This window comes from Zoogloea sp. GDB6 (assembly GCF_056724105.1).
In genome coordinates this window covers 2,630,378-2,685,131 of sequence record NZ_CM161497.1, presented here as the reverse complement: position 1 = coordinate 2,685,131, position 54,754 = coordinate 2,630,378, and the positions used below count along the sequence as shown (strand labels likewise).

At 61.0% G+C, this 54,754-nt stretch carries 54 protein-coding genes and 1 pseudogene (2 of these 55 cut by a window edge); 24 read left to right on the top strand and 31 right to left on the bottom strand.

The window, feature by feature from the left end; all coding sequences use genetic code 11:
- Both AC1PQG_RS12160 and AC1PQG_RS12155 read left to right on the top strand, forming a co-directional pair.
- Positions 1-54, top strand: the end of a protein-coding gene (locus AC1PQG_RS12160) for a helix-turn-helix domain-containing protein (RefSeq protein ID WP_481122799.1). Its footprint begins 369 nt before the window's first position; 54 of the gene's 423 nt are visible here — the last part of the coding sequence; its start codon lies beyond the left edge, outside the window; it ends in the stop codon at positions 52-54.
- Between the two features lie 272 nt (positions 55-326).
- Complete coding sequence (locus AC1PQG_RS12155) at positions 327-1,262, top strand: RtcB family protein (protein ID WP_481122798.1); 936 nt, start codon at positions 327-329, stop codon at positions 1,260-1,262.
- 221 nt (positions 1,263-1,483) lie between these two features.
- Here the strand turns inward: AC1PQG_RS12155 and AC1PQG_RS12150 are convergent, their stop codons facing one another.
- Positions 1,484-1,717 carry a helix-turn-helix domain-containing protein gene (locus tag AC1PQG_RS12150; RefSeq protein ID WP_079436153.1) on the bottom strand — a complete coding sequence of 78 codons (234 nt, stop codon included), beginning with the start codon at positions 1,715-1,717 and terminating at the stop codon, positions 1,484-1,486.
- Positions 1,718-1,869: 152 nt separating this feature from the next.
- On the opposite strand from AC1PQG_RS12150, the gene AC1PQG_RS12145 reads away from it, so the two are divergent.
- Positions 1,870-2,319: a hypothetical protein gene (locus AC1PQG_RS12145; RefSeq protein WP_481122797.1), complete on the top strand. Its 450-nt coding sequence runs from the start codon at positions 1,870-1,872 to the stop codon at positions 2,317-2,319.
- A gap of 85 nt (positions 2,320-2,404) precedes the next feature.
- Here the strand turns inward: AC1PQG_RS12145 and AC1PQG_RS12140 are convergent, their stop codons facing one another.
- Positions 2,405-3,463 (bottom strand): DNA-binding protein, encoded by a 1,059-nt coding sequence (locus tag AC1PQG_RS12140; RefSeq protein ID WP_481122796.1) that lies wholly within the window; start codon positions 3,461-3,463, stop codon positions 2,405-2,407.
- A 311-nt stretch (positions 3,464-3,774) separates the two neighbouring features.
- On the opposite strand from AC1PQG_RS12140, the gene AC1PQG_RS12135 reads away from it, so the two are divergent.
- The gene (locus AC1PQG_RS12135; RefSeq protein ID WP_481122795.1) at positions 3,775-4,362 is read left to right on the top strand and encodes an antitoxin Xre/MbcA/ParS toxin-binding domain-containing protein; all 588 of its coding nucleotides are present in this window, start codon (positions 3,775-3,777) and stop codon (positions 4,360-4,362) included.
- Positions 4,362-4,556 (top strand): RES family NAD+ phosphorylase, encoded by a 195-nt coding sequence (locus AC1PQG_RS12130; RefSeq protein ID WP_481122794.1) that lies wholly within the window; start codon positions 4,362-4,364, stop codon positions 4,554-4,556. The genes AC1PQG_RS12135 and AC1PQG_RS12130 overlap by 1 nt, the downstream gene beginning before the upstream one ends.
- 153 nt (positions 4,557-4,709) lie before the next feature.
- Here the strand turns inward: AC1PQG_RS12130 and AC1PQG_RS12125 are convergent, their stop codons facing one another.
- Both AC1PQG_RS12125 and AC1PQG_RS12120 read right to left on the bottom strand, forming a co-directional pair.
- Positions 4,710-5,801, bottom strand: a complete 1,092-nt coding sequence (locus AC1PQG_RS12125; RefSeq protein ID WP_481122793.1) for an IS5 family transposase — start codon at positions 5,799-5,801, stop codon at positions 4,710-4,712.
- A 399-nt stretch (positions 5,802-6,200) separates the two neighbouring features.
- Positions 6,201-6,950, bottom strand: coding sequence for a hypothetical protein (locus AC1PQG_RS12120; RefSeq protein ID WP_481122792.1), 750 nt, complete (start codon positions 6,948-6,950; stop codon positions 6,201-6,203).
- Positions 6,951-7,067: 117 nt separating this feature from the next.
- Here AC1PQG_RS12120 and AC1PQG_RS12115 point away from each other — a divergent pair, with 117 nt between their 5' ends.
- The 3 genes from AC1PQG_RS12115 (at position 7,068) to AC1PQG_RS12105 (ending at position 9,281) form a co-directional block, all read left to right on the top strand.
- Positions 7,068-8,348 (top strand): site-specific integrase, encoded by a 1,281-nt coding sequence (locus AC1PQG_RS12115; RefSeq protein ID WP_481122791.1) that lies wholly within the window; start codon positions 7,068-7,070, stop codon positions 8,346-8,348.
- Positions 8,349-8,781: 433 nt separating this feature from the next.
- The gene (locus AC1PQG_RS12110) at positions 8,782-9,018 is read left to right on the top strand and encodes a hypothetical protein (RefSeq protein ID WP_481122790.1); all 237 of its coding nucleotides are present in this window, start codon (positions 8,782-8,784) and stop codon (positions 9,016-9,018) included.
- Positions 9,015-9,281, top strand: a complete 267-nt coding sequence (locus AC1PQG_RS12105) for a hypothetical protein (RefSeq protein ID WP_481122789.1) — start codon at positions 9,015-9,017, stop codon at positions 9,279-9,281. The genes AC1PQG_RS12110 and AC1PQG_RS12105 overlap by 4 nt, the downstream gene beginning before the upstream one ends.
- 15 nt (positions 9,282-9,296) lie before the next feature.
- Here AC1PQG_RS12105 and AC1PQG_RS12100 read toward each other — a convergent pair.
- Positions 9,297-10,454, bottom strand: a pseudogene (locus tag AC1PQG_RS12100) (IS3 family transposase).
- A 171-nt stretch (positions 10,455-10,625) separates the two neighbouring features.
- Here AC1PQG_RS12100 and AC1PQG_RS12095 point away from each other — a divergent pair.
- From AC1PQG_RS12095 to AC1PQG_RS12070, 6 genes are all read left to right on the top strand, one after another.
- Positions 10,626-10,835, top strand: a complete 210-nt coding sequence (locus tag AC1PQG_RS12095; RefSeq protein WP_481122788.1) for a hypothetical protein — start codon at positions 10,626-10,628, stop codon at positions 10,833-10,835.
- A 232-nt stretch (positions 10,836-11,067) separates the two neighbouring features.
- Positions 11,068-12,459, top strand: coding sequence for an aromatic ring-hydroxylating dioxygenase subunit alpha (locus AC1PQG_RS12090; RefSeq protein WP_481122787.1), 1,392 nt, complete (start codon positions 11,068-11,070; stop codon positions 12,457-12,459).
- 41 nt (positions 12,460-12,500) lie between these two features.
- A complete protein-coding gene (locus tag AC1PQG_RS12085) occupies positions 12,501-13,070 on the top strand; it encodes an aromatic-ring-hydroxylating dioxygenase subunit beta (RefSeq protein WP_481122786.1) in 570 nt (189 codons plus the stop codon).
- Between the two features lie 72 nt (positions 13,071-13,142).
- Entirely contained in the window at positions 13,143-14,456 is a 1,314-nt protein-coding gene (locus AC1PQG_RS12080) for an amidohydrolase family protein (RefSeq protein WP_481122785.1), read from the top strand.
- 99 nt (positions 14,457-14,555) lie between these two features.
- Positions 14,556-16,139 (top strand): phytoene desaturase family protein, encoded by a 1,584-nt coding sequence (locus AC1PQG_RS12075; protein WP_481122784.1) that lies wholly within the window; start codon positions 14,556-14,558, stop codon positions 16,137-16,139.
- 21 nt (positions 16,140-16,160) lie between these two features.
- A complete protein-coding gene (locus AC1PQG_RS12070; RefSeq protein WP_481122783.1) occupies positions 16,161-16,409 on the top strand; it encodes a hypothetical protein in 249 nt (82 codons plus the stop codon).
- 34 nt (positions 16,410-16,443) lie between these two features.
- Here the strand turns inward: AC1PQG_RS12070 and AC1PQG_RS12065 are convergent, their stop codons facing one another.
- From AC1PQG_RS12065 to AC1PQG_RS11980, 18 genes are all read right to left on the bottom strand, one after another.
- A complete protein-coding gene (locus tag AC1PQG_RS12065; RefSeq protein WP_481122782.1) occupies positions 16,444-17,655 on the bottom strand; it encodes a multidrug effflux MFS transporter in 1,212 nt (403 codons plus the stop codon).
- Positions 17,648-18,694, bottom strand: coding sequence for an oxygenase (locus tag AC1PQG_RS12060; protein ID WP_481122781.1), 1,047 nt, complete (start codon positions 18,692-18,694; stop codon positions 17,648-17,650). The genes AC1PQG_RS12065 and AC1PQG_RS12060 overlap by 8 nt, the downstream gene beginning before the upstream one ends.
- On the bottom strand, positions 18,687-19,664 hold the full coding sequence (locus AC1PQG_RS12055; RefSeq protein ID WP_481122780.1) for a Rieske 2Fe-2S domain-containing protein: 978 nt from the start codon (positions 19,662-19,664) through the stop codon (positions 18,687-18,689). The genes AC1PQG_RS12060 and AC1PQG_RS12055 overlap by 8 nt, the downstream gene beginning before the upstream one ends.
- A complete protein-coding gene (locus AC1PQG_RS12050; RefSeq protein WP_481122779.1) occupies positions 19,661-20,494 on the bottom strand; it encodes a zinc-binding dehydrogenase in 834 nt (277 codons plus the stop codon). Before AC1PQG_RS12050 ends, AC1PQG_RS12055 begins: the two co-directional genes overlap by 4 nt.
- A 102-nt stretch (positions 20,495-20,596) precedes the next feature.
- Complete coding sequence (locus AC1PQG_RS12045; protein ID WP_481122778.1) at positions 20,597-21,424, bottom strand: SDR family NAD(P)-dependent oxidoreductase; 828 nt, start codon at positions 21,422-21,424, stop codon at positions 20,597-20,599.
- Positions 21,425-21,468: 44 nt separating this feature from the next.
- Entirely contained in the window at positions 21,469-22,293 is an 825-nt protein-coding gene (locus tag AC1PQG_RS12040) for an enoyl-CoA hydratase/isomerase family protein (protein ID WP_481122777.1), read from the bottom strand.
- 1 nt (position 22,294) lies between these two features.
- Positions 22,295-23,260, bottom strand: coding sequence for a VOC family protein (locus AC1PQG_RS12035; RefSeq protein ID WP_481122776.1), 966 nt, complete (start codon positions 23,258-23,260; stop codon positions 22,295-22,297).
- A 105-nt stretch (positions 23,261-23,365) separates the two neighbouring features.
- A complete protein-coding gene (locus AC1PQG_RS12030) occupies positions 23,366-25,798 on the bottom strand; it encodes an efflux RND transporter permease subunit (protein WP_481122775.1) in 2,433 nt (810 codons plus the stop codon).
- 33 nt (positions 25,799-25,831) lie between these two features.
- Positions 25,832-26,920, bottom strand: coding sequence for a WD40/YVTN/BNR-like repeat-containing protein (locus AC1PQG_RS12025; protein WP_481122774.1), 1,089 nt, complete (start codon positions 26,918-26,920; stop codon positions 25,832-25,834).
- A 136-nt stretch (positions 26,921-27,056) separates the two neighbouring features.
- A complete protein-coding gene (locus AC1PQG_RS12020) occupies positions 27,057-28,415 on the bottom strand; it encodes a DUF1329 domain-containing protein (protein WP_481122773.1) in 1,359 nt (452 codons plus the stop codon).
- 25 nt (positions 28,416-28,440) lie between these two features.
- Positions 28,441-30,102 carry a DUF1302 domain-containing protein gene (locus AC1PQG_RS12015; protein ID WP_481122772.1) on the bottom strand — a complete coding sequence of 554 codons (1,662 nt, stop codon included), beginning with the start codon at positions 30,100-30,102 and terminating at the stop codon, positions 28,441-28,443.
- A 242-nt stretch (positions 30,103-30,344) separates the two neighbouring features.
- Positions 30,345-31,784: a DHA2 family efflux MFS transporter permease subunit gene (locus AC1PQG_RS12010; RefSeq protein WP_481122771.1), complete on the bottom strand. Its 1,440-nt coding sequence runs from the start codon at positions 31,782-31,784 to the stop codon at positions 30,345-30,347.
- A 64-nt stretch (positions 31,785-31,848) separates the two neighbouring features.
- Entirely contained in the window at positions 31,849-32,712 is an 864-nt protein-coding gene (locus AC1PQG_RS12005; RefSeq protein ID WP_481122770.1) for an SDR family oxidoreductase, read from the bottom strand.
- 35 nt (positions 32,713-32,747) lie between these two features.
- On the bottom strand, positions 32,748-33,920 hold the full coding sequence (locus AC1PQG_RS12000) for a thiolase family protein (RefSeq protein WP_481122732.1): 1,173 nt from the start codon (positions 33,918-33,920) through the stop codon (positions 32,748-32,750).
- The gene (locus AC1PQG_RS11995; RefSeq protein WP_481122731.1) at positions 33,917-34,822 is read right to left on the bottom strand and encodes a 3-hydroxyacyl-CoA dehydrogenase; all 906 of its coding nucleotides are present in this window, start codon (positions 34,820-34,822) and stop codon (positions 33,917-33,919) included. The genes AC1PQG_RS12000 and AC1PQG_RS11995 overlap by 4 nt, the downstream gene beginning before the upstream one ends.
- Positions 34,823-34,836: 14 nt before the next feature.
- A complete protein-coding gene (locus tag AC1PQG_RS11990; RefSeq protein WP_481122729.1) occupies positions 34,837-35,931 on the bottom strand; it encodes an amidohydrolase family protein in 1,095 nt (364 codons plus the stop codon).
- Between the two features lie 361 nt (positions 35,932-36,292).
- The gene (locus AC1PQG_RS11985) at positions 36,293-36,889 is read right to left on the bottom strand and encodes a TetR/AcrR family transcriptional regulator (RefSeq protein ID WP_481122769.1); all 597 of its coding nucleotides are present in this window, start codon (positions 36,887-36,889) and stop codon (positions 36,293-36,295) included.
- Positions 36,890-36,936: 47 nt separating this feature from the next.
- Entirely contained in the window at positions 36,937-37,737 is an 801-nt protein-coding gene (locus tag AC1PQG_RS11980) for an SDR family NAD(P)-dependent oxidoreductase (protein ID WP_481122768.1), read from the bottom strand.
- Between the two features lie 122 nt (positions 37,738-37,859).
- Here AC1PQG_RS11980 and AC1PQG_RS11975 point away from each other — a divergent pair, with 122 nt between their 5' ends.
- A complete protein-coding gene (locus tag AC1PQG_RS11975; protein WP_481122767.1) occupies positions 37,860-38,606 on the top strand; it encodes a DUF2889 domain-containing protein in 747 nt (248 codons plus the stop codon).
- 103 nt (positions 38,607-38,709) lie between these two features.
- Here the strand turns inward: AC1PQG_RS11975 and AC1PQG_RS11970 are convergent, their stop codons facing one another.
- From AC1PQG_RS11970 to AC1PQG_RS11935, 8 genes are all read right to left on the bottom strand, one after another.
- Positions 38,710-39,042, bottom strand: coding sequence for a c-type cytochrome (locus AC1PQG_RS11970; protein ID WP_481122766.1), 333 nt, complete (start codon positions 39,040-39,042; stop codon positions 38,710-38,712).
- A gap of 130 nt (positions 39,043-39,172) precedes the next feature.
- Complete coding sequence (locus AC1PQG_RS11965) at positions 39,173-40,408, bottom strand: NAD(P)/FAD-dependent oxidoreductase (protein ID WP_481122765.1); 1,236 nt, start codon at positions 40,406-40,408, stop codon at positions 39,173-39,175.
- Positions 40,409-40,445: 37 nt separating this feature from the next.
- Positions 40,446-40,766, bottom strand: coding sequence for a 2Fe-2S iron-sulfur cluster-binding protein (locus AC1PQG_RS11960; protein WP_481122764.1), 321 nt, complete (start codon positions 40,764-40,766; stop codon positions 40,446-40,448).
- Positions 40,767-40,792: 26 nt separating this feature from the next.
- Complete coding sequence (locus AC1PQG_RS11955; RefSeq protein ID WP_481122763.1) at positions 40,793-42,073, bottom strand: MFS transporter; 1,281 nt, start codon at positions 42,071-42,073, stop codon at positions 40,793-40,795.
- A 102-nt stretch (positions 42,074-42,175) separates the two neighbouring features.
- Positions 42,176-42,739: an aromatic-ring-hydroxylating dioxygenase subunit beta gene (locus tag AC1PQG_RS11950; protein WP_481122762.1), complete on the bottom strand. Its 564-nt coding sequence runs from the start codon at positions 42,737-42,739 to the stop codon at positions 42,176-42,178.
- Between the two features lie 36 nt (positions 42,740-42,775).
- Positions 42,776-44,167: an aromatic ring-hydroxylating dioxygenase subunit alpha gene (locus tag AC1PQG_RS11945; protein WP_481122761.1), complete on the bottom strand. Its 1,392-nt coding sequence runs from the start codon at positions 44,165-44,167 to the stop codon at positions 42,776-42,778.
- A gap of 106 nt (positions 44,168-44,273) precedes the next feature.
- The gene (locus AC1PQG_RS11940) at positions 44,274-45,266 is read right to left on the bottom strand and encodes a fumarylacetoacetate hydrolase family protein (RefSeq protein WP_481122760.1); all 993 of its coding nucleotides are present in this window, start codon (positions 45,264-45,266) and stop codon (positions 44,274-44,276) included.
- Between the two features lie 51 nt (positions 45,267-45,317).
- On the bottom strand, positions 45,318-46,016 hold the full coding sequence (locus tag AC1PQG_RS11935) for an SDR family NAD(P)-dependent oxidoreductase (protein WP_481122759.1): 699 nt from the start codon (positions 46,014-46,016) through the stop codon (positions 45,318-45,320).
- A gap of 158 nt (positions 46,017-46,174) precedes the next feature.
- On the opposite strand from AC1PQG_RS11935, the gene AC1PQG_RS11930 reads away from it, so the two are divergent.
- The 9 genes from AC1PQG_RS11930 to AC1PQG_RS11890 form a co-directional block, all read left to right on the top strand.
- Positions 46,175-46,573: a Zn-ribbon domain-containing OB-fold protein gene (locus AC1PQG_RS11930; RefSeq protein WP_481122758.1), complete on the top strand. Its 399-nt coding sequence runs from the start codon at positions 46,175-46,177 to the stop codon at positions 46,571-46,573.
- Complete coding sequence (locus AC1PQG_RS11925) at positions 46,570-48,657, top strand: thiolase C-terminal domain-containing protein (protein ID WP_481122757.1); 2,088 nt, start codon at positions 46,570-46,572, stop codon at positions 48,655-48,657. Before AC1PQG_RS11930 ends, AC1PQG_RS11925 begins: the two co-directional genes overlap by 4 nt.
- A gap of 231 nt (positions 48,658-48,888) precedes the next feature.
- Entirely contained in the window at positions 48,889-49,722 is an 834-nt protein-coding gene (locus AC1PQG_RS11920) for an IclR family transcriptional regulator (RefSeq protein WP_481122756.1), read from the top strand.
- A gap of 110 nt (positions 49,723-49,832) precedes the next feature.
- Positions 49,833-50,069 carry a ferredoxin gene (locus AC1PQG_RS11915; protein WP_481122755.1) on the top strand — a complete coding sequence of 79 codons (237 nt, stop codon included), beginning with the start codon at positions 49,833-49,835 and terminating at the stop codon, positions 50,067-50,069.
- A 130-nt stretch (positions 50,070-50,199) separates the two neighbouring features.
- Positions 50,200-50,958 carry an SDR family NAD(P)-dependent oxidoreductase gene (locus AC1PQG_RS11910; protein WP_481122754.1) on the top strand — a complete coding sequence of 253 codons (759 nt, stop codon included), beginning with the start codon at positions 50,200-50,202 and terminating at the stop codon, positions 50,956-50,958.
- Between the two features lie 92 nt (positions 50,959-51,050).
- A complete protein-coding gene (locus tag AC1PQG_RS11905) occupies positions 51,051-52,001 on the top strand; it encodes a 2,3-dihydroxybiphenyl 1,2-dioxygenase (protein WP_481122753.1) in 951 nt (316 codons plus the stop codon).
- A complete protein-coding gene (locus tag AC1PQG_RS11900; protein ID WP_481122752.1) occupies positions 51,998-52,882 on the top strand; it encodes a fumarylacetoacetate hydrolase family protein in 885 nt (294 codons plus the stop codon). The genes AC1PQG_RS11905 and AC1PQG_RS11900 overlap by 4 nt, the downstream gene beginning before the upstream one ends.
- Positions 52,883-52,922: 40 nt before the next feature.
- Entirely contained in the window at positions 52,923-53,939 is a 1,017-nt protein-coding gene (locus tag AC1PQG_RS11895; RefSeq protein ID WP_481122751.1) for a universal stress protein, read from the top strand.
- A gap of 7 nt (positions 53,940-53,946) precedes the next feature.
- Positions 53,947-54,754: the 5' portion of an MFS transporter gene (locus AC1PQG_RS11890; protein WP_481122750.1), read on the top strand. The gene runs 764 nt beyond the window's last position; 808 of the gene's 1,572 nt are visible here — the first part of the coding sequence; its start codon is at positions 53,947-53,949; its stop codon lies off the right edge, out of view.

Here is a 54,754-nt window from a genome sequence, read left to right as displayed (position 1 = left end):
AAGCATGCCCTAGTTCCGAAAGCGGCATCTGCGCCCATGTGCCGACCCTGTTGACATCCGCATAGTCTTTGCTGAGAATCTCTCTTCACTTTCCCTGCCACCCCTTTCAAAGGAGACATCAATGCCTGCTGCAGCCAACTTGAAGGAAACAACGCGCTGAGAGCGTAGGCATTGTGCTGCCCGGAACTCGCGCAAGGCGAATCCGGGCTGGGAAAAAGCAAAACCCCTGGCCGTTGCCGGGGGTTTTTGTTTTGGGCTTCCCTTTCCGTCCCGGATTCCATGAAGAGCGGCAAAGCAAAGCCGCTGTAAGAAATTCAGGAATCACCATGGGCATACAAATTGAGTTGAACAAAGGTCGCGTGCCGGTCAAGGTCTGGACGCGCGACATCGAGCCGGAAGCAATCCAGCAACTGCTGAACGTCGCATCATTGCCGATCGTGCATGGCCATGTTGCCGCCATGCCGGACGTACATGCAGGCATCGGCGCCACCGTCGGTAGCGTCATTCCCACGCTGCGCGCCATCATCCCTGCCGCAGTCGGTGTCGATATCGGCTGTGGCATGAACGCCGTGCGTACCTCACTGATCGCCAGTGAGCTTCCGGACAACCTGCGCAGTCTGCGGATGGGTATCGAAAGCGCGGTACCGGTTGGTTTCAACCAGCACGCAGCCAGCCGCATGCGAGGCAGCGCCCTGCAGCGCGTCGGGCGGGTGCTGAACGACCGGCTGGACGTGGTCGTCGGCAAGCATCCGGGACTGATGAAGATGCAGCGTCGCTTCAACGAGACCTGGCTCTGCCAGATCGGTACGCTGGGTGGCGGCAATCACTTCATCGAGTTGTGCCTCGACGAGGCGGACCGGGTGTGGATCATGCTGCACTCGGGCTCGCGCGGCATTGGCAATGTGCTGGGGCGCTATTTCATCGCCGCGGCACAGAAGGACATGCGGCGGAATCAGATTCACCTGCCCGACCAGGACCTCGCCTATTTTTCGGAAGGCTCGGACCTGTTCGACGACTACGTCGAGGCGGTTGAATGGGCTCAGGACTATGCGTTCCTGAACCGCAGCCGGATGATGGCGGCGGTCATCGAGGCCGTGAAGCCGCTTCTGCCACCTTTCAGGCTCGAAGACGAAGCGATCAACTGCCACCACAATTACGTGGCGCGGGAGGAGCACCTCGGGGAGCGCCTGTTCATGGGGTATGACCGGGATGAAGGGAAAATCTGTACACATCCCCTAGAAGTCAATGTTTTAAAAGGATAAAAAATCAGCCGTTTTATATTCCAAAGGCATAAATTAAAACATCCAGAGTCCCCCACCCACCTCACAAGCCTCGCTTTAGCGGCGGCGCGCACAAATCCTGCCACGGCAGAATCACCGATCTCAGTAAGCTGATGGTCCGTCGCAACGGGCTTTGCGATGCCCGCAATGCCTAGCAGTCGATGAATACGGGAACGAGGGAATGTGGTGCAGTGGCGGAAGGGTTACGCATCACTTGTTCGGCTCAAACTGACCGACAAGTCCACGCCCAGCACGACAGAAATCCGATGAAGAATCAGCAGAGAGGGATTGGCGACCCCGCGCTCCAGTTGCGAGACGTAGGTCCGATCCACCTCGGCCTGCAAGGCCAGCGCCTCTTGAGACAGCCCAAGCCGCTTGCGAGATTGCTTGATCTCGGCGGCAAGGTCGGCACGAAGTTCGTCGAAAGATTTGACCACCGACGAACGATGCCGGTGGCGGGATTATCAATCCACGGAATATAATCTACATTCCATTCGATGGTTCCCCCTCGTTTGCTCCAATCCCCTCGCCCAGCCATTCGAGCCGTATAACCGGTTCGAATGGCTCTTCGCTGCCATGAGAGAGTCTGATGTTTCTTACCGATAACGCCGCCCGTCATCCATTTGCCTCCCAGTTTTATGGTGATGGAATGAATGTCTGGAGAGCGGCCACTTTGGTTACGCTGGATGAATGGTTCTACTTGAATTGCTTGGTCAAATCTCCGGAAGGCGAATTCCCGGAGATCATCCTGATCTCCCATCCCTCGCACGATCTGCTGTCGTTTCTCGATCAACGAAAAGATGACGTCACCGTTATCGACGTCCAACTCGTCAGCCCGCCGCACTTGAATGGCACACGGCGTTGGAAAATGGAACCACTGGTTCGGATTTGGAGAGATCCGTCGAACTCCTGGTCTCACCGATACGATGTCGCAAATGGAAACCGGTACTACTCCATCCAAAATGATCGGGACAACACCGAATTCGAGCTTTGTCGGGAATTCACTTTAAGTGACGCGGCCGAGTCTGCGGCTGCATAGATGACCCGATCGACTCGGACTCTGGAAGACGGCCAGTGAAATCTTCCAGGCCGGGTCGCATCTGCACTGGTCCATTCACTTTGCGTCACGAGCCGTGCGCTTGTGGCCCTTGCATTTTCTTGCGCCGCTCGGTGACCAGCTCGGCAACATCTCCCTGAATGCGCACAATGATCGCCTCCTGAGCCGCTGCGGTAGCCTTGGAGGTCGCCAGATCCAGACTCATTTGCTGCAGACGCTCTTCCAGTGCAGTGCGACTGGCTTCGAGGCCCTGATTTCGTTCGACGAGCTCGCCGATGCGCGCTTCGCGCTCAAGAGCCTGCTGCTCGACCTCATGCAGGCGTTGCTGGGCAAAGATGAGTTCATCCCGCTCCTTCTTGAGCGACTGATTCTCTGCCTTTGCCTGACGCAAGCTGGTGCTGGATCCCGCCAATTCGTTCGCCAAGCGCGAGCATTCCTGGTGAGCGTGAATGAGCTCATGCTGCTTTTTGTTGCCGGCCTCCTGCTGGACACGAAGCTCTCCCTGCAGGTAGGCCACCTGCTGTTCATGTTGGCGTAACTCCTGATCCCGCTGCTCTTTCACTGACTGCCTGAAATGCGCCAGGGCTTCACGGGAATTCTGGTGCTTCTCCTCCAGCGATTGCCGATGCTCTTCCTCGGCCGCCAGACGCTCTTGAAAATCCGCCACCTGTTGAACGAGCTGCGTGCGGATTAAGGTCTCATCGCGCAGCACCTTTTGCGTGTCTTTGTGTGCCTCCCGCTCACGCACAAGCGCGAGCTGACACTCCTCCAGTTGCTGGCGAAAGGACTCCGCTTCATCAGAGGCGGCCTTTGATTGCGCTTGGGCGTCTTGAAGGCGTTTGCTGTACTGTGTCTCGGTCTCGGACACTCTGGCATTTGCCTCTCCATGGAGGCGTTCAGCCAGTCGTCCCACCAGATCCAGCAAGGATTCGCTGACGGCCACCTTGCTGCCCGTGACCGGACCTTCCTCCTCCTCGATCTCCTTCAGGTGGCGACTGATGGTGGTCCGTGACCCCGTATTTCCCAGCTCTACCCGAATGGCATCAATCGACGGGTGCTTACCGAGGGCGATCAGCTTGTCCCGTGCTCGCACCACCTCGGATTTGTAGATGCCTGCCCTGGCCATGGTCTGCCTCTAATTTCGTACTGTATTACGTATCATGATAGTACATACTAAAAGTGGCGCCTGAATTTTCACTTTTACGTTAAATATAATATTCAATAATAGGGTGTTATTCAATGTTGAATCCCTCAGTGAGGCAAACGGACTCGCCTCTGGCGTACAGAGGGCTCTGGCCCTATGGACGCAGAGCGTTCACGCAGCATCTTCGTCACTGACTCTTTGGCTTTTTCGGCTGCAGGCAAGCGCAGCCTGGACGGACCCGGAGCGTTGCCTCATCGGAGCTATACTAAAAGCTCAAATGAGCGGGTTTGATCATGGAATTCAGTGTGAAGACACCACATCCCAAGAGGGTTCAGACGGCTCAAGCCAAGGCGCGCGCGACCTCTGGCGTCAAGGTGATCAACCCCATGAAGAAATTCCAAGGTAGGGTGATCAAGAAGCTTGCAGGTATCACTGATGCTCGCACCGGCGTGCTCGCTTACGCTAAGAGTCTCTACCAAGCCTCCCCGGCCGAATTTGTCGGCGCGATTCGGGGACAGGTTCCGGCCACCCGCGTGGTCCTGATCGTTGAAGTGACGTCCGTTCCGAAGGAGCGTCTTGTTCGTATCCTTGACCTGCGGCGAGCCACCATTGCGCGAAAAATACGTGAAGGCGAGATGCTTTCGACTGATCAGTCGGAACGCGTGCTGGGACTGGAGCGCTTGATCGGTCAAGTCGCAATCATGGTAGGAGACTCAGGTGATTCGACAGGCTTCGATGCGGCTAGGTGGGTCGGTGATTGGCTTGAACAGCCCATTCCTGCACTGGGAGGGGCGAAGCCGGCGGACTACATGGGCACGACAGAAGGGCAAGAACTGGTCTCTCGTCTACTTGTGCAGACCCAGGCTGGGGTTTTTGCCTGATGCGCGCATGGCGGATTGCACGCGACACTCCGGACTATACGGCAGATGACCTGACGGGTGCCGGAGCGGAGATCGTAGGCGGCCGTTGGAATCGCAAAGGGTTGCCGATGCTCCATTGCGCATCGTCCGTGTTGCTTGCGTGCCTGGAAACGATGGTCCACTTAGGTGTAGGAGGCCTGCCCCTCAATCGTTAGCAGGCCGATGCAAAAAGCTCAGAACCCACGTCCAGCCTGACGCTCATCATTCGGTGTCTCATGACTTCATTCCCCGAAATGGATTTTCAATTCCGTTTTGATGCCCGCCGAGCGGGCCGAGGAATGAGTTTTCGCCCAACTCCGGGTTCCGCTTCATGCTGCGTTTCCCACGTCCTGCAATTTCGCAATCCGCAGCAGATTGTATGCCGCTGCCGACAAGTAAGCCGCGATCTGGGTTCGGGCTTCTCCGATGAAACGGGTCTTTCTCATTCCGCCCACCGTCTTCAGCCAGCCGAAGATCTCTTCCACACGCTTTCGTTTGCGCTGGCTGACCTTGTAGCCCTCGGTGCAGGTCGTCCGTCCATCGAGGCCCGGTGTCTTGCGCCCTTCAATGCGGGCGATATGCGGCTTGATCTTGTGCTCACGCAAATGCTGAACGAAGTCCTTCACGTGGTAGCCCTTGTCGGCCCCCAACGTCTTGGGATGAATCCGGCGACGCCGGGCACGGGTGAGCAGCTGGCGAGCCGCTTTGTGTTCGGCCATCGTCGCATCGGTGATGAGCAGATCGACGCACAGGCCGCTACGGTTCTCCATCAGCGCGTGGCCGCCGTAGCTGAGCTTGGCCGGCTGGCCATTGCCTTTCCTCATGAGCTTCGCGTCAGGATCGGTGGTGCTCTGGTGAGTGGCGTTGGAGCGTTTCTCGCCCTTGAAGTCCACCATGCCGGTGCCGTCGCCGGGCTTGGGCGGTTCGTTGTCGTCCTTGCGTTTGAAGCTCTTGAAGGACGCCCAGGCGTCGATCAAGGTGCCATCCACGGTGAAGTGATCGGACGACAGCAGCTTGTCCTTGCGGGCCAGGCGCACCACCTCATCAAAGAAACGACGGGCAATGTCTGTTTCCACCAATCGCTCGCGCAGGCGACTGAAATTGGACTGATCCAATCCGCCCGATTCCAGGTCCAGATCGAGAAACCAGCGAAAGAGCAGGTTGTAATCGAGTTGCTCGCAGAACTGCCGATCCGAGCGCACCGAGTAGAAAGCGATCAGCAATTGCGCCTTGAGCAGTCGCTCCGGTGGAATCGATGGTCGGCCGCCCTTGGCGTAGAGCCCATCGAGCTCCGCCGAAATGGCCGACAGCGCCGAATCGGCCAGTTTCTTCACCGGCCGCAGCGGATGATCGGCCGGAATCCGGGACTCGACCGAGAAATAGTGGAACATCGAGGACTGGGGATCGACTTCGCCGCGCATCGGTGCTGTGCCTGGGGTTTGAGGGATACGGCTAGGACAGATGGGTGGTCGGATCGTTCACTTGGTTCTGCATCACCCTGTTAGCTCGTTGAGATCGAGAGCCCGGACCAAGTCTGGGGCCGGCGAGAGGAGCAGCTCATACTCATGCGAAGCCATCTTTGGCATCGCCACCCGCTGCAATGGTGGCATGTATTGCGCCGACGGCGAGCCCGAAGTACACTACCGGTTAGGTCAAGAGCGCTGTCGATCACGGTGCGTTGGACGATTGTTCCACTTGGCTTACCAATTCTCAACGGGTCGCGACTGTGCGGCCCATTTTCTATTATGAGGCCGACAGTCCATCTCTTATACCTCGACGAGTCGGGTCACCCGCACGACTCCAGCACCTAGTTCTTCGTCTTAGCCGGGTTTGCCGTGTTCGAGCGATCGACACACTTCGAGACCAGCCTGTGGGCGGAAGAGATGGCCAAGAACCGAACCAAGAAGCGTGCTCGGCCCGCGACGATCAAGATGCACCGGGACGTCTTCAAGGGCCTCTGAGCCGAAGAACGGTGCCCCGATGTCCGGCTTGTGGACAATGACCGTCGGGTCATCAAGTGCATCCTGCTCCCAATCGGCCAAAAACAGGTGGGGCGCCACCGCATAGAGTTCGTGGGCCGACGTGCCGTCTCCGTGTTTGATGGTATTGACCAACAGGCGGAGTTCATCTAGGCCAGAACACTGGTCCGTGGTCAGGACCGGACCCGGTAGCGTCTTGTTCCACGCTTTGAGCACATCGGGCCCGAACTTGAGCGGCTTTTGACGTAGGACTCGAACGTGGAATGCCCGGACTTGCTGCTCAAATAGGTGATAGAGACTGACCACGAACATGTTCTGAAGCCCTTGGCGCAGATCGAGCACGATGTCGAAATGCGCTAACGACGCCTCGAAAGCAGCCTCATGGGCCATTTGCGGATCGAGCCAGTTACCATCGTTGGCACACTCACGGCTCGCTCGGTAGGCCTCCTGTTGAATCGACTCGACTTCCGCGTGCACGGAATCGAAGGTCGGCAGGAGGCGCACCGTCAAGGTCTCGACAAGCCGGTCGATCTGATTGCGGTACAGTTGTCGATAATGCTCCAGTTCCCAGTGGGTCAGCATCGCCGACATGTCCTTTCCATCATCAGGAAAAGGACATACTAGCGCTTTCGGCCGATCGCCGATCATCTCGGCTCCAGGGCCTGGAGCTGTTTGTTCCGCAGTGGATTTGTCATACCCTTTCCCTGGATGAACCGTCTCGACCAATACCTTGAGGCCGCCCAGCGGGAAAACACCCGTCTGAGCTACGAGTCAGCCTTGCGACACTTCGAGGTCGAATGGGGAGGTTTTTTGCCGACCACCACCGACTCGGTCGCCCGCTATCTGGCCGACTACGGAGGTAAGCTCGCGTCCAGCACGCTGCGCCAGCGTTTGGCGGCGCTGGCACGGTGGCATGCCGATCACGGTTTCGTTGATCCGACCAAAGCCCCCCTGATTCGCCAGGTTCTCAAGGGCATCCGTGCGCTCCATCCCAGCCAGGAGAAGCAGGCCAAAGCCCTCGAACTTGACCGTCTGCAGCATATTGTTGATTGGCTTGACCGAGGGATAACCCTTGCCCAAGAATCGGACGATCGAAGGGCGCTCCTGCGGTATACCCGTGATCGAGCGCTGGTCCTGATCGGCTTCTGGCGGGGCTTCAGAGCGGACGAACTCTCCAGTCTGCGCATTGAGTATATCGACGTGGTCCCTGGCGAAGGCCTGACCTGTTATCTCCCGCGGAGCAAAGGCGATCGGGAATTTGCAGGACGACACTTTCAATGTCCGGCCTTGTCGAGACTCTGTCCCGTGACCGCATACTCGACATGGATCGCAACCTCGGGACTCGTCGAAGGTGAGGTCTTTCGGAAGATTGGGCGATGGGGAAACCTCGCGCCGACGGGACTGCATCCGGGAAGCCTGATCCCGCTGCTGCGGGAGATCTTTGCTGCTGCTGGGATCGAAGAATCGGAAGACTACAGCAGTCACTCACTGCGCCGAGGCTTTGCAGGTTGGGCCCGGGCCAGCGGTTGGGACGTGAAGGACTTGATGGCCTATGTCGGCTGGAAGGACATCAAGTCCGCCATGCGTTACATCGATGCGGTGGATTCCGGGCTGCAGGCGCGCTTTGAGAAGGGGTTGATCTTGCGGGAGGCGCCTGCTGAAAATAAAGCCGCACCGGCGGAGTCACGCCTTGCGTCCGAGACTGCCACTGTCCGCGTAAAACTCACGCTGATCCGTCTGAGCGAGTCAGCGCGCGGCATGAGCCGCGCCTGCAAAGCCATTGAACAGCACTGCTTCGAACCCTTGAACATGCGCCGTCTCGACGCGGACGGCTCCGAGTACGAACTGGCGATTCCCCTTGTATCCAGAGAGGTACTCGATGAAACGATCTACGGGCTGATCGACGCGATGTACCAGATCGCGGATGACAATCACTGTGGACTCGAAACACGCTTCCACGAACCTGCGACCAACACCACCTGGGATTGATTCACATGGATAACGATTTGGGCTCCTTCCTCGTTTTTCGGGAACTGACGGTGCGCGGCCTCTCTCCCGCCCTTGAACGCTTGGGAGATGTGATCAAGGAGCACTTACCTGCACACTGGCTACGCGACAAGGCCAATGAGCAGGAAATACCCGCATGTTCGGCGATAGATCGCTGCTTGTTTTCGAGAGGGATGGTTCTGGAGGGTTACCCGCTTCCGGGGTAGCCATACTGACTGACGGCGAGAAAGCGGAGGTCGTCAATATCGTCCCGCTCGAAAAAAGTCAGTAGTCCGTCCAGGAGTACAACGCAGTCCTTGTTGAACTGACCACGAGCGCGATACAACCTGCTGCTGTGGCATTGGGCATCAAATGTGAGCTCACTTATGATCAGAAGCCTTTTACGGCATGGGTCAGCCCCGCGGCAGGGGACGCCTTGCGGCGCTTCAGCATTCTGGCCAACCATGGAACAGGCTCAGCCCACCCGCTGGACAGGGAGCGCTGGTTTGCTTTTCTTCTGCACTGCAATCAAGACCGATGCGAACTGGACACGGACATGCTGCAGCGATGGCTGATAGAGCAAGGAGGCTGGACCTTCGAGCGTGCAAGTGATCTGGCCATTGAATATGAGTTCGGACGAGGCCTGTTGAAATTTGCCGAGCAGAACGGATGAGCACCGACGATGAGGACGTTAGTCGGCCGTGGGTCTTCATTCTCGATACCTGTGTACTGTTGGACATTGTTCGAGCACCAGTCCGGCGCGAATTCTCCCGAGAGAGCGCACGAGCACTCGTCGATGTCTCCAGCTGGGTACGCGCTCAAGCTCAGAAATTCCGTATCGTCATCCCTTCGTTGGTTCGTGAAGAGTTCGAACTGAACCTTTCAAAGGTCCAGGATGACGCGGTTCAAGAGCTTTCCCGGATGCTGTCGAATTGAATTGCCCCGGGTTTCCTAGACGGTCCCGTTCCTCAAAAGATACCGCTGTTCAAACTCGACTGGCGAGAGCTGGTCGTTGTGACTGTGCCTGCGTTTCGGGTTGTAGAACAACTCGATGTAATCGAACACGTCAGCCCGCGCCTCTGCCCGGGTCAGGTAAATCCGGCGCTTGATCCGTTCGCGCTTGAGAAGTTGGAAGAAGCTCTCCACCACGGCGTTGTCGTGGCAGTTCCCACGCCGGCTCATGCTGGGCTTGAGTCGATAGGCCTTGAGGAAGTCCTGCCAATCGTGGCTGCTGAACTGGCTGCCCTGGTCGGAATGCACCAGCACCTCCTGCACGGGCTTTCGGCGCCAGACAGCCATCAGCAAGGCGCCGATGGCCAGATCACGGGTCATCCGCTCGCCCATCGACCAGCCGACGATCTGCCGTGAGAACAGATCCAGCACCACCGACAGATACAACCAACCCTCGTGGGTGCGAATGTAGGTGATGTCGGTCACCCAGACCGTGTTGGGCGCGGCCACGTCGAACGCCCGCTTCAGGTGGCGCCACCACGGCCGGCTTTCCACCGCGAAACCCGGGCCTGCGCGTATAACCCGTCTGGGACTTCCAACCGGCCTGGCGCATCAGTCGGGCAACCCGATGCTTGCCGCAGCGCTCGCCCAAGTCACGCAGGTCGTTGCAGACCTTGCGGTAGCCATAGACCCGTCCGCTCTCGAGCCAGGATTGATGTACGAGGGCGCTCACGCGTCGGTCGTCTTGGCTACGTCGTGAAAGGGGCTGGCGCCGCCATGCGTAGTAACCGCTGTGATGGACGGCCAGTACTGCGCACAGGCGTCGCACCGGGTGATGATCCTCATTGGCCTGAATGAACGCGTACTTCACCCGGACTGCCTGGCAAAGTACGCGGCGGCCTTTTTTAAGATATCTCGCTCCTCAGTCACCCGGCGCAGCTCCGCCTTCAGGCGCCGAATCTCCTCGCTCTGGCTGTCCTGTTGGGCGCGCTGCGCCGGCGGAACACCGTAGCGTTTGATCCAGGCGTACAGGCTGTGGCTGCTGACGCCCAGTCGGGCCGCCACTTCAGCGACCGGATGCCCCCGCTCCGTTACCTGACGGACCGCCTCGGTCTTGAACTCTTCAGTAAAGCGTTGCTGCGACTTCTTCGTTTCCATGAACACCTCCGAATTGCCTCAGTTGTGAGGCTACAGGGTGTCTAGGAAACCCGGGGCAATTCACTGTTCACGATCGAATACCACTGGCTGATGGGAAACGGCATGCTCCCGGAGGGGGTCCAGCCTGGTCAATACTATGTAGCAACCATCGAAGGTCGCCCGTCGATGCGGATGACCCTCGACATCAAGGTCTCAAACAGAAGCGACGAGCGGACCTTCAAACTCGGAAATATGAACATTGAGCCGAGTTATGTCGCTACGCTGATCCCCTGCCTGCAGGCCATCCCTCACATGCTCGTGACTGAGCCCGGCATCCTTCCCTCTTTTGGTCCCAGCCTGCACTGGATGCAGGATCTCCGCAACAGCGTCCATCAGCCCTGACTTTCCGCTACACGGCGGGCCCTGCCTGTTTTCAAGGTGGCTCGCCGTTACTCCTAGATGCCAGCAGAGGTTTGCTCATTTCTGCTCGTCTCATAGTCTCCGAACAACTTCAAGGCTCTTTGACTTAAGTCAAATCAACCCTGATTGAGGGAGGGGATACTCGCAATAAGTTAAACACTAATGCAAAAAGTGTTTACTTTAACAAGGCAGATTCCCAAAGGAGGACAAAGCAATGCAGAAAAACTCAGAGCGCACGCTGGCTGACGGAACCCGGATTTCCGACTTAATCAATCTGGAAACCCGGGAAGTCGCCATGCGGACCTTGTCGGACCCGGAGCTTTATGAACTGGAAATGGAGCGGATCTTCGCCAAGACCTGGGTCTTCCTCGGTCATGAAACCGAGATCCCCAAGTCTGGGGACTTTATGATCCGTGACCTCGGCTCGGACTCCGTACTGGTGGCCAGGGACAAGGACGGGGTACATGTATCCCTGAACGTCTGCCCGCACCGGGGCATGAAGATCTCGACCCTCGATTGCGGTAACACCCCGGCACATGTGTGCATCTACCATGGTTGGGCCTTCAAGCCGAACGGCGACTTCATCGGCGCCCCTGTCGAGAAGGAGTCCATGCACGGCAAACTGCTGAGCAAGGAGCAACTGGGTCTCAAGAAAGCCCGCGTGGCCATTTATGGTGGCCTCATCTTCGCCACCTGGAACATCGAAGGCCCGAGCTTCGAGGAGTTCCTTGGCGATGCCAAATGGTATTTCGACACACTCTGGTGTCGCACCGACAAAGGCATGGAAGTCCTTGGTCCTCCCCAGCGCTTCACAATTCGGGCCAACTGGAAGACCGCTTGCGAGCAGTCCGCCTCCGACGGCTTCCATGTTCTGACCCTGCACCGCTGGTTGTCCGAAGTTGGCCCCTACCGCAAGCCGGGCAGCGAAGGTGGTGGTGGCGATCTGACCCCGGAAATGTACGGATCCGAGGTCTACACGGCCCACGCCCACACCATGCGATGCATTGAGTTGGACAGGAAAATCCGCCGCCTTACTGGCAAGGACCCGTCCGAACTGTCGGTCAAGGAGAAGCTTGAAGCCCTCCCGCCGCCGGGCGTCACCCAGGAAATGATCCCGGAACTGCTCCGCAACCTGAGCGAAGACCAGTTGAAGATAATCACCTGGCGTCCGCCCCAGGTCGGCAACTTCTTTCCCAACGGGCTGTTCGAGTTCGTCTACATCCCGACGCCAGACGGTGTGGTCGGTGTAATGGCGCTGCATGCCTACGTACCCAAGGGGCCGGACAAGTTAGAGTTTGTAAATTGGATCCTCGCCGAGAAGGATACCCCGCCTCAACTTAAGGCAACCATGTTGCGTCTCGGCGTTCAGCTGCTGGGCACCTCCGGAATGGTCGAGCAGGACGACTCCGATACCTGGCCGCACCAGACCATTGCAGCGAAGGGCGCGATGAGCAAGCACATCACCCTCAAGTACCAGGCCATGTACGAAACCGGCAAGCCCGAAGGCTGGCCCGGCCCTGGCGACGTGGGCGATGGCTTCACCAAGGACGATACCCAGTGGCGCTGGTGGCAGTACTGGCACGAACTGATGACGGCCGAAAGCTGATCGACACGCCAATCCAACCTGACCACATTCGGGAGACATCCATGCTGCAGAACCTTCTTGAACCTACCCCGCTGCCCCCGTCCGTGCGCGCCAATCGCCTTGCCATCGGTAGCCCGGAGTACAACGAGATCCTCGACTTTCTCTATGACGAAGCCGAGATGCTTGACAACCTCCGCCTCGCTGAATGGGGCGAACTGCTAACCCAGGATCTGGAATACAACGCCCCGCTGCGTCACACCCGGTCAACCGCCCAGTTCGACCAGACCTACATTCGCACCGTTCAGCACCTCCATGAGAGCTACGGCTCGATGATGATGCGGGTCAAGCGCATCACCGACACCAAGAGCGCCTGGGGCGAAGACCCCCCATCCCGTGTCAAGCGCATGGTCAGCAATGTTCGCGTCTACAAGACCGACAAGGCCGACGAATTCAAGGTGGAAAGCTACCTGCTTGTCACCCGCAGCCGCTTCGACTTCGACTATTTCGACCTGATCCCCTGCGTGCGCTACGACATCCTGCGCCGGGTCGAGGGCAGCCTGAAGCTGGCCCGCCGGGAAATCCTGCTTGACCAGGTAGTCATTGGCACTCCCAATCTGGGCATCATTCTCTGATCGCTGGATCAACAAGAAAACTACATACGCCGTCCATCCCCTGCATTAGGGGCGACGGTCAGGAGACAAGATATGAAACTCGAAGACCTCATCCTCGTCAGTATTGACGATCACGCCATCGAACCCCCAAACGCCTTTGCCCGCCACATGCCGGCTAAGTTCAAGGGCCGGGAACCGCATATCGAAAGCCGCGGTGGCCGGGACGTCTGGGTGTTTGAAGGACGCGCCACTGGCTACATGGGTCTCAATTCGGTGGTCGGCAGGCCCAAGGAAGAGTACGGCATGGAGCCTCTGGGCTACGAGCACATGCGCCGCGGCACCTGGGACATCCAGGCCCGCGTGGACGACATGAACGCTAACGGCGTGCTCGGCTCCATCTGCTTCCCGACCTTCCCCGGCTTTGCTGGCCAGCGCTTCCAGACCCACCCGGACCGGGAAGTTGCCCTCGCCGCGATCCAGGCTTATAACGACTGGCATCTGCATGACTGGTGCAACGCGGCCCCCGGCCGCTTCATACCACTAGCGATCGTACCCTGGTGGGACCCGGTCGCCGCTGCTGCCGAAATCAACCGCATGGCCAAGCTCGGCGTGCACGCCATCACCTTCTCCGACAACCCTGCCCTGCACGGTTTTCCGTCCATCCACGACCTGTACTGGGATCCGATGTGGAAGGCATGCGCCGACAACAGTGTGGTGATCAACTGCCACATCGGCACAGGCGCCAAGGCCGACCACGCCTCTGATCTGTCGCCCATCGACGCCTGGATCACCTCGATGCCGATTTCCATCGCCAATTCGGCGGCCGACTGGATCTGGGCCCCCATGTGGAAGAAGTACCCGAACCTGAAGATGGCCCTGTCGGAGGGCGGAATCGGCTGGATCCCCTACTTGCTCGAGCGCGCCGACTTCACCCACCGCCATCACAAGGCCTGGACCAACGCTGACTTCGGCGGTCTAAAGCCTAGCGAGGTCTTCAAGAAACACATCATCACCTGCTTCATCGAAGACGACTTCGGCCTGCAGAACCTCAAGCACATCGGCGAGGACATGGTCGGCTGGGAATGCGACTATCCCCACTCGGACTGCACTTGGCCCAACTCCCCGGAAGTGGTGTGGGAGAGCTTCAAGCACCTGTCGGACGAGACCATCAACAAGGTCACTCACCTGAACGTGATGCGCGAATTCAACTACAACCCCTTCCAGTTGCTCGGCCGCGAAAACTGCACCGTCGGTGCTCTGCGCGCCCAGGCCCAGGCTAAGGGAGTGAACACAGCCCCTGCCCTCGGCATGGGCGGTGCCGCGCCGAAGCGTGAAACCGGCAAGCCGGTCACCTCGGGCGATATCAACGCCATGTTCAAGCAGGCCGACGCCGAAACGGCGCTCTAAGCCCCACCTCCGCAAGCCGCAGGCCCCTTCATGCCATCGGCGTCCAGCCGTGGCAGGGGCCGGCTTGCGCCAACGAATTGACTCGGGAGATTCCCCATCATGAGCGAAAAATTCGACATCGTCGTGGCCGGTGGCGGCCACAACGGGCTGGTGGCGGCCTGCTACCTGCAAAAGGCAGGCCTCAAGGTGTGCGTTGTAGAGAAGAACGACAAGGTCGGTGGCGGCGTGATGACCCGCGAACTGACCGTGCCGGGCTTCAAACACGACGTCTGCTCGGTGGCTCACACCCTGCTGCAGGCCAACCCGCTGCTGCGCAACGACGAACTGGAACTCAAATCGAAGTTCGGGCTGAAATACATCAACCCGGACAAGATGACCGCCATCTTTTACGACGACGGCACCACCCTCGAGTTCTATACTGACCTGGAACGTACCTGCCAGGCCATCGCCAAGTTCTCGGCCAAGGATGCCGAAGCCTATCGGCGCTTCAACCATCAGGTGTTCCAGAACCTCGACATGATGGTGATGGGCATGTTCCATTCGCCCCCCAGCGCCAGTACCCAGGCCGTGATGATGGAGCAGAGTGTCGTCGGCCAAGAGCTAATGCGCACCCAGGCCATGAGTGCATGGGACTTCATCTGCGAATGGTTCGAAAACGACAAGGTCAAGATCGCCCTCGCCCGCTACGCCTCTGAAGCCATGATGAACCCGTTCAACAACGGGACCGGCTTCGGGTTTTACATCATCCTGCCCTTCATGCACCGCTATGGCGTGGGCATTCCGGTCGGCGGCTCAGGCGCCTTCGCTGATGCCCTGCGTGCATGCTTCGAATCCCATGGCGGCGTGGTGCGTACGTCGGCCCCGGTGAAGCAGATGCGCATGGAAGGTGGCAAGGCCACCGGCGTGGTGCTGGAATCCGGCGAGGAGATCATTGCCAGTCGTGCGGTCATCTCGACGATGCACGTCAAGCAGGTCTTTCCCCATATGGTGCCCGGCGCTAGCCTGCCGGAGGGCTTCGAGCCACGTATCCGCGGTCTCAAGCACAACAGCTTCCAGCCCTTCAACCTCCACCTGGCGTTGCACGAGGCACCCCAGTACAAGGTTGGCCCGGCGGTAGATGACTTCTTCTGGGTCGAGCGTTCCCACTCCAATTGGGAAGACTTCGCCCGCGCCTTCTCCGACCTCGAGTACGGAATCCCCCGCCGCGACTTCATCGCCTACGTCATGCAGGACGTATACGACAAAACCCGTGCTCCGGACGGTAAGCGTGTGCTCAACATGTACGCCTTCGCCCCCTACAACGTCAAGGGTGGCCCGCAGAAGTGGGACGAGATCGGCAAGGAGGTTGCCCACGGCTTCCTCGATGACCTGCGCAAGCTCACCACCAATATGGACGACGACAACATCATCGGCTTCTCGTGGATGACTCCGTTGGACATCGAACGCCACAACAATGCCATGATTGGTGCCGACATCCTGCACTTCGGATCCTACAACTGGCAGATCGGCGGCAACCGCCCAGCCCCAGGCTACGGCCAGTACAAGTCGCCGGTGGATGGACTCTACATGGCCGGCGCCAGTACCCACCCCGGAGGAGGCGTCACCGCATCATCGGGCCGTAACGTGGCCCGAGTGCTGATGGAGGAGTTCAACATGGACTTCGACAAGCTGGTCGACGCCTAACCAGCAAGGAGCAGCCAGACCATGAAGATGTTCAGCAGGGAGGGGGTCGAGATGATGGAAGTCAAATCGATCCAGCGGGATGGCGACAATCTCGTCATGAAAGGCAAGGTCATGGGCTCGATGTCCACAGTGATCCTCATCAAGCCGGAGGACTGCTGGCAGGCCATCAAGCTGCTCAGCTGGCGAACGCTGCTACGCATGCCGCTGATTCTGTTCAAAGGCTATTGGCAGGCGAAAAGGTTAGCTGAGGGCAAGATTGCCAAGGCCTGATTCGATTCATCCAGCGCTGCTGGCGAAACGCCCCTCATCTGGAGAGTCGCGCTGCCAGCAGCACACCGAGCCCGGCACACAGGCATAAACCGGCGGCTCCAAGTGCGAGGTTCAGCAGTGAGCCCCACAACAAAGGCGCAAGCACGGCAGCGATGAGTGCATTGAAGGCCGTCTGTACGAATAACTGCACCGATGACGCCATGCCCCGACGCTCCGGCACGCAATCAAGCCCCCGTACGGTCAGCGTCGGGATGGCCAGTGACATGCCCAGATTGAATACGAAGATGTGGATCACGTACCAGGCGACACCGGCAGGGGCAAAGAGGCACACCACGATGTCGTAGCACATAGCGCACGCCATGATCAAAAAAGCGCACTTGAGAGTCGTGGGCAGCGACCACCGCTGGGCAACCCGTCCGGCCAGGGCCGAACCCAGCATCAGCCCCCCGGTAGCCGGGCCGAACAGCCACAGGAAGTCCGTCTCGCCGAGGCCCAGGTGCTGCATCAGGAACACCGGCGCCGACAGCACATACAAGAAAAAGCCACCGAACATGCACGCGTAGGCCAGTGCCCAGGTCATGAAAGACAGGCTACCGAAGACCCCCACGTAGCCCCGCGCCAGCGCAGAAGGATTGAAAGGCTGGCGTTTATTCGGTGGTAGCGTCTCGGGCAGCCGCACGGCCACTGCCATAAAGAGGCTGAGGGCCAGCAGGCACAAAAAAACAAACACCGAACGCCAGCCAAAGGCCGCCTGCAGCCAGCCCCCTACCAGCGGTGCGATCGCCGGCGCCAACCCGAACATCATCACCACATGCGACATCATGCGCTGGGCGCGCGGCCCCTCGTGCAGATCACGCACTACGGCACGGCCGATCACAATGCCGGCCCCCGCCGAGAAGCCCTGGAAGGCGCGCAACACCCACAACTGCTCGACACAGGTGGCCAGAGCGCAGCCGACGGAGGCCAGTGCATACACGGCGAGCCCCACCAGCACCACCCGGCGGCGCCCCAGCGAATCGGAAATCGATCCGTGCCACAGAGCCATGAAGGCGAAAGACGCAAAGTAGATCGACACCGTCTGCTGAAGGGCGGTCCGGTCGGTGCCCAGCACCACCGCCATCTCGCCAAAGGACGGCAGATAGGTATTGATCGAGAACGGTCCGACCATGGCCAACCCGGCCAGAATCACCGTGGTACCGAGATAGCCCGCCCGGGAAGGATGCCGCGGCGACAGAAGCTCAGCCATTCATGCCGAGCACAACAGAAATATCGGCACTCGGGTTGGCGTCGGCCGCGTAGCTGAAATCCCCCTGACGCTGCCGTTCGGCAAGGCGCCTCATCAGTAGCCGATAGCGGTTACCGGGGGCATCGAAGCGGGAGCTCAAGTCCCGCCGCCCGTCGGCGTCGAAGTAGCGCTCGTTCTGCGGGCGCAGCACGGCGTTATCCTGAGGCTGGATCACGTAGGAAATACGCGGCATCAGCCAACGGAACGGGGCTGGTGCGGCTACCGTATAGTTGGTCTGGTCCACCCGCGAACGGTGACGCCCGACCGGCACGAAGGGCTGCACGTTAGGAATTGCGTAACCAGAACTGAAGCTGGGATAGGAGATGGCCAGATTATTGCGCAAATGCACGTGCAGTACCGCCCGCAGGTCCTGGTACTTGGCGCGCACCCCACCGATCCAGCGCATCACCGGCGCCACCGACTTGCGGGTGACGATACGGGTACGGGTAACTGTCTCCGAGGTCGATTGCACCTCGACGATGTCCGACTCGCAGCGTCCGTCACCGATGGCGTTGGCGTGCAGGAAGTCCGCATGGGTCAGGTCGATCAGGTTTTCCACCGACAGCGGCGAGGCCGCATCGAAGCGCACTGTGCGCTGGGTGTAACGGGGAATCTTGCTCCCATCAACCGGCAGGAAGGGGATGCAGGGATTCAGCGCCAGGTCGGCGTTGTCCGAGTTGCCATACCAAGCCCACACGTAGCCGTAACGCTCGGTGACCGGATAGTGGCCGGTGCCGCCGGTAAAAGCGGTGGCCGAACGGCGTAACGGTTCAAGCTGGTCCGGGCGAAACTCGGCGGCACGGAGCCGGCCCCTGTCCCGCCACAGGTAATAGGGCTGGGCATGGACGATGCGACGCACAGCCTGAGTGCCGATATCGGCGCTGAAGGCCACTGGAAACCAGGTGTCGCGCAGGTCGAAATGGATTGGTACCCAGTCGGCTTGGCGCGAGTTTTCGCTACCGTCGGCGGCACCCACTTCGGCAATCGCAATGTCACTCATTGTGCTCTCCTCTGCATTCTGCTCCCTGCCGCATTCGACTTGTGGCCAGTTCAAGGGACGGGGCAACCCGCAGGGCAGCTATCGACTTGCCCTTTACCTCCGGCAAGACTTCAAATGGCGCCCGTCCGGCAGTTCTCCGAAGCCGCCAAGCAAAGGGCGCGCCGGGGGCATGATGAGCGTGCCGGAAGCCTCGCCAGTTGAGGCTGGTGGTTCCACGCCGGTTGGCCGTCGAAGCAATAAATATCGTAACCAGGGGCACCTCGGCAGCCGTCAGTAGCTCGACGAAAATCGCGCCACCGGCCAACGGCACCCGGGTCCGCAGCACCAGCGGATGATCCCGCACAAACGCCGGGCCGATACCCTTACCTTTCCACACGCCGCCGCGATCGAGGACTAGATGCTCGCCCTCTCGCCGGGGGTCGCCGAGGAAGAAGTCGGTGATTGTCACGCCAGGAAACGCCAACAGGCACTCCGGGCCGTCGAGCATGGTTTCCAGATAGGTGCCGTGGACTATGTTGACCACCGCAGAACCGCTGTACTCGCGGCCAATCGGCCGGTAGGCCGCGCTCGGCAGCACACCAGTGGGTGCGCCGCTCCCACGCCAGACGTGGATGAAGCCGTCGGCCTCGGCCACCAGAAAAGCCCTGGCCGCATGGCGGCTCGGCACACGCTCGTCCGCATGGAGGTTCGGGATCTCCCTGCATACCCCGCTGGCACCGTCGAAGGTCCACCCGTGATACGGACACTGCAGCCCGCCCGGCGTGAGTACGCCGGGCGACAACGGCACTCGCCGATGAGGGCAGCGATCCTCCAGCGCAAAAGCCCTGCCGGCTGCGTTGCGGAACAGCACCAGCTCCTCTCCTTCGCACACCACCGAGAGGGGCTTGTTATTGCCCACTGCTTCTGTAAGTGAGACCGCCCACCACTGACCATCACCCATCTCCCTGCGCCCTGGGATTGTGTTGATCAACCGTGGATGCGGGCCGTGATCTTGGCGTGCGGACCATCTACCTGAGCGGCCCAGGCATCAGCGGCCTGGTCGAGGCTATAATCCACGTAGTCGACGACGATGTTCTCTTCAAGGGCAATGCGCAGCAGACGCTCCCAAATTGCACGGCGATCGGCCGGTGGACGTTGGCCGGTACCCACGCAAGACAGCGTTCGGAACAACAAATCGGCGATATCGAGATTCACCTGTCGGCCCGCGCCTGTCCCAATAGTCAGAATGCGTGCTCCCCAGCGGGTGGCCTTGAGAGCGTTCAGCATGGGCTGGCCACACACCAGATCGAGCACCACGTCGAAGCCATCACCGGAGGCAGCCTTGAGGGCCGCCACGTCGTTGCCACCACCAAGCTGAACCGTCGCATCGGCGATGCCGCGTTCGGCCAGTCGGGCCAGCGCCGCGCCGTTGCGGGCCGCAGCCACTACCCGGCCGGCGCCCAGGTGGCGAGCCAGTTGCAGGGCGATTTGACCGAGGGTGCCGGTGGCCCCGAGGATCAATACACTCTCGCCTGGCTTCATGTTGGCCTGTTCCAGCGGAACCAGCGCGCCGGTGGCAGCGATGCCCATCGAAATTGCTGTCCGGTCGTCCACGTCGTTGGGTACATCCCATACCTCGTCGGCCGGGACCAGCGTTTGCTCGGCCCAGGCTCCGTAGGGCAGCACCGAGCGTTCGCCGAAGTACACCCGACGTCCGTCCGGCGCCCGGCCGACACCTTCACCACGAATCACGCAGGGGTATTCCACTCCCAAGCGATAGGCTCCGAGCACGTCCCAGCCGCCCAGACCAGCGGTGTCCACGTCTATCAGAATGCACCCCTCACGAGCCGAGGGGGCCGGAAAATCGCGGATGACCGGGGCCGCACCCCGTTCTGTAATCACAGCTGCACGCATGGCTCCCCCTTACATCTTGTTGCTGCCGGATTGGGCGAACAACGCTTTCATGCCCACCATCGACGGCGTATGGCTCCCAAACCCCCCATCGGCGACGATAGTCGTACCGGTAATGAAGGACGACTCATCCGAAGCCAGAAAGGCCACCACGTCAGCTATCTGCCGCGGGGTGCCCAGCTCTGGTGTCAGGTGGTTCTCGCGGATGATGTCGAGTAGCGCGGCGGGCATCGTCTCGTGGGCGTTTTCTGCCGGTGCGAGGCCGATCTGCAGCGCGTTGGAACGCACGCCCTGCTTGCCATACTGGGCTGCAATGGACTTGGCCAGCATCATCAGCCCTGCCTTGGAAGCAGCGTAGGCCGACAGGGTCACGTCGCCCTGGGCACCGAGGCCGGAGGTTGCGAAAATCACCGATCCGCGACCGATCTTGAGCATCTCAGGAATGGCGTGCTTGCAGCACAACATGGCGCCGCGCAGATTCACCGCCATTGCCCGGTCCCAGGCGTCCACGTCCATATTGATGACATCCCGATCCTTTTGGCGTTGCTCGACGTTGAGGATGGCCGCGTTGTTGTGCAGCACGTCGATGCGCCCGAAGTGGGCCACAACGGCCTCGACCATCGCCTTGACGTCGGCCTCCTGCGACACGTCGGTGCTGATGCCAATCGCTTTGCCTCCGCTCTCCCGGATATTCTCGGCCATGGCTGCGGCTGCTGCACCGTTGACGTCCACCACCGCGACCCCGGCTCCGTGGGAAGCCAGCACGCGAGCGCACTCAGCGCCGAGCCCACCGCCTGCACCGGTAATGATTGCTATACGCCCCTCAAGTTTTCTTGTCATGGCTGCTCTCCGTCCAATCCTGTTGTGATAAATACGCTCGGGCCTTAGCGGCCGGAGAAACGGGGTTCGCGTTTTTCGCGGAAGGCCTGGGCGGCCTCCTTGACGTCCGATGTCGGGGCCAGCATCGCAAACAGATCCAGTTCCAGGTCGAGGCCTTTCTTCAGGTCCAAATCCAGCGCCGCCCGGGCCGCCCGCTTCGCGTAGAGAGTGGCTAGCGGCGGCTTCACGGCGATGCGCTTGGCGAACTCGGCGACTTCCTCCAGCAGCGTTTCGTCGCTGCTCGCGATACGTGTTATCAGGCCAATGGTTCGCGCTTGTTCGGCGGTATAGCGCTCGCCGGTGAGCAGTGCATCCATCGCCCTCCCCGGCCCGATCACCCGGACCAAACGCTGTGTGCCACCGCCGCCCGGAATCAGGCCAAGGCCGGTCTCGGGTAGCGCAAAAATGGCTTGCGGTGCGGCGAAGCGGATGTCGCACGCCAGTGCCAACTCCATCCCGCCGCCCATGCAGTAGCCGTGGAGCGCGGCAATGACAGGTTTCTCGATCCTGTCGAGGGCCTCGATCCAGCGCGCCCGCTCCATACGCCGGCGCACCTCGATTGATGACTCAGGGCCCCGTGACTCCTTGATGTCGGCCCCGGCGCAAAAGCCACGCGAGCCTTCGCCGCGCAAGACGATCACTCGGATCTGCGGATCAGCATCGAGGGTCGCCAGGGCCGTCGGCACCCCACAGCGGATGTCGTCGTTGATGGCATTGATCTGCCCCGGCCGGTTAAGCACCACCCAGCCAATCCCGCCTTCCCGCACCAGAGTGACGGCGGGGTTGATCACCTCCGTCACGGCTGTAACCACTGGAGTTGCTTTGCCCATTTCAGCACTCCTCGAATTCGAAGACTTGGCCGTTCAGTTCGGCAGGGTCGATCTTGATCAGCGAACCGCCGCCAACCGCTTCCGACTCCTGCACCCAGGTGAATTTCACACCGCGGGCACGCAGGTCTTCTGCCTTCGCGGCGAGGCCGTTCACCGCAATCCGGATGTAGTACGGGCCAGGACCCCAGCTGTTCAGATAGAGTCCAGCCTCGCTATCCCAGCGGGTCGCCTCGATCACATCGAGGGAAGCACTGTTCTGCAGGGTCAGGCCCATGGTGGCGCGGCGATAGCCCTCCCGGTGCAAAGCCTCGACTTCGCCGACGGGCTCCCAGTCGAGGTTGCTAGAGCAGCAGCGCAGGGTGTGGTCCAGATCGCGTACCAGAAAGCCGCGGGCAGTCACGCGAACCATGTCACCCGGCTTCTGATCGCGCGGCTGCGGCGCCGGTGTCGCAAAGGTGTCGGCGGGCATCTGCAGGGGTTCCATCGGCATCACCTCGATGCATAAGCCGCCGTCTACCACAGGGCGGTAGTGCGGATCTTCCGGCGTTACGCCAAGCCACAGGCGGTCGAAGGGCATCTCCGGGGTGCGCTGGGCCATGCGGAACGGCAGGCGGCGGCGCATCAGCTTGTCGACCAAGGCATCAAACTTGGGGCCTTGGCAGGCCAGCACAATGGAGTGCGTCAGCATCGGGCGATGCGGGCCCTGGTACGCCATCAGGCTTTCGAGGAAGTCGTGGAACAGCGGGTCGCCGGGGTTCGGGCGATCCAGGTGCCACTGGGGTTCGACCCGTGTCGGCGACACCGCCAGGGATTTGTGCACCCGCAGGAAGTGGGCGATGTAGGGGTGATTGTCGAAGGCCTGGCGCCAGTTCGGGTGGGAATGGATGCCCAGCTTCTTGACCAGCAGATCCGCCATTGCATCGGGATCCGGAACCATCATGTCGGCGCTCATCAACAGGTCGAACATTGCTTTTGTCTCCTTCAAATTGCGCGCACCGGTCCCTGGCCGGAACGAATCCGGCCGGTCGGCGTGCTTATCGGTAATTGGGTTGTGAGGTCTGGGCGACGCGCCTCAGGCAGTGGCCAGGGCGGCGACCCGGGGCTTCGGGTTGAGCAGGAAATGCGACAGGGCCGGGATCAGGACCAAGGCACCGAGCATGTTCCACAGGAACATGAAGGTCAGCAGGATGCCCATGTCGGCCTGGAACTTGATTGGCGACCAGGCCCAGGTGATCACCCCCGCGGCCATCGTCATGCCCACCAGGGCGACGACCTTGCCGGTGAAATCCAGCGAGCGTCGGTAAGCCATGCGCAGGGTGTCACCGCGGCGCTGCACGGCGATCTGCACTGATAGCAGGTAGAGGGCGTAATCGACCCCTACCCCGACACCGACGGCGATCACCGGCAGGGTGGCAACCTTCAGGCCGATACCCAGCCACACCATCAGCGCCTTGCAGATGATAGTGGTCATCACCAGTGGAATCAGCGCGACGATGGTGGCGCGAATGCTCCTGAAGGTGATCAGGCACAACAGCGCCGTGGCCCCGTACACCGCCAGATACATGGTGACGATGCTCTTCTGAACTTCGATGTTGGTGGCGGCCTCGATGCCAGCGCTACCCGCTGCGAGCAGGAATTCGACGGGCTGCCCGGAACTGCCCGGAGCGGCCTGCTGCAGCTTGAAGTCCTCGGCGATCTTCAGCACCCGGCTCAGGGTGTCGGCCTTGTGGTCGGCCAGGTAGGCCACCAGCGGCGTCACGGAGCAGCCTTGGTTGGTGATGTCCGGGGTCGCAATCATCGCGGCTGACACCGATGCATCGATGATTGCCTGGTTGCGGCTCAGGGCCAGCCACTTTGGGCTACCTTCGAACATTGCCGACGATACCGAACGGACGGATTCGGCCAGCGAGGTAGTGGTCTGCACGCCCGGATCCTGGCGCAATGCCCAGGCCAGATCGTCCATCTGGCGTAGCGAGTCATACAGTCGGCAGCCCTCTGCCCCTGTCTTCATGATGACCACGAACTGGTCGCTGGACAGGCCGTAGTTGGCGGTGATGTAGGCGTTGTCCTGATTGTAGCGGGACTCGGGGCGCAATTCGGGGGCGCCGGAATCCAGGTCGCCGATGCGCAGATCCTTCATCACCACGGTGCTGACGGCAGTGATCAAAACGGCCACGGCGATCATGCCGATAGCCCACCTGTGCTCTGTCAGCACGTCGAGCCGCGCCCACAGGCGGCCGATCACGGTGCGCGGCGCCTGCGTGCCCGACTCTTCCTCCACGGCCCGACGAGCGGCCGATTCGCTGACGCCGATGTAGGACAGGGTCACGGGGATCAGAACCAGCTTGGTGAACACCAGCACCGAGACGCCGACGCAGGTGGTGATCGCCAGATCACGAATCACGGGAATGTCAATGATGACCAGCACCGCAAAGCCGACGATGTTGGCCAGCAGCGCAGTCAGGCCGGCCATGAACAGGCGCCGGAAGGTGTAGCGGGCCGCCACGTATTTATGGGTGCCACGGCCGATGTCCTGGATAATGCCGTTCATCTTCTGGGCACCGTGGGACAGGCCGATTGCGAAGATCAGGAAAGGCACCAGTATTGAATACGGGTCGAGTTCGTAGCCCAGCAACTGCATGAGGCCGAGCAACCATACCACGCCGATGACAGCCACCGTCACCAGCAGCACGGTGCTGCGTAGGCAGCGGGTGTAGAGGTAGACAAAGACAGCCGCCACGGCAACCGACACGGCGAAGAACATCATCACCTCGCGCAGCCCGGCGATCAGGTCGCCGACTACCTTGGCAAAACCGACGATGTGAATGCCGACCTTGTCGCTCTCGAAGGCACGAATCTTCTGCTCCAGGTCATCGGCAAAGGCGCCGTAGCTCAGTGGCTCGCCGGTCTGGGGATTCACATCCAGCATGGGGGTGACGATCATGCTCGAGCGCAGATCGTTGGACACCAACTTTCCGACGATGCCGGCACGGGCCACGTTAGTACGCAGGGCCTCGACTGTCGCCGGCGTGCCATCGTAGTTGGCGGGCATCACGGCCCCGCCGGTAATCCCGTCTTCGGTTACCTCCCGCCAGCGGACGATGGGCATCCACAGGGATTTCATCCACGAACGATCAACGCCGGGGATCAGGTAGAGGGTGTCATTGACCTTGCGCAGTACCTCCAGGTACGCGGGGTCGTAGATGTCGCCAGTCTTGTTCTCCACGACGATACGAATCGTGTTGCCCAGCCCCGGCAGCTCCTTCTTGTTCTCCAGATAGTTCAGGATGTAGGGACTGCCGATCGGGATCATCCGTTCGAAACTGGCGTTGACGTGGATGCGGGTAGCCGCAAACCCGAGCAGCAGGGTGGCAATCAGGCAGGCCACCAGAAAGATCACCCGGTTATTGAAAATGAAACGCTCGAGGATGTTCCCGGACCGCCGATCAAAATCGGCCACATCCCGGACCACGGGCATTGCGCTGTTCTCTTTATGGCCGGCCATGGTTGTCTCTTGTCGTTGTTGTTGGCTGGAAAATCACTGAGCGGCGGGCAGCGTAAGCACGCTGACACCGCCATGACGCGTCAGCGCCAGCTGCTTGTCGCCCACCAGCGCGGCGGCAAGCACTTCGCCTTGACGGGGCACCTGCAATGCCGCCAGGGTCCGGCCGCCATCCGTGGTGGAAAATACGTGCCCGGCCTGGGAGACCAGGATCAAACGTGCACCGCCTGCAGGCAATGCGGCAATGATGCTGGCCTCGACGCCAGTCTCGATCTTGCGCCAGGTCGCGCCGTCGTCTTCACTTGCCCACGCATTGCCACGCAGGCCATGGGCGACGAGCAGCCCGCGGGCAGCATATACGCCGAAGAAGGTGCCGTTGTAAGGCGTCGGAATTGCCGTGAAGCGCTCGGCGCCCTTGTCCAGGCGACACAGCAGGCCCTGTTCGCCAGCGAAGAAAAACGTGCTGCCATTGCTGGCGGCAGCGTAGAAGTGCAGGCGGCGATCGTTGTCGGCCCGCTCTATCCACGGCTCCCAGCTCTTGCCTCCATCGCGGGTACGCAGGACTAGCCCGAAGGCCCCCACCACGAAACCTTCACGGGCGTCGCTGAAGATGACATCGAGAAAGGGGTTGGGCATCACGTTAGAGCTGGCCGACTGGGCCATTAGACGATCGATCTCGCCCTTGATGCGAACCGCCTCCGCATCGCCTGCTTCAGCACGCGCTTGGTAGCTCTGTTCCAGAAGGGGGCGCACGGAACGTCCGTCCAGCACCTTAATCCAGTCGGCACCGCCGTTTTCGGTTCGCAGGACCACCCCATCGTGCCCTACGGCCCATCCTTGGCGTGCGTCAAGCATCCGTACGGCGGTGAGATCGGCACGAACCGGCACGTTCGCCTGACGCCACAGCTTGCCGCCATCAGCAGAGATCAGAATGTGCCCGCGCGGGCCCACGCCGACGATACGTGGGCCGACGCTGGTGATGTTAACCAGCGGACTACGCAAGGCCAGCGGCGTGACCCGGGCAGCACTGGTAAGGACGTCAGCTTGAAGGCCTGCGGCCGCAGCACCCGCTGCAAGTAGTGCCGCAAGAGAGATCAAACCTACCCGAATCGATCGAATGTTCACAGCAGAATCCCCGTTTTCCGTTGATCGCGACCCTGGCCGAGACGCCGTCCGTCATCACGGCGGAAGGCACCGGCCAGGGACAAGCGCCCCGGATGACCGCACGCCACGCAGCATGGGCGCCCGGAGCCTGGCGCAATCAGCGTGCTGTTTCCCGCGCCACGACTGCCTCAGGGTTCATATCCCGATTGAGCATGGGCTTTTCGAGCACACCATAACCGCCTTCCAGGCCATCATTGACGAGGGCGTACATCCCCTTATTGAAGTCATAGATGACATTTTTGACCGTGTAGGGCGCGGTCACGTCATAGAGTTGAACCATGGAATTGAACAGGGAGCGGTACAGCTTGCCACTCTGGTCGTAGGCATCGAACATGCCTGCGCCGTAGGTGTCCTCGTCAAGGTAGTAGGTCCGTTTCGTATAGACGTGACGGTTGCCCGGCTTGAGTGTGGCTTCCACCACCCACACCCGGTGCAGCTCCCAGCGCCAGCATTGGGGATTGGCGTGGTTGGGCATGAATTGCTCATCGGTCTTGCAACCGAAGTACAGCTTGTAGGCGTTGTAAGGGATGTACATCTCCTTCTTGCCGACCAGTTTGAAGTCGAAACGATCCTGCATGCCGGAGAACACGAACAGCTCGTCAAACAGGGTGACGCCGCCCATGCTCGACACCGGGGTGTCGTATGAGAACTCCGGTGCCAGCTTCACGCGGCGCTGGCCGGGGGTATATCCCCAGGCACGGCGTGGCTTCTCGGTGGGGTCGAGGAAGTCCACGAGACCGGTCAGTTCGCCCGCCTTGCGCACCGGCGCCTGGGTGAGCGAATGGGTACGCCAGTACATCTGCGGGTCACGACCATCTAGGTCGGCGTGGTAGTACGGTGTCTCTTCCAGGGTCTGCTGCTGGGCCGTCATCACGGCCTTGCCGGAAGAGTCCACCACCCACGAACGGGATGACTTGGTTGTGGTGTCGGCCTTGTAACGCAACAACAGGTTCCACATGACTTCGTTGCCGGTCTTGGGAATCGGGAAAGGCAGTCCGCCACGGCAGGCCGCATCAACTGCCAGGCCGTTCTTCAGCGTCTTGCAGGTCGTCGCGTTGCGGACTGTGGCGTCCAGGACCTTAGCCGGAACGGCTGCAGTACGATGACTGGTATAGACATCCATGTAGTACGTAGGGAATTTCTTCAGCAGTGTCTTCTGGCCTTCGCTGAGTTTGTCAGCGTATTGGTCCATATTCTTGCCGTCGATACGCAGGATCGCCTTTTCATCCTTGAAGGGATCGGCCCAGAAACCACTCTTAGGTTTGAAGTCGGCGGGCGCCTTGGTCAGGCCGCCGGTGTACTCGGGAATCGTGCCTTCCTTATTGCCGGCCTTGATCGCGCCGTACTTGGTTAGCGACTTGCCCAACTCCTTGGCCTCGTCGGCAGTAACGGCCGCCAGGCTATGCGCCGAGACGATGGCCAGACTCAACAGTGCAACTGCTGTGTGCTTCTTCATGTTCCTAGTCTCCTGATTGCAGCCTTTAGAAGGCCGTCTTGAAGGTGAAGGTCAGCCAACCCCGATCCGTGGCGCCAACCGCACTGCTCAAACCGTTACCGCCAAGCACCGTCGTCCCGGTGCTGTTGTAGATCGTGGCGGCCGCCATGTCGGCATAGCGCAGGGTGAACTCATAGCGCGACGCGTATGTCATCTTGACACCGGCAGACCAACTCATCAGGCGCTCAAAGCCGCCACCGCCGCTCGGAGCGTTGCCGCTCAGACCATAGTTGATCGTCAGAGGGACATCCATGTCCCAAGACGGGAAAATGTTGAGGTACTGGGGCGTGAAATTGATTGCGATCTGCGCGAAATCGTCCGTGGAACAGCCGTCCAGCTTGTTGCCGAGCTTGTTCCCTGCAGCCCCCCCAACCTTCGCGCAGTTATAGCCCACGGCCTTGTACAGTTCGGGGTTCTTGGTCACTCTGTCGAGACGGCTATAGGCCAGTTCGGCGACGAGGTTGGCGACATCCCAGAAAGATGTCTTGGGGAGTGAATACACGCCATTGACGATGGCGTGCCACGTATCTCCACGGGCTCCGGTGTTGTTCAACGAGCTGACACCGGTCGAGTTGAGGTGACCATTCTTGCGCAGGGACAGCTCGGAGCCGAAGCTGACAGGACCTATCACCCGAGCAAAGCTCAGGCCGATCAAGCGTACGTCTTCCGGGTAAACAAAGCGGAAGGGGCCCGCCGCGCCGAGGTACTGAACGCCGGTCTCCGGTGCGTAGTCGTTGAACTCCCGGTAGTAGGCACCGAAGGTCGATTCGATCTCCTCGATGTTCAACTTTGCCGCAACGCCCCAGTTGCCGGTACCGCCAGGCTTCTTCGACTCGGCGCGGGCCCAGCCGTTGGGCAGACGATCCACGGTCGGTGCGGTGTCTGCGCCCATCAGGTAGGTGCCGGAGTGGGGAACACGGGTGGGTTCCCATTCGTAGAAATATTGGCCGGCGATAGACAGGCGATCCGTCACCTGGGCCTTGGCGGATACCTGGCCGATGGGCAGGAAAACCTCCTTGGTCTCAATACCTGGGCTGGTCACGGCCTTGACACCATCGACCGGCGACTGGGAATAGGAAATAGCATGGGCGCCGATCAGCAGTCCCTCACCCCAGATATTGGTGTGGCGGCCGACCTTGACGTTCAGCGGCACCGCGCCGATGTCCATGTTGGCCCATACGAATGCGTCGAGCAGTTCACCGGACGGACCATTCACATAACGTTTGACGGTCGAGTTGTACTCGTTGTTGTAATAGCTGGTGAAGGCGCCGCCGGGGGCCGTCGTATGCACAGAGTGGTTGTCGTAGGCATTGTCGTACCAGGCTGCACCAGTGACACGCGCACCAAACTGCCCCTTGTAACTCAGGTCCAGCTCACTCAGCAGGTCAAGCCGGTTGGTCACCACGCTACCTTTGCCGAACTTGCTATCCGATTCATCAAAGTTCGGACTGTTCAAGAGTCGACGGTCCTGCCCCTCAGCCCGCATACCGAGGTTATAACGCACGGTATTGTCCCAGCGGATCCTCAGATCCGGGTTGTCGGTCTCAATCTCGACGGCCATCGCACCACCACCCCAGCCGATTGCAAGGGCTGCAGCCACACCGTGCAGGGGGAACCGTGCACGACCCAAACCTTTGTTTCTGATCATTTATTGTGTCTCCTCAGATACGACGATGATGATCACGGCTGCCCGCGACCCCGATGTCCCGGTCCCTGTCTAGCGGGATTCCGTAACACCATCGACTCCTCATCCTTCGAAGCACCGCAGGACTTTTCCATCCCGTCGACGCTCACTGCATTGTACTGAGCATTTTTCTAAAATTCTATAGTCCGATTTTAATTCTAATTTCAGAATACAAAATTTCTGTACTTCCTTTCTCAACATGCGACCTAATCGCCGCCTTCTGGACTGATGGGGCTCTTACGCATCCTTAGCGCAGGAACCACTGCAAGGAGAAAAGCGATTCCAACAACTGCAAAGCAGGCATCGAAGGCCTCCTCCAAGGACGCAGAGGCGATAAGTCCGGCACGCAGCCCCCGTTCATTGAGCCAACTGAAGAGGATGGTCAGTGCATTCACGCCCATTGCACCGCCCAACTGACGGATGAAATTGAGCGTTCCCGACGCCTGAGCCAGTTGGGGCGACTCGATGAGCTGAAGTGCGCCAAGATTGAGAGACGGGATCGTCATGCCCAAGCCAACTCGCCCCAGAGCAAGCAACACCGCCAGCACCACAAAGGAGTCCGCTACACCCACCAGCGCAATCAGTAGAAGCGAAGCTGCAAAACATAGGAGTCCCATCACGATCAACTGATGAGCAGCCAAGTGATCGAGCAGGCGACCTGTCAGAATGATGCTCAGAGCCATTGCCAGCCCACCTGGCATCAGAAGCAGGCCCGACAACCAGGCGTCGTAATGGAGGACCGACTGGACGTAGAGCGGCACCAGATAGGTGGAACCATATAAACCCAGCCCATAAGCGAAGGCGACTAGCGCCGAAGCGACAAAATGGGGATTGTGGAACAGGCGGAACTGGAGTAATGGATGTTGGAAATGCATCTCCCAGCCGAAAGATGCCATCGCCACAATGAAGCAGAGCCCTAGACGAAACTGGAAGGTCAGTGATGTCCAGCCATCTACATGCCCCAACGTAAAGGCGGTCAACAGAAAGAATATGAACAATCCGATCAGAGCGAGGCCGACCACGTCGAAGCGCTCGGATAAGGTATTGGGCTCCCGCCCGGGCAGATGACGCAGACTCAGAAAGACTCCGCACATGCAAAGGGGCAGGGTCACGAAGAAAATCGCCCGCCAGCTCACCATGTCCACCAGGTAGCCACCCAGGGCTGGCCCCAGCGCCGGCGCCAGCACAACGCCCAGGCCGAAGGCGGACATCGCCCGCCCCCGTTCGGAAGGCACGAAGACCCGGAATATCACCACCAGTCCCAAGGGCTGGACCAGACCCGAGATGGCTCCCTGAGCGACCCGTGCCGCGATCAGCAGGGGAATGCTCTTGGCGAGACCTCCAGCCAAGGAAGCGAGGCTGAATAGCACCAGAGCCCCCGTGTAAGTCGTCCGGGGCCCAAAGCGGCGCTCGAACCACGAGGCTAGTAACATCGTGGTGACCATTGCGCCGAGAAAACCGGTGGACAGCCACTGGGCCTCGTCCGGCCCAATGGCGAACTCGCGCATGATCGTCGGGATAGCCACGTTGATGATGGTCGCCTCGACCACCATCGCGCCGGTCGCCAGTACGACGGTCAGGATCACTAGCAGGCGATGACGAGCAGAGAACGCCTCCGCCCCGGAAAAATGGGCTTGAGTACTCACGTGTGTCAGGCTGCAGGGCGGCGTATAGGGGCCCTTCCCTGCTCATGCCCGTCTCCCTGTCGTCTCAGGCAGCTGCGCCGGATTCGGTGGGACTGGTGACCCGGGCCCGGACGGAGGCCTCAAAATCACGTTTCAGTGTGGGGTAGTAGGCGATCTGCCCCCCCATACCACCGGCGATGTCGATGGAGGCTGCGCTGATGAAGCTGGCGTAATCGCTGGCGAGGAACAGGGCCATCCCTGCAACGTCCTCCGGCTTGCCGTAGCGACCGACCGGGACCACCTTCATTACCATGGCGTCAAACTCCTCGCGGGTACACCCCGGCCCCATTTCCTTGTAGTGACGGTCCCACTGGCCGGTGTCGATCCAGCCCATGTTGAGGGTGTTGACCAGGATGTTCTCCTTGGCCAGCGACATGCCCAAGGACTTGGCTAGCGCGATGCACGAAGCCCGGTTGATTACCGAAGGGATGCCGTCCGGCGTCGGAATGGTGCCAGCCAGCGCATTAATCTCGATGATCCGCCCCCAGTGCTGCTTGCGCATGTGAGGCACCACCGCCTGAATGAAGCGGAAGTGGCCCATCTGCAGGATGTTGGCGTGCTCCAGAATAGCTTCTGGGGTCAGGGTATCCAGGTTGCCGCCTTTTCCCTGTCCGGCGTTGTTCACCAACACGTCCACCCCGCCCCATTCGGCCGCGACTTCGTCAACGAACTGGCGCACACCTGCAGTGTCGGTCACGTCAACCGCACGGGCAATCACAGCCTGCGCAGTCTTTGCCAGCTCTGCACCTGTTTCCTCCACCGCAGCGGCGGTACGAGCACAGATGGCGACACGCGCCCCCTCGTCTGCAAAAGCCCGGGCAATCGCTCTGCCAATTCCCCGGGACGCCCCGGTAACGATCACGCGCTTGCTACTCAGATCAATATTCATAGTCTTTCGCTTTCTCCGAGGGTGGTGCTTTTTGTCTAGAGTCGTTCAATGATGGTTGCGGTGCCCATTCCCCCGGCACAGCAGATCGCCTGCAAGCCGTAACGCGCCTGCCGACGCTCCAGCTCATGCAGCAACGAGGTCATGATCCGCGCGCCACTGGCCCCCAGCGGATGGCCCAGCGCAATCGCACCACCATTCACATTCAGCTTCTCCAGGTCCGCCCCCAGCTCGCGCTGCCACATCAGCGGCACCGGCGCAAAGGCTTCGTTCACCTCGTACAGATCGATATCCCCCAGGCTCAGCCCGGCTTGTCCCAGTACCTTGCGGGTGGCCGCGATCGGGCCCGTCAGCATCAGCGTCGGGTCCGAACCCACGGTGGTAAAGGCGCGGATCCGCGCCTTGGGGTTGACCCCCAACCGCTTGACCGCGGCCTCCGACATGAGCAGCAGTACCGCAGCCCCGTCAGAGATCTGTGACGAGTTGCCGGCCGTCATCCTGCCTTCGGGACGGAAGCTGCTCTTCAGCGTGGCCAGCTTCTCGGCGGTCGTGCCCGGGCGGATGGTTTCATCCGCCCCGAACTGCTCAAGGGTGGGTTCGGCCCAGGTCTTGTCCTTCAGGGCATTGACCGGCACCGGGGCGATTTCCGACTTGAAATAGCCCGCTTCGGCCGCCGCGGCCGCTCTCTGATGGCTCCTGAGCGCGAAGGCGTCAAGCGCTTCACGGCTCAGCTGCCATTTCTCGGCGACCCGTTCAGCCGCTTCGCCCTGGCTGGTCAGCTCGTACCTGTCGGCGGCCAGCCAGCCGAAGGCTTCGCCGTAAAGTTCCCGGTTGCCCCCCATGCGTACCCGGCTCATGTTCTCGGCGCCCCCCGCCACCACGACATCGGCGCTGCCCGATGCGATGAGGCCTGCGGCCACATGCACGGCCACTTCCCCGGAGCCGCACTTGCGGTCGAGCGTGAGACCGGGAATCGTCACCGGCCAGCCAGCCCCGAGCAGGGCTGTGCGGGCGATATTGGCGGACTGCTCCCCGACCTGCGTCACGCAACCGAAGATGACATCATCCACGGCTTCGGCAGCAATTCCAGCCCGCTCAAGCAGGGCGTTCAGGACATGGGCACCCAGATGGTCGGCGCGCACGCCGGCCAAGCTGCCCTTGTACTTGCCGACCGGGGTACGGACTGCTTCGACGATGTAAAGGGCGCTCATAGCGCGCTCGCCTTGAGACCGGAGTTCGGAACACGCTGGCCTGCTTCGTCGTACTGGTACACCCCATGTCCCGTCTTCCGTCCATAGCGGCCAGCGGCCACCATCTTGATGATCAGTGGACAGGGGCGGAATTTCTCTCCCAGCGTGCTGTGCAGGTAACGCAGCACCGACAGCCGGGTGTCCCACCCCGTCAGATCCCCCAACTCCAGCGGACCCATCGGGTGGTTGAAACCCATGCGCAGCGCGGTGTCGATGTCCTCGGCACTGGCCGTGCCTTCCTGCAGCATCCACATGGCTTCGTTGCCGAGCATCGCCGACATGCGGCTGGTGGTCAGGCCCGGTGATTCGTTGACCAGGATCGAGGTCTTGCCGATCGCTTCGCACCACGCCCGGCTGACCGCCACGGTGGTGACGTCGGTGGCGATGCCCAGCACCAGTTCCACCAACTTCATCTTGTGCACCGGGTTGAAGAAGTGCATGCCGATGACCCGCTCGGGCGATGGCACCGCGGTGGCGATCTCGGTGACCGACAAGGCCGACGTGTTGGTGGCGATGACGGCCCCCGGTGCCAGCACGGCGGCACCCTCGGACAGGACGGCCTTCTTGACGGCCAGGTTCTCAGAGACGGTCTCAACGAGGAGCATGGCGCCTTCGGCGGCGTCCTTCAGACTCACGTTGGTACTGAGACGTCCCTTGGCCGCTTCGGCCCGCTCGGGCGCCAGCTTGCCCAGCTTCACACCACCGTCAAGAATCCCGTGAATCGATTTCTCTGCCTTGGACAGAGCTTCGACGTTGCTGTCCACCAGCGACGTAGCAAAGCCGCTGCTGGCAAACGCATGCGCAATGCCCGTCCCCATCAGGCCTGCTCCCACCACGACTACACGCTGCTCTTGGCTGATCATGTCCGACCTCCTATTTACGCGACCACCGTGGCCGGTTTGTTGAGCTCGACGAGCTTGCTCGGGTCCAGATGCAGCAGCTCCACCGCATTCTTCCAGCGGATCTTCTGCAGATCCTCCTCCGATAAGCGCAGCCCGTCCGTCAGGTCATGGCGCACCGCGTCGCTGCCCCCGAAGTTCGACCCGTACAGGATCCGCTCCGCCCCGATCACGTCGATCAGCGCCTGGCGCATCGGCAACTCGTGCAGTTCCACATCGAAGTAGAAGTTCTTCAGGTACTCCAGCACCGGCTTCTGGTTGTGATAGACATCCAGGTTCGGGTTGGTCTGCGCCAGGCGACCCAGTTGGTAGGGCACGAAGCCGCCACCGTGGGTGATGTACACCTTGAGATCGGGGAAACGGTCGAGCACCCCGCCATTGACCAGGTACCAGAAGGCCTTGGTTTCGTCGTAGTTCATGCCGACGATGGCGGTGGTTTCAAAACGGTCGCTGTTGGCGTTCTTGCCCCAGGTCACCGACTGGTTGTAACCGTGCACGAACATCGGCAGATCCAGATCGCACAGGGTCTCCCACACCACATCCATCTCGGGAGAATCAAATTCCAGCCCCCCAAAGTTGGAACCCCCGGCCCCCAGGCCCTTGGCACCCAACTCGGTGCAAGCACGACGGAGCTCCTTTGCCGCTTCCTGCGGGTTCTGCAGCGGCGCCTGGGCCCAGAACATCAGACGATCCGGCGCTCCCGAGCAGTAGTCGGCCAACACATCATTGACCTTGCGGGAGAACGGCAAGGCGTACTCCAGCGGAGTCCAGTACATGTAGCAGTGAGAAGGCACCGACACCACCTGCGCGCTCTGTCCTGCCGCATCCATACCAACCAGACGCGTCTTCGGATCGCGCCAGCGGGCCATGTATTCCTGAACATTGAGCGCATGCCCTTCCGCCTTGGCCTTGCGCAGCGCCGCCTTCCGTTCCGGGGCTCCCAGGCTGAGGATCCAGTCCCCCACGCGCAGCTTGATGTCGCCGTCGGGTTGCGATTCGAAGGCCGGACCCCAGTAAGGGTCCTGGTCGTAGTAGTCCGGGTGCGGGGCGTGGGCGTGCAGGTCGATCAGCATGGTCGGCGGTCCTCTTTCTCAGGGATGGGCGCTCTCGGATTGAGCGGCTTGGCAACCCGAACCCGACCACCGGAGCGCGCGCACCGACCCCACGGAAACAACCTTTCCGTCAGACCTGTTGCACTTTGTCTCCTGCCGCCGGGCACTCGTCGTTGCCTCGATTCACTGGAAATATCATGCACAAATTAAACATAAAACGCAACTCTGTATAAGTTTAATACTAAGGAGTGCACAAAAACTATCTTGCTTTTGGCTATACCCTCTAGAAAAAAGCCAAAAATTTAGCTAACAGAATTGATACTTATGTTCTAAAGTTTGGTTCCGGCTAAGATATTGTTGCCGCCAAACTAAAACCTGCCAGTCAGAGATCCGGGACAGGGCTGAGCCGCCGAGTCACAAGGCCCAGAACGAGGTTCTCGATCCGCGCAGAGCGCTCTCGCGGACTTGCGCCCTGCGGCGCCAGCAGCTCGCTCAGGACATATCTAATCATCATCTCGCAAACTAATTCGCGATCGATGCGAATGCCTAAGCGCAGATCCCAAGCATCGAAAACAACGCAAAGTACATCCTGCAAGCGTAGAACCGAGTCGTGAAAAATTCGCAGAAAAAAACCAAGCGCATATTCTGGCGCAACCTTGAGCAGCCGCCGTGCCTGCCCACTTTCTAGATAGGCCTCTAAGTAGTCCACCACAGCGCGGAAGCGCACGTCGGGATCGTCACTGACCTGTGCCGCGCAAAGCATCGCGGCATGGAACCTATCCCGCTTGTGGCGGGAAAAGGCGTCAAGCAGATCACCTTGCGAAGAAAAGTAGCGATAGAAGGTTCCGCGAGACACCTCCGCCCTCTCACACACTTCGAGAATGGAAACTCGCTCCGAGCCGGAGCGAAGGATGATGTCCTCCGTCGCGGCTAGAATCGCCGCAATGGTCTCCTCGGAGCGCCGATTGCGGCGCCCCACGCCCCCCTCCGATCCCACCGCACCACGTCCCGTGATGGCAGCCACCCTCAGTACTCGCGCACCGCCACGTCGCGTGGGCGTGAGTTATAGCCGGGTAAATGGAGTCCTCCATCAACATGGATGGCCTCGCCGGTCATATAACAGGACAACTCGCTGGCCAGAAAGACTACCGCCGGGGCGATGTCCGCTTCAGGATCTCCGCTGCGTCCGAGAGGGCGGAGCGCGGCGGAGGCTTCGGCGAAGCCGGGGTTCTCTGCCGCCAACTTATGGAAGGTAGCGCCCATGGCTGTGGGGGCGATCGCATTGACGGTGATATTGAAGCGCCCCCACTCGGACGCAGCGCTGCGGGTCAGTCCCAGAATGCCGGCTTTGGCCGTGTTGTAGTCGGCGTGCAACCATGCCCCTGTCTCCACGTCGATGGAGTAGAAGTTGACGATCTTGCCGCCACCCCGCTGTTTCATGTGTGGAAGTGCCGCCTGCATCGCCCACCAAGATGCCCAAATAGTGGATTTGAGCGTCCGCTCCAACACCTCGTCAGTCTTGTCCTCGAGGAGCACGTTGGGCGATGGGACAAAGGCGTTATTTACAAGGATATCCAGCCCACCGAAATGACTGGCCGCGGTGTCAACGGCGGCAATCACACTGACCTTCGACGTCACATCGGTATGCACAAAAAGCGCCTCACCCCCGAGCTCCACTAGCTCACGGGCAACCTGCTCGCCACTGGACACATCGATCTCAGCGATGACGACCTTCGCCCCTTCACGGACGAAGCGTCGTGCTACGCCTTTGCCTATGCCTCCTCCTGCGCCTGTGATCAGCGCGACCTTGCCTTCAAGTAGCCCCATGTCCCATCCTTAATTATGAACATAATATGTGTTACTGTTCATATATTGGCAAGACAATCCCGCGCTGTCTATAGCACGCAAGAAATTCTCCTCACCGAACACAGAGAAAAGAGAGCCCACCCATGAAAGTCTTCAGACGCAGGGTAGAAATCCGCTCGCGGAGCACGACCGAAGAGGGTGAGGTACGTGCCGCCCTAGAAGACGACTTCCATCACTTCCGCGCCGTCGCGCACCATCGGCACGGCATCGTCACAGCCGTAGAAGGCAGTTCGCCACGCCATCCGTTTACCGCCTGTCCCGCAGCAGCCGGCCAGTTGGAGGCATTAGTGGGAATGCCCCTGACCGTCGTCGCAAACAGCGTGATTCGTTACGTGGATGCCAGTCTGCAGTGCACCCATCTGCTTGATTTGGCGGGCCTGGCCATTGCCACGATGGCATCCGGACTGGCCCGGCGCGGCTATCAGATCGAGGTCCCGCGCAGCGAACTCGGTGTCACTTCAGCCCACCTTGTGCGGGATGACGGCTATCACCTCGACTGGCAGCTGGACGGACAGATGATCGTTGCCCCAGAGCCCTTTAGCGGCCTCAGTCTGCGGGAGGGCTTCGCCCGCCAGATCCTCTCCATCCTATCCACTGAGGAGGCAGAGGCGGCTCTTGTGCTGCGACGCTGCGCGGTGATCGGAGCCGGCCGCCTCAAGGACATCGACCTGGAGCCCCATGCCAAGCCGACCGGCCGCTGTTACTCCCAGCAACCGGAACGGGCTCCACTGGCGATCCGCATCGTCGGATCAACCCAGGACTTTACCGACAGTCCGACCGCCCTATGCCGGGAAGACACCTATTGGCTGGCCTTCGGCGCCGACGCCTGAGCTGGCGCTTTCATCTGCAGGGCCGATGAAAATGCCCTGCAAATATAGAAAACGCCTCCACGACCGCAGGTAGTGAAGGCATCACAACCGTGAAGGTTCGTGCTTACTGGGCGAGCACCCAGCGGACCAGGACGCGTGCCTCATCCTCCGTCACCGCCACCCGGGCGCCGGGCGACGGCATCTTCTTGGTGCCCCAATGGAAACCACCTGTATCCGGCGACCCCTTGACCACGGTCCGGACCAGCAGGTCTTCAGCACTGGCCTTACCCTTGTACTTCCTGGCCACGCTCTTGAATGCAGGCCCGACGACCTCCTTGTCCACAGCGTGACAACTCAGGCACTCCTTGGCCTTGGCCAGATCAGCCCCCTCATCGGCCCAAGTTGCACCCGAGGCCATCAACAATCCGGCCATCACTCCGATCCACAGCGTCTTCATCGTCTCGACTCCTCTCTTCTTTTCCGAAATGCGGTATGCCGGGCAAGCCGGCACTCCAACTCCGAAAGCCCGTGGGCTTCTGGACCCTTCCCGGCCACCGGATCCGGCGGCCGGTCAATCTGTACCGGGGTCAATCCCGGTTGGCCGCCTCCCAGGCCTTCAATTCGAAGCCCGGCACCTGGGCTTCCGCCGGGGTCAGACGCGGCGGGCGGGCCAGGATCTTGCGCGCCGCCATGTGGTCGCCTGGCCGGTTGCAGGACTCCACGGCAACCAGCTGGTCGTCACGGAAGCACAGCACGGAGAGCTGGCCGCTCTCCGGCGTACCGAGGGCAACAGTGTTGTCGTACCCCATCGACATGCCGGCAATCTGCAGCTTGAGATTGCCCTGGTCGGTCCAGAACCACGGCAGCGCGGTGTAGGGTGCCGGCTTACCAACCAGCCGGGCGGCGATGGCGCGCCCCTGGTCCACTGCGTTCTGCACCGACTCCAGGCGTAGCGGCTTCTGGCCGTTCTGGATGCACGGGAAGGACGCCACGTCGCCCAACGACGATATGTGGGCGTCACTGGTCAGTAGGTTACTGTCCACCTTGATGCCATTGTCAATGTCGAGTCCAGCCTCAAGGGCCAACTGGACATTCGGAATCACCCCAATGCCGTACACCACCAGATCGGCCGGCAGAGTCTTACCTTCGGCGGTCACCACGCCACTCACTTTCCCCCCCTCGCTCAGGATCTGCCCGATGCCCTGACGGAACTCAAAGTGGACGCCCCAGGCTTCGTGGGCCGCGCGGAACAGATCCGACATTTCCCGCGATATGGCCCTGGCCATCGGCCGATCGCCCAGTTCAAGTACATGGACAGTCGCGCCATTGGCAGCTGCAACCGCGGCAAATTCGAGGCCGACAAAGCCTGCGCCGACCACCACCACATGGCGCGCCTCCTTCGCCAGTGGCGCCAGTTCATCGGCGTCAGCCTTGGTCTTGATGCCGAATACCCCGTGGGCGTCGGCACCGGGCACCGACAGGGGCCGGTTGTGAGCCCCCATCGCCAATACCAGATGGTCGTAGGGCACCGCACGCCCGGAGGCGAGACGGACCTGGCGGTTGTTGCGGTCCACGGCCACCGCCTGGTCGTGCACCAGTTCTATGTTCTGCTGAGTGTAGAAATCCATCGGCCGGAACAGCAGCGCCGTGGCGCTGATCTTGCCCAGCAGGTAGGCCTTCGAAAGGGGCGGTCGCTGGTAAGGCAATCCAGGTTCGTCTCCGATCAGGGTGATGGCGCCCTGATAGCCCTCCTGGCGCAGGGAAGCCGCGACCTGGAAGCCACCCTGCCCCGCTCCGACGATCACAACCGAGTTGAGCGTCATGCTGTTTGTCTCCGTTCTTTCTTGTAGTAGGGTCTGATCAGTACTGGGAGGCCGGCAAATGGACCATCAGGCCGTCCATACCCTCCTCGATCACCAACTGACAGCTCAAGCGGCTGTTGGCACGACGCTCCGAAACGTTGTCGAGCATTTCATCCTCGGTCCCGGCTACCGGTGGAAAGCGGTCCACCCAGGCTTCATCCACATAGGCGTGACAGGTGGCGCAACTGCAGGCGCCGCCGCAGTCACCCTGAATCCCGGGAAGCATCGCGAAGGTCGCGGCCTGCATGACGGACTGCCCCACTTCGCCGTGGACCTGGTGGAGGGTACCGTTGTGTTCGATAAAAGTAAGGGTAGGCATGGTTTCGACTCCAGATAAGGAAGGGCTCAGGTTCGGCCAGCAAGGGCTACAACCCCGCTGAATCCCGGGTGACGTCCCAGGGTCAACAGAAGCGCCGGACCGACGAGGGAACATACGAGGCAGTAGACCAACATCGCGGCGTAGGACCCGGTATGGCTGAACAGCGCAGCAAACAGCAGGGGCGCCAGAGCGGAGGCGACCGTGTTGAGGCCCTGATGAACACCGAACAGGCGGCCGTATTCCCGTAAGCCGAAATAGCGGGCAATCAGGAAGGCCGCAATGTCGAACTCGGCGCCGGCGCCAAAGCCGACCAGTACCGCGGCAAGGCCGAGCAGCGCCAGATCGTTGTTGCCGCTCATGTAGATCAGACACCCCAGGGCAGGCAGGAACAGGCTGACCGCCGCGACGCCGGGCGGCCACAAGCGGTCCAGCAAATAGCCCACCACCACCCGCCCAAAGACCAGGGAAACCCCAAAACCACTAAAGATAAGGCTCGCATCGCCCCCCGACAGACCACGATCGCGAAGCATCGGTATGGTGTTGGTAACCATTCCAACGATGGCTGAGATCACCAACGCCAGTGCTGCATTGCAGATCCAGAAGCGCCGGGATACCAGACCTTCCCTCAGGGACATGCCCTCAAGCCACACATGGGGCGCGGGCTTGCCGTCATCAGCAGCGCGAGCCGGGGCATCCTCGATGGGCAGGCGGAACCAGATCAGCACCAGCGGAAGCAACAGGCCAATATTGAGCACCGCCAGGATCACGAAGGCTGCCCGCCAGTCCCACCGTTCGATCCCCCAGGCCAGAAGGCGCGGCACTACGGCCGCGGTGATGCCTGTCCCGGACAGGCCGATCGCCAGTGCCAGGCCTCGATTACGGACGAACCACAGGTTGAGTAGCTGGGTCCAGGTGACCGCCAAAGAGCCCATACCGATGATGGGCAGCAGAGCAAAGGCAGCATAGAGGGACCACACCGAGCCCCTGATCAGTGTCGTCGCCAGATAACCGAGGGAAATCAGCACCAGCGACGCCACCACCACCCGACGCATGCCGAAGCGCAAGTTGATCCAGCCGACTGCCTGCAGGGAGAGCACCGCGCCGCCGAACAGGAAGGTAACTGCCACCTGTAGCTCGCTGCGGCTCCAGCCGAAGGCCTGCTCAAGCGGAATCACCAACGTCCCGAAACCGTATAAAAGTGCGGCATTGATACTGACTGCCACACCGACGATGGACAGGATCAGGACCCGCCAGCTGTTCTTGAACTCGGTGAAATCGATGCTCGTCAAGCCGATAGGACTACCCATGGACAAGCCCTCCGTCAAGATCTTTGATTTATGGAAATAGAATCTATGCAATTCCCCGCCACGGCCCGTCAGCCTGTGGCGGGGATGCTCCGCGGAATGTGCCTAGAGGAAGATCGCCAGGTTGGGAGTGCCAAGGACGGCCTGGTCAAGAATCACTTCGCGCCGGGCCAGTTTCAACTCACCCGCTACGTAGCGCAGCACGTCGCGGCGCTCGCCGCTGATCAGGTCGAGGTCGGGGCTGTCGAAACGGCTGCGGGTCAACAACAGGTAGCTCACCACGGCCAGTTCACCCTCGACACCAGTGGTGCTCACCTGAACATTGGTGACCAGCCGGCGGGTCCGTGACGGGGGATCTTCCGCCCAGGCGCTCTTGGTGCCGGTCAGTCGCATGACCCGCCCCATGATCGAACGGTAGTCGTCGTGGTAGTGCTGCACCGTGCGGATGATCGATGCGGCCTGTTGTGCCATCGGCCGGGTCTGGCGCAAAGGCACGCTGTAAACCAGGTCGGTGGCCAGCAATGCGCTCCACTCCTTGAGGCTGATGGCGTCAAGGAGACTGGCCTCCCGGTACAGGAAGCCGAGAACCTGGTTGTAGGTATCGGAGCCGATGGCGACGACTTCGCCTTGCTGGACGTCGGCGCTGGAGAGGTGTTGGGTAGCAGTCATGAATTCACTCCTAATGGATGGACAGGGGGCTGTGGGTCACACGTTGGCGAGCATCAGCTCGTGCCAGTGCAACCACCAATGCCACTGGGTGTCATCCTTGGTGAAGCCTTCATTGACAATGCCGGGCCCGGGCCAACCTGCCGGCTTGCTGGTCTCGTAGATAGCCTGGTACTTGAGGGTCGATTTGCGGCCACGGGCACCTCTGGCGGCAACCGTCATGTGCGGCCAGGTGTCGGAGTCGTCCTGCTCGACCATGCCTGAGGTGCCGAAGAGCTGGATGCTCTGGCGCAGCATCTTTTCCTTCAGTTCGGGAGGGGTGTCCTTTTCGGCGAGGATCCAGTTCACGAACTCCAGCTGATCCGGGCCCTTGGGCACGTAGGCATGCAGCAAGGTCAGTCCGAGCACGCTGCCGTCGGCCTGCGGGATATACACGAAAGCAAACAGCACGTTGGGGAAGATTCCCCCGACCTGGGGCGGCATGGAAACCAGTACCTTGAGCTGGTCTTCACTCAGGTTGCGCTTCAGTTGAGGCAGCATCTCGCGCGTCACACCCGGCGGCGGCAGGGCTTCCAGCTTCTGATCGACACTCAGTTCATCCGGATCGAGGCCGGTAAGCTTACGGATCTTGCGACCCAGGTCGATGCAGCGCAGCGCGTGGCCGTGGGGCGAGCTGACCTCGACGCCATACATTTCGGGGCTGAGGTCGGCTCCGCCCTCCTCGCCACTCTTGGCATAGTTGCCCACTTCGCCCAACCAGCGGTGCAGGGTCAGGGTGTGAAAGCCGTCAGCAGCAGATTGCTCCCCGGCGGTCTTCCAGTTGGCACGGACGATAAACCGCTGGGGCGGGCCGAGCACCTCCAGGCCCTTGTCGGAACGCTGAAAGAGAATGTCAAAATACCACTTGGCATCGCCGAGGAACTCCTCGAAGGACGGGCCTTCGTGATCCCAGGTGGCGAAGATAATGCCGCCGTAGAGCGTGACCCGGGCCTGCTCCAGGCCTAGCTCCGTCTTGCTCATCATCTTGCCGTGCATGCACTCCTTCTCCACCGGGGAGGCGAGGAAGTCGCCGTTCGGGCGGAAGGCCCAACCGTGATAGATGCACTTGTGGATCGGCGTATTGCCCGCATCCAGGGTCGAGACCTTCATGCCCCGGTGCGGACACACGTTGAGGGATACATGAATCTGGCCGTTCTTGCCACGGGCCACGATCACCGAGTCGGAACCCATGTCGCGCACGACAAAGTCGTTCTCGTCGGGGATTTCGCTCTCGTGACCGAGGAGCAGCCAGCTGTGCCCGAAGACACGATCCATCTCCAGGTTGTAGATCTCGTGGTCCGACAGGGCCCGCATCTGGATTTCGCGGGTATCGACCTTGACCAGGTCTTCGATGCTTGTGCCGTCGGCCAGCACGTTTCTTGTCTGCTTCAAAATTCTCTCCTTTGGGTTTGGATTCGCTCGGGGTGCGAAGGGGCTAACGAATGTGGCTTGTTTTTTTGTCGGACTACAGCGGCCACCCTGGTCGGGAAGTTGGCGCTCACACGCCGGACTTGCGTACGCGGGTGCGCAAGATGCCGATGCCATCGACCTCCAGTTCGACCACGTCGTCAGGCTTGAGGAAGCGCAACTGCTCCAGCCCGCAGCCGTTGCCGACGGTGCCGGAACCCAGGACCTCGCCCGGATACAGGGTTTCAGAGCGGGAAATATGGGCAATCACGTCCTCGAACTGCCAGCGCATCTCGCGGGTATTACCCCGGCCCCACTCCTCGCCATTGACGCGGGCGATCATGTTCAGGTCGTAGGGGTCGCCGAGTTCATCAGCAGTGACCAGGCACGGGCCCATCACGTTGCCTGTGTCGAAGTCCTTGCTCTTGGCCGGGCCAAGCATCCCAACCATCTCGATGGCCTGGGCGTCGCGGGCACTCATGTCGTTGAAAATGGTGAAGCCGACGATGTGCTCACGCGCCTTGTCGCGGGGAATATCCTTCCCCTTCCTGCCGATGTAGCAGGCCAGTTCCAGCTCAAAATCCATGACCTTGCTGTAGGTTGGCCAGATCACGTCGTCGTCAGCACCGATCACCGCAAAGCGGTTGCCCTTGTAGTAGATAGGTTGGCGGTTGAAGGTGCCGATAACCCGGTCGTCGGCGCGTGTGTTCATGGCCTTCAGCGCAGCTTCCGGGTCGGGCTCGCGGGCCACTCGCATTCGGCGAGCCGCAGCAAAACTCTGGCGCAGATGCAACTCGAAACAGGAACAGTCGCGGATTTGCGGCGGCGGCTGGATCGGGGCACACAGGTGCACGTCGGCACGGGCAAGTACTGCACTGGCAGGAGCCGCCGCCACCAGGGCCCGAGCTGCATCGAGGGCGCCCTCGCCCGCCTCCACCAGTGCCAGGACGCTGGCAAACGCAGTCCGGACGCTGCCATTGCGGGCTTCGTTGGCAACCTGAAGGTCGAGTACCAACTGGTCCTTTTCGATCAGGGCTCCCGCTCGCTGGAAGCCGCGAGCATCAAGATAAGTAACGAGTCTCATGGGTGCTCCGTCAGGGGCGTTTTATCGTTCTCGGGAAATGAGCGCCGATTTTCAGACGCGGCCGCTAACCGGAATTAGCGCGCCGCTGACCGCAGAGGCCTCTTCCGACAGCAGGAACACGATCACAGAAGCAAGCGCATCGGCACTGACCCAGCGGGTGGGGTCGGCATCAGGCATATCTGCGCGGTTGGCAGGGGTATCGATGATGCTCGGCAAAACCGCATTGACGGTTACACCCTTGTCCTTAAGTTCTTCGGCGAGGGCTTCGGTGAGTCGTGCGACCCCGGCCTTCGAGGCGGCATAGGCGCCCATCCCCGCAGCAGCCTTGACAGCGCCGAGAGCGCCCACGTTCACCAGTCGTCCGGAGCCCCTGGCCAGCAGGTAAGGCAACGCGGCCTGGGAGGCGATCACGGCGGTGCGCAGGTTCATGCCATACATGCGATCCCAGGATTCGACGCAGCCGCTCGCCAGCGTTTCCCAAAGGAAGCCGCCCGCCACGTTGACCAGCGCATCGATGCTGCCCAGAGTCTCGGCTATACGGCCAAAGGCCTTGCTGGCTGACTCGGGACTCCCCAGATCCACTTCGCCAAGCGCCAGTTCAACACACGGTAATGAGCTAGCCGGAACGGGAGCACGATCAATGAGGGCCACCCGGGCGCCCTCCTTCACCAGCCTCGTCGCCAGCGCACTCCCGAGGAAGCCGAAGCCTCCGGTAACGACGATCGTACGGCCGGTAAGGGTTTGAGTCATGGTTGATCCTTGGTATGCGGTTACGGGGAAATCGCTTCTGGAATACCGAAAAATCCGGCTTCAATGGAAAACTTTAGACAGATTTTGAAGTTCTGTCTATATGCTAGTGCTAGAATCTAATTCCGTAGCCAGAAAACAACTTCCGGATTCCAAGAACCATGGCCCGCAAGCTTCCAGCACTGAACCCCGACAACATTGCGTTCTGGCAGGGTGGAAAGACCGGCTCGCTAAACATCCACCATTGCAGCTGCTGCCGGCGCTACTTCCATCCGCCGGCCCCGATCTGCCCCCACTGTTTGAGCCAGGATGTGGCACCCCGCCCGGTCAGCGGACGGGGAAGGGTGATCAGCTACACGATCAACCATCAGCGCTGGCAGGCCGCGCTCGAGGTGCCCTATGTGGTGGCCATCGTGGAACTGGAAGAGCAGATGGGCCTACGCCTCGTGAGCAACATCGTCGGGATGCCGGCTGACGAAGTCCGCATCGACCTGCCAGTGAGAGTCACCTTCAGCCAGATCGAGGATGTCTGGCTACCATTTTTCGAGAGGGACGCATGATGTTCGACCGCCTGTTTGAGAAGGACGTGGCGATCAGTGGCGTCGGCCAGTCGGAAGTCGGCCGCCCGTCCAGCCTGTCTGCTATGAAGCTGACCCTCGATGCCACCCTGGAAGCCATCGCCGATGCCGGCCTGACCCGTGACGACATCGACGGCGTGGCCTGCTGGCCTGGCGATAACAACAATGGTGACGCCTTCTCGCCGGTGGGGCCGAATGCGCTGATCAGTACCCTGGGTCTCAAGGTCAACTGGTTTGGTGGTGGCTACGAGGGCCCCGGCCCCCTGGCCGGCCTGATCAATGGTGCGATGGCCATCGCTACTGGCCTGTGCAAGCATGTGCTGGTTTTCCGGACTATCACGGAAGCCAGCCGGCGCCAGACCGACAAGACCGCCAGCGCCCTTTCCAACAAGACCATTGGCCGCGACAGCAGCTTCTTCTGGCAGTGGTACACGCCATTCAACGTACTGTCGGGCATCAACCTGATGGCCATGTACGCTCAGCGCCACTTCCACGACTACGGCACGCGGCCAGAACAGCTGGCCCAGATTGCCATGACCTGCCGCGCCAACGCAGCCCTCAACCCAAAGGCGGTTTACCGCACGCCCATGGGGCTCGACGACTACATGGCCTCGCGGATGATCTCGACGCCTCTGCGCATGCTCGACTGTGATGTGCACTGCGATGCATCGACGGCCATCGTGCTGTCGCGCATCGATGCGGCCCGGGGAGGCCCAAATCCGCCAATCCGCCTCGAGGCGATTGGCGCAGCCCTTCACCAGCCCTGGTCCTGGGATCAGATCGATCTGACCGCCATGGTCACCGGCGAGGTCGCCCACATGATGTGGTCGCGCACCGACCTGAAGCCCTCCGATCTGGGCTCCGCGCAGCTCTACGACGGCTTTTCCATTCTGACCATGATCTGGCTCGAAGCCCTTGGCCTCTGCCCGGTGGGCGAAGGCGGACGCTTCATCGAAGGTGGTGGGAACATCGCCCGCGACGGCCTCATCCCCATCAACACCAACGGTGGCCAGTTGTCCGGTGGGCGCACCCACGGGCTCGGCTACGTCCACGAAGCCTGCAACCAGTTGTGGGGCCGCGCCGGCGAGCGCCAGCTCAAACCCCACCACGCCTCAGTGGTGGCCGCTGGCGGCGGCCCCTTGGGGGGAGCGTGCTGCTGGTCCGGGAGTAAGCTCCGCGCCCCTTATGCCTTGAAAGGAAAGCCCATGGAAAAGTTGCTTGTCCACCTGTTTGCCCTGGTGCTCGGCTGCACCCTCGTCTCCGGCTCTGGCGCGGCTCCGCCGCCAGCAACCCGCAGCGAGATCGATGCGGGACGCGCCCGGGCCTTGCTGACCCGTGCCGTAGAGCATTACCGAAGCGCCGGCGACACGGCCCTCGCCGAGTTCGGCCGCCAGGGGCGATACATTGACAAGGAACTCTACGTCTATGTTCTCGACGCCGACGGCACCATGCTCACAAGCGGAGGATCATCGGCATCCCTGATCGGCCGTAATGTGAGCGCCATGCGCGATGCGACCGGAAAACCCTTTTTTGCAGAGATCCTGGAAATTGCCAAGACCCGCGGCAGCGGCCAGGTGGAATATCGCTGGCTGAACTGGGTGGACAACTCCCTTCAGCGAAAGCAGGCTTTTTTCCAGCGGGTAGATGAACGCATTCTGGCTGTCGGTTATTACCTGCCCCGTACCAGCCCTGCTCAGGCCCGAGCCTTCCTGGATCAGGCGGCGGCAGCCCTGAAGGCAGCGCCGGACGAAGCCATCAAGGAGTTTAACCGCCTCGGCGGACGTTTCGTGCAGGACGATCTCTACGTCTTCGTGATCAACATGAAGAACGGCCACTTTATCGCCCACGGCGCCCAGCCGCGCCTGATCGGCACCGACGGCCTGGAGCTGAAGGATACCTCCGGCCAGCCCATCATCCGCAACATCCTGGCGATGGCTAAAACCCAGAAGCAGGGCGAACTCGACTACCAGTGGCCGAACCCGGTGACCAGACGTACCGAGCAAAAAAGAACCCTTTTCCAGGTCGTTGGCCCCCACATCGTCGCGGTGGGTTACTACAACCAGTAAACCACCCCAACCACCTCCCTCAGCCCGAGCCCGCTTCCAGCAGCACGGGCGGCCAGCCCCCTCGGTCGCCCATCTCGGGCCCTTCAACCCGCTTCGGCGGGTTTCTTTTTTGACGCGCTCCGTATCCAGTTCGAAGTGAAGAAACTCTTGCTGCGAGAATATAAATTCTCCATATAGAATGCATGGGCAATTCAGATCGGATCCTCCAACCTGCTCACCCAGTCCATCACCATGAAAACAGATCCAAGCGACAGCATCGCCGACAAGCCTGCTCCGGAGGATGACGGTAGCAATCCGGAGAACAACAACCGGGTGGGGAACAGCGTGATGGTCAAGCCCATCATCAACGCCATCCGTATACTTCGTCACCTCACCGAAACCGGAACGCCGGAGCGAGCCGCGGATCTTGCCAGGCTCCTGTCCATCAACCCAAGCACCTGTTTCAATATCCTGCGCACTCTGGTCGCCGAGGACATCGTGGACTTCGACCGGCGCGCCAAGACATACACGGCCGGACTGGGACTGGCCAAACTGGTGGGCAACATGGTGACCGAAGGTCAGCGCCTTGAAGCGGCCCGCCCCCTGATGCAAGAGTTCGCCGCCCGCTTCGGTGTGACTGTGACCCTCTGGCGACGCATGGGCACCGACCGCATCGTCCTCGTCAATTCGGAAACCAGCCCTGCCGACCTGCGCATTGACATGGCCACAGGCCAGCGCCTGCCCATGCTGATGGGGGCCAGCGGACGCCTGTTCGCGTCTCGGCTCGACCTCGACGACCCCGAACTCCGAGCCGTTTTCGACAAGATCCGCTGGGCCCGCCCCCTCTCCTTCGAGACCTACCTGCAGGAAGTGGAACAGTGCCGCCAGCAGGGCTGGTCCCTGGACGACGGCTATTTCTCGGCCGGCATCATGGTTATCGCCGCCCCCGTGTGCGACCGTAATGACAATATCGCCTACACCGTATCGGCTGTGATGTTCCGCGGGCAGTACGACGAAGCGGGTATCGAAACCGTCGGCCGGGAGATCAAGGAGTTGGGTCAGAAACTTGCAGCCATGCTGTTCTGAGCCATTCAGGCCAGGATCAAAACATCCTGCAAAATAGTGACACTTTTTTGTTTTCTGTGCATAATAAGTGTGGCGGCTTCAAGCTGCATTCGAATGTGAGGAGACAAAAAATGAACACCCCCGAAACCACTGGCAAGGCTCTCCACCGCGTCTTTGCCGAACGCAGCAAATGTTGCGGCTACGGGCTCTGCGCCGCGATTTGCCCGGAAGTCTATAAGCTCGACGCCGACGGCCTTGTGTACCTTGAAAGCGAGTTCGTCCCGGCCGGAATGGAAGAGTCTGCGTCTGAGGGGGCAGTTGCCTGCCCAGCCGAAGCTCTGCGTGTCGAAGCCCCCACAGGTACCTGACTCCCCTCCCATCACCAGTAAGCGTTCCGGCAGACTCGGCCAAGCGGGCGCGCACGCGCCAGCTCTGTTCGTCGAGGGACCATTGACTGTCCGGACAACCGCACATTGGTATCCATTCAGGGGACTCCCCATGGCACGACTTGCAGGCAAGCTTGCGCTTATCACCGGCACGGGCGGCGGACAGGGGCGCGAAGCGGCTCTGCGCTTCGCCCGAGAAGGGGCTACCGTCGTCGGTTGCGACGTGGACGCCCAAGGTCATCAGGCCACCCGTGAACTGCTCCGAGCCGAAGGCTTCGAGCTCCACGGCCTGGCGCCCGTCGACCTCGGCAATCCGGAACAGGCCCGTCAGTGGGTGGAAGTCGCCGTCGCCGCCCACGGCCGCATCGACATTCTCTATAACAACGCTTCAGCCGCCCGTTTCGGCTTGGTCGGCGAGTTCTCCATCGAGGACTGGCACTACACCATCCGCAATGAACTTGACCTGATTTTCTTCACCACCAAGTACGCCTGGCCGCATCTCGCAAAAAGCAGGGGCGTGGTGATCAACATCGCGTCGACGGCCGCCTGGGGCGGGTCGCGAGTAGCCGGCATCTCGGCCCATTCGGCGGCCAAGGGCGGCGTGGTTTCCTTCACCCGCCAGCTCGCCATCGAAGGCGCCCCCCTCGGCATCCGCGCGGTCAGCATTAGCCCAGGCTTTGTGATCACTCCGGGTACCGCAGCTTTCGTCGAAGACCCGAAGATTCGTGCCGCGCTGCTCGACGGCGTGCCGATGGATCGTCCGGGCCAGCCCGAAGAGGTCGTTGCACTGGCCCTTTTCGTAGCCTCCAGCGAAGCGTCCTTCATGACCGGCTCGGATCTGGTCATCGACGGCGGCTTGCTGGCTCATTGACGACACACGCAGAAGGCCCTCCCAGAGGGGCCTCTTAATAAAGACGACCCAACGGTTGATTCCACACCAAACGCACACAAGGGGAAACGCACATGGACATCATCGGCATCGGCTATCTCGGCTTCGAAACCACCCGGCTAGACGAATGGCGCGAGTATGGCTCCCAGGTCATGGGCTTCGGCATCACGCAGTCGCCCACCTCCGACCCCGACTCCCTCTACTTCAAGATGGACGACCGCCGTCACCGGCTTGCCTTCCACCCGGGCCGGATCGACCGCATCGCCTACATTGGCTGGGAGGCCCGTGGCCGTCTGGCCTTCAACGCAGCCGTGGAGAAATTCCGGAGTGCCGGCGTGGAGATAATCGTCGGTGACGCCGAGCTCTGTGAAACCCGCGGTGTAAAGGAGCTAATTCGCTTCCGCGACCCGGTGGGCTACCAGCACGAGCTGTTCTATGCCCAGAAATGGACGCCCCGCTCCTTCACTCCCGGCCGTAACCACGGCGGCTTCGTCTGTGACGAACGGGGTGTCGGACATGTGGTCCTGATCACACCGGAATACACCCCCGAGCTGGAGCACTTCCTTATCGAGGTCATGGGCTTTCACTGGTATGGCTCCGGGGCAGGCAAGGGCAAGACCGGTTTTTTCCGCTCGAAGCTCAACGACTTCACCAGCCACGATATCGCCTACGGCTTTGGCCCGGGCCGCATGGGTGTTCAGCACGTGGGCATCTTCGTGAAAAGCCTCCGCGACGTGGGCGAGACCCTGGACATCGTCAACGCCCGCAAACTGCAATTGCAAATGACCCTCGGACAGCACACTCAGGACCCCCACGCGTCCTTCTACCACTTCACCCCGTCGGGCTTCGCCTTCGAGACCATCACCGAACTCGAGCCGTGGCAGGGCGATGCCTTCGAGCTGAATCCGGAAAAACTCAGCACCTGGGGCCACGAGATCGTCGGCCCCATCCTGGGTCCGAGCGTACGCACGCCAGAGGAACTACTTGAGCCCGAATTCCTGGCGGCGAAGAAGAGCCAGGCATGAAGATCGCGCGCGTCGCCGATGCATTCGGCGAACGCTTTTGGGCGCAGGTGGACGAAGATGCCGGGCTCGCCTGGCGGATCGGTTCGGCCTTCCGCAACTGGGCCCCCGCCGCTGCCGGGGGCGACACAAGCGGCATGGGCCTTGCGGCCTGCCCCCTTGCTCTGACGACCCTTCGTCTTCTCGCTCCGGTCGAGCCCGGCGCCCGTATCTTCGGCGTCGGCCTCAATTATCTCGAGCACCTGACACGCCTCGGTCGAAAGGAAGCGCCGCCCCACACGATCGCTTACATAAAACCTGAATCAGCTGTGGTTGATCCCGGTGGTGAGATTACCTACCCAGCGGTTACCCGCCAACTAGACTTCGAAATAGAGCTGGTGGCAGTGGTCGCCCGCGAGCTCGGCGAAACACCCCGTGCCAGCGACTGCCTACTGGGTTACACCATCGGCAACGATGTCAGCGCGCGCGATGCGGGCAAGCGTCTCGGCACCCTCGATCTGTTTTCCCAGAAGGCCCTTGACCGGACCGCACCAATCGGGCCGTGGATCGCCACGCGCGACGCCTACAGCCACGCCGGCCAACCCAACCTGCAGATGCGCCTCTCAATCAACGGCGAATTACGTCAGCAGGATTGCACTTCAAACATGATTTTCAGCATCGACGAACTGCTCGACTTTGTCGATGCCCGGGTCACCCTGCACCCTGGTGATCTCCTGTTTACCGGCTCGACCTGTGGTGTCGGCCTGGAAGATGGGCGCTTCCTCCAGCCAGGAGACCGGATCGAGGCGGAAATCGCAGGTATCGGCGTACTCACCCATCGGGTTGGACTGCCCCGCGTACTGCTCCCCGACCGCCGCCGTGGCCGCCTCGGCCTGCCCGACTGATGCCCCCACCCTGCACGCAGAGACTCTCAAGGAGGCCCCGATGTACAGCCATATTCTTGTACCCACCGACGGCACGGCCCTTTCCGTGCACACCATAACTAAGGCCGTGGAGTTTGCCCGCACTGTCGGCGCCCGCATCACCTTCTTCTACGCCGACCCAGACGCATCGGCCTCGCTCACCGATGATGCGGCCCTGCTCCAGCTGATTGCCCCTGACACGTACCGTGACGATTACAGCGGACGAGCCCGAGAGATCCTCTCCAAGGCGGCCGTCACGGCGGCTGCAGCGGGCATCGAATGCGAGACGATCAGCCGCACAAGCACCCGCCCCCATGCCGCGATCCTTGAGGTGGTTGAAGAACTCGGATGCGACCTGGTTTTCATGTCTTCCCATGGTCCGCGCAGCTTCGGCGGTGTCATGCTGGGGTCAGAAACACTCAAGGTGCTTGTCGGCGCCAAAGTACCGGTACTCGTCTCCTCTGTGGAAAAAAACGATCCTGCGCCGGCTATGAACATGGTCACCTCGACCATGAAGGACGAGCACCGCAGCATCGCTGTGGTGGCCTACGGCCTACGCACTTTCTCCCGTGCCCTGCAGGAAAACCGCACAGTGGACTTTGAACTGCTCAAATCCATGCTGGGTTACCTCCGGACCTTTCCTGCCAAGTTACATCACCCCAAAGAAGAGGCTTATCTCTTCAAGAAACTGCAGGAACGCACAAGCGAGTTCGATCCGCTGATTGCAGAGCTCCAGCGTCAGCACCGTGAGGGAGACAACGAACTACAGCGCCTCATCGAGGATGTCGAAACTCTGGGGATCGCTCCTCCCGCCGAACGAATCGACTTCGTCACCCGACTCGAGCTCTTTGCCGGCGAACAACTCAAGCACATCGGCATGGAGGAGAACCGTATCATGCCGGCAGCCGCACGCTGCCTCCTTCCAGAAGACTGGGCCATCGTCGCACGAGCTTTCGGCGAGAACGGCGACATGCGTTTCGCCGAGGAAACTCGCGAAGGCTTCCGTCGCCTCTTCTCCCGAATCGCCAATCTCCAGTAGGGCCTCCATGAGAAGTCCCTCAGCCTGGGCGCCTTTGCGCCATCCACCCTTTCGCGCTCTTTGGTTGGCCACGGTGATGGCCAACCTGGCGGTATGGATGCAGAACATTGGTGCAGCCTGGATGATGACCGAGCTGGTGGGCTCCCCGCTGATGGTGGCCCTGGTCCAGACCGCCATGGCCTTGCCGGCCTTCCTGCTAGGCCTGCCCAGCGGAGTGATAGCCGACCTGATGGACAAGCGCCGGCTGCTGCTTGTTACCCAGTGGCTGGCCCTGTTCGCCATGATTCTGCTATGCGTGCCGGCGCTCACCGGCCGGCTCGGCCCCTGGTCCCTGCTGCTTTACACCTTTGCCCTGGGCACCACCAGCGCCCTTAGCATGTCCGCCTGGCTGGCCTGCACCATAGATCGTGCTCCTGAAGGACAGGTGGCTGCAGCGATCGCCCTCGGGACCGTCTCTCCTAACATCGCACGGGTAGTAGGGCCCGCGCTGGCTGGTGCGCTCATTGCCAAGGCTGGCGCACCGATACTCTTTGTCGTCGTGTGTGGCGGCTTCGCCGTAGTGCTCGCCCTGCTTGGACGGCTACACGCCGACCCACGAAGCGATGGACTTCCGACGGAGCGCTTTCTGCCAGCGATCTTGAGTGGTCTGCGCTACGTACGCCATTCTTGTGCGCTCCGTCGTACCCTTGCCAAAGTCACCGTTTTCTCGACTGCCGGCAGCGCCCTGTGGGCCCTTCTGCCATTAATCGCTCGCGAACATCTGCAACTCGGCGCCGATGGCTATGGCGTTCTCCTAGGTTGCCTGGGTGCCGGTG

What these genes read in the sequence shown, in the direction of transcription:
- AC1PQG_RS12155 (WP_481122798.1), top strand. Translation starts at nt 327, where the DNA reads ATGGGCATACAAATTGAGTTGAACAAAGGTCGCGTGCCGGTCAAGGTC.
- AC1PQG_RS12145 (WP_481122797.1), top strand. Translation starts at nt 1,870, where the DNA reads ATGTTTCTTACCGATAACGCCGCCCGTCATCCATTTGCCTCCCAGTTT.
- AC1PQG_RS12140 (WP_481122796.1), bottom strand. Translation starts at nt 3,463, where the DNA reads ATGGCCAGGGCAGGCATCTACAAATCCGAGGTGGTGCGAGCACGGGAC.
- AC1PQG_RS12135 (WP_481122795.1), top strand. Translation starts at nt 3,775, where the DNA reads ATGGAATTCAGTGTGAAGACACCACATCCCAAGAGGGTTCAGACGGCT.
- AC1PQG_RS12130 (WP_481122794.1), top strand. Translation starts at nt 4,362, where the DNA reads ATGCGCGCATGGCGGATTGCACGCGACACTCCGGACTATACGGCAGAT.
- AC1PQG_RS12125 (WP_481122793.1), bottom strand. Translation starts at nt 5,801, where the DNA reads ATGCGCGGCGAAGTCGATCCCCAGTCCTCGATGTTCCACTATTTCTCG.
- AC1PQG_RS12120 (WP_481122792.1), bottom strand. Translation starts at nt 6,950, where the DNA reads ATGTCGGCGATGCTGACCCACTGGGAACTGGAGCATTATCGACAACTG.
- AC1PQG_RS12115 (WP_481122791.1), top strand. Translation starts at nt 7,068, where the DNA reads ATGAACCGTCTCGACCAATACCTTGAGGCCGCCCAGCGGGAAAACACC.
- AC1PQG_RS12105 (WP_481122789.1), top strand. Translation starts at nt 9,015, where the DNA reads ATGAGCACCGACGATGAGGACGTTAGTCGGCCGTGGGTCTTCATTCTC.
- AC1PQG_RS12095 (WP_481122788.1), top strand. Translation starts at nt 10,626, where the DNA reads ATGACCCTCGACATCAAGGTCTCAAACAGAAGCGACGAGCGGACCTTC.
- AC1PQG_RS12090 (WP_481122787.1), top strand. Translation starts at nt 11,068, where the DNA reads ATGCAGAAAAACTCAGAGCGCACGCTGGCTGACGGAACCCGGATTTCC.
- AC1PQG_RS12085 (WP_481122786.1), top strand. Translation starts at nt 12,501, where the DNA reads ATGCTGCAGAACCTTCTTGAACCTACCCCGCTGCCCCCGTCCGTGCGC.
- AC1PQG_RS12080 (WP_481122785.1), top strand. Translation starts at nt 13,143, where the DNA reads ATGAAACTCGAAGACCTCATCCTCGTCAGTATTGACGATCACGCCATC.
- AC1PQG_RS12075 (WP_481122784.1), top strand. Translation starts at nt 14,556, where the DNA reads ATGAGCGAAAAATTCGACATCGTCGTGGCCGGTGGCGGCCACAACGGG.
- AC1PQG_RS12070 (WP_481122783.1), top strand. Translation starts at nt 16,161, where the DNA reads ATGAAGATGTTCAGCAGGGAGGGGGTCGAGATGATGGAAGTCAAATCG.
- AC1PQG_RS12065 (WP_481122782.1), bottom strand. Translation starts at nt 17,655, where the DNA reads ATGGCTGAGCTTCTGTCGCCGCGGCATCCTTCCCGGGCGGGCTATCTC.
- AC1PQG_RS12060 (WP_481122781.1), bottom strand. Translation starts at nt 18,694, where the DNA reads ATGAGTGACATTGCGATTGCCGAAGTGGGTGCCGCCGACGGTAGCGAA.
- AC1PQG_RS12045 (WP_481122778.1), bottom strand. Translation starts at nt 21,424, where the DNA reads ATGACAAGAAAACTTGAGGGGCGTATAGCAATCATTACCGGTGCAGGC.
- AC1PQG_RS12040 (WP_481122777.1), bottom strand. Translation starts at nt 22,293, where the DNA reads ATGGGCAAAGCAACTCCAGTGGTTACAGCCGTGACGGAGGTGATCAAC.
- AC1PQG_RS12035 (WP_481122776.1), bottom strand. Translation starts at nt 23,260, where the DNA reads ATGTTCGACCTGTTGATGAGCGCCGACATGATGGTTCCGGATCCCGAT.
- AC1PQG_RS12030 (WP_481122775.1), bottom strand. Translation starts at nt 25,798, where the DNA reads ATGGCCGGCCATAAAGAGAACAGCGCAATGCCCGTGGTCCGGGATGTG.
- AC1PQG_RS12020 (WP_481122773.1), bottom strand. Translation starts at nt 28,415, where the DNA reads ATGAAGAAGCACACAGCAGTTGCACTGTTGAGTCTGGCCATCGTCTCG.
- AC1PQG_RS12015 (WP_481122772.1), bottom strand. Translation starts at nt 30,102, where the DNA reads ATGATCAGAAACAAAGGTTTGGGTCGTGCACGGTTCCCCCTGCACGGT.
- AC1PQG_RS12005 (WP_481122770.1), bottom strand. Translation starts at nt 32,712, where the DNA reads ATGAATATTGATCTGAGTAGCAAGCGCGTGATCGTTACCGGGGCGTCC.
- AC1PQG_RS12000 (WP_481122732.1), bottom strand. Translation starts at nt 33,920, where the DNA reads ATGAGCGCCCTTTACATCGTCGAAGCAGTCCGTACCCCGGTCGGCAAG.
- AC1PQG_RS11995 (WP_481122731.1), bottom strand. Translation starts at nt 34,822, where the DNA reads ATGATCAGCCAAGAGCAGCGTGTAGTCGTGGTGGGAGCAGGCCTGATG.
- AC1PQG_RS11990 (WP_481122729.1), bottom strand. Translation starts at nt 35,931, where the DNA reads ATGCTGATCGACCTGCACGCCCACGCCCCGCACCCGGACTACTACGAC.
- AC1PQG_RS11980 (WP_481122768.1), bottom strand. Translation starts at nt 37,737, where the DNA reads ATGGGGCTACTTGAAGGCAAGGTCGCGCTGATCACAGGCGCAGGAGGA.
- AC1PQG_RS11975 (WP_481122767.1), top strand. Translation starts at nt 37,860, where the DNA reads ATGAAAGTCTTCAGACGCAGGGTAGAAATCCGCTCGCGGAGCACGACC.
- AC1PQG_RS11970 (WP_481122766.1), bottom strand. Translation starts at nt 39,042, where the DNA reads ATGAAGACGCTGTGGATCGGAGTGATGGCCGGATTGTTGATGGCCTCG.
- AC1PQG_RS11965 (WP_481122765.1), bottom strand. Translation starts at nt 40,408, where the DNA reads ATGACGCTCAACTCGGTTGTGATCGTCGGAGCGGGGCAGGGTGGCTTC.
- AC1PQG_RS11960 (WP_481122764.1), bottom strand. Translation starts at nt 40,766, where the DNA reads ATGCCTACCCTTACTTTTATCGAACACAACGGTACCCTCCACCAGGTC.
- AC1PQG_RS11955 (WP_481122763.1), bottom strand. Translation starts at nt 42,073, where the DNA reads ATGGGTAGTCCTATCGGCTTGACGAGCATCGATTTCACCGAGTTCAAG.
- AC1PQG_RS11950 (WP_481122762.1), bottom strand. Translation starts at nt 42,739, where the DNA reads ATGACTGCTACCCAACACCTCTCCAGCGCCGACGTCCAGCAAGGCGAA.
- AC1PQG_RS11940 (WP_481122760.1), bottom strand. Translation starts at nt 45,266, where the DNA reads ATGAGACTCGTTACTTATCTTGATGCTCGCGGCTTCCAGCGAGCGGGA.
- AC1PQG_RS11935 (WP_481122759.1), bottom strand. Translation starts at nt 46,016, where the DNA reads ATGACTCAAACCCTTACCGGCCGTACGATCGTCGTTACCGGAGGCTTC.
- AC1PQG_RS11930 (WP_481122758.1), top strand. Translation starts at nt 46,175, where the DNA reads ATGGCCCGCAAGCTTCCAGCACTGAACCCCGACAACATTGCGTTCTGG.
- AC1PQG_RS11925 (WP_481122757.1), top strand. Translation starts at nt 46,570, where the DNA reads ATGATGTTCGACCGCCTGTTTGAGAAGGACGTGGCGATCAGTGGCGTC.
- AC1PQG_RS11920 (WP_481122756.1), top strand. Translation starts at nt 48,889, where the DNA reads ATGAAAACAGATCCAAGCGACAGCATCGCCGACAAGCCTGCTCCGGAG.
- AC1PQG_RS11915 (WP_481122755.1), top strand. Translation starts at nt 49,833, where the DNA reads ATGAACACCCCCGAAACCACTGGCAAGGCTCTCCACCGCGTCTTTGCC.
- AC1PQG_RS11910 (WP_481122754.1), top strand. Translation starts at nt 50,200, where the DNA reads ATGGCACGACTTGCAGGCAAGCTTGCGCTTATCACCGGCACGGGCGGC.
- AC1PQG_RS11905 (WP_481122753.1), top strand. Translation starts at nt 51,051, where the DNA reads ATGGACATCATCGGCATCGGCTATCTCGGCTTCGAAACCACCCGGCTA.
- AC1PQG_RS11900 (WP_481122752.1), top strand. Translation starts at nt 51,998, where the DNA reads ATGAAGATCGCGCGCGTCGCCGATGCATTCGGCGAACGCTTTTGGGCG.
- AC1PQG_RS11895 (WP_481122751.1), top strand. Translation starts at nt 52,923, where the DNA reads ATGTACAGCCATATTCTTGTACCCACCGACGGCACGGCCCTTTCCGTG.